The sequence below is a fragment of the Kitasatospora sp. NPDC048286 genome, assembly GCF_043201735.1.
Classification (GTDB): domain Bacteria; phylum Actinomycetota; class Actinomycetes; order Streptomycetales; family Streptomycetaceae; genus Kitasatospora.
On the sequence record NZ_JBICZE010000008.1, the window covers coordinates 213,393 to 271,063 of the forward strand.

Annotated in this window: 43 protein-coding genes (2 of these 43 cut by a window edge); 19 read left to right on the forward strand and 24 right to left on the reverse strand. The window is 74.2% G+C overall.

Translation table 11 applies throughout. From position 1 onward, the window contains the following. From ACGF13_RS21020 to ACGF13_RS21030, 3 genes are all read left to right on the forward strand, one after another. On the forward strand, window positions 1–287 hold the 3' portion of the coding sequence (locus ACGF13_RS21020) for a GNAT family N-acetyltransferase (RefSeq protein WP_392877206.1). The gene continues 244 nt to the left of window position 1, outside the view; the window shows 287 of its 531 coding nt (coding positions 245–531); its start codon lies off the left edge, out of view; its stop codon occupies window positions 285–287. Continuing rightward, entirely contained in the window at window positions 284–982 is a 699-nt protein-coding gene (locus ACGF13_RS21025; protein ID WP_392877208.1) for a phosphotransferase family protein, read from the forward strand. Before ACGF13_RS21020 ends, ACGF13_RS21025 begins: the two co-directional genes overlap by 4 nt. A 254-nt stretch (window positions 983–1,236) precedes the next feature. Further along, window positions 1,237–4,248 (forward strand): AMP-binding protein, encoded by a 3,012-nt coding sequence (locus ACGF13_RS21030; RefSeq protein WP_392877598.1) that lies wholly within the window; start codon window positions 1,237–1,239, stop codon window positions 4,246–4,248. A gap of 49 nt (window positions 4,249–4,297) precedes the next feature. Here the strand turns inward: ACGF13_RS21030 and ACGF13_RS21035 are convergent, their stop codons facing one another. From ACGF13_RS21035 to ACGF13_RS21055, 5 genes are all read right to left on the reverse strand, one after another. Next, the gene (locus ACGF13_RS21035) at window positions 4,298–7,435 is read right to left on the reverse strand and encodes an amino acid adenylation domain-containing protein (RefSeq protein WP_392877210.1); all 3,138 of its coding nucleotides are present in this window, start codon (window positions 7,433–7,435) and stop codon (window positions 4,298–4,300) included. Then, window positions 7,432–13,023 carry an amino acid adenylation domain-containing protein gene (locus ACGF13_RS21040; RefSeq protein ID WP_392877212.1) on the reverse strand — a complete coding sequence of 1,864 codons (5,592 nt, stop codon included), beginning with the start codon at window positions 13,021–13,023 and terminating at the stop codon, window positions 7,432–7,434. The genes ACGF13_RS21035 and ACGF13_RS21040 overlap by 4 nt, the downstream gene beginning before the upstream one ends. Window positions 13,024–13,096: 73 nt before the next feature. Beyond that, a complete protein-coding gene (locus ACGF13_RS21045; protein WP_392877214.1) occupies window positions 13,097–16,165 on the reverse strand; it encodes an amino acid adenylation domain-containing protein in 3,069 nt (1,022 codons plus the stop codon). Window positions 16,166–16,597: 432 nt separating this feature from the next. After that, complete coding sequence (locus tag ACGF13_RS21050) at window positions 16,598–18,526, reverse strand: glycoside hydrolase family 5 protein (RefSeq protein WP_392877216.1); 1,929 nt, start codon at window positions 18,524–18,526, stop codon at window positions 16,598–16,600. Between the two features lie 129 nt (window positions 18,527–18,655). After that, on the reverse strand, window positions 18,656–19,651 hold the full coding sequence (locus ACGF13_RS21055; RefSeq protein WP_392877218.1) for a tellurite resistance/C4-dicarboxylate transporter family protein: 996 nt from the start codon (window positions 19,649–19,651) through the stop codon (window positions 18,656–18,658). Window positions 19,652–19,794: 143 nt separating this feature from the next. Between ACGF13_RS21055 and ACGF13_RS21060 the strand changes: the two genes are divergently transcribed. The 4 genes from ACGF13_RS21060 to narI are packed head-to-tail and all read left to right on the forward strand — an operon-like array spanning window position 19,795 to window position 26,526. After that, a complete protein-coding gene (locus tag ACGF13_RS21060; protein ID WP_392877220.1) occupies window positions 19,795–23,484 on the forward strand; it encodes a nitrate reductase subunit alpha in 3,690 nt (1,229 codons plus the stop codon). After that, a complete protein-coding gene (gene narH, locus ACGF13_RS21065; RefSeq protein WP_392877222.1) occupies window positions 23,484–25,076 on the forward strand; it encodes a nitrate reductase subunit beta in 1,593 nt (530 codons plus the stop codon). Before ACGF13_RS21060 ends, narH begins: the two co-directional genes overlap by 1 nt. Beyond that, window positions 25,073–25,801 (forward strand): nitrate reductase molybdenum cofactor assembly chaperone, encoded by a 729-nt coding sequence (gene narJ / locus ACGF13_RS21070; protein WP_392877224.1) that lies wholly within the window; start codon window positions 25,073–25,075, stop codon window positions 25,799–25,801. Before narH ends, narJ begins: the two co-directional genes overlap by 4 nt. After that, the gene (gene narI / locus ACGF13_RS21075) at window positions 25,801–26,526 is read left to right on the forward strand and encodes a respiratory nitrate reductase subunit gamma (RefSeq protein ID WP_392877226.1); all 726 of its coding nucleotides are present in this window, start codon (window positions 25,801–25,803) and stop codon (window positions 26,524–26,526) included. The genes narJ and narI overlap by 1 nt, the downstream gene beginning before the upstream one ends. 48 nt (window positions 26,527–26,574) lie before the next feature. On the opposite strand, the gene ACGF13_RS21080 is transcribed toward narI, so the two are convergent. From ACGF13_RS21080 to ACGF13_RS21090, 3 genes are all read right to left on the reverse strand, one after another. After that, complete coding sequence (locus ACGF13_RS21080; protein WP_392877228.1) at window positions 26,575–27,384, reverse strand: SAM-dependent methyltransferase; 810 nt, start codon at window positions 27,382–27,384, stop codon at window positions 26,575–26,577. Window positions 27,385–27,461: 77 nt separating this feature from the next. Then, on the reverse strand, window positions 27,462–27,710 hold the full coding sequence (locus tag ACGF13_RS21085) for a hypothetical protein (protein WP_392877230.1): 249 nt from the start codon (window positions 27,708–27,710) through the stop codon (window positions 27,462–27,464). A 58-nt stretch (window positions 27,711–27,768) separates the two neighbouring features. Next, the gene (locus ACGF13_RS21090) at window positions 27,769–28,059 is read right to left on the reverse strand and encodes a hypothetical protein (protein WP_392877232.1); all 291 of its coding nucleotides are present in this window, start codon (window positions 28,057–28,059) and stop codon (window positions 27,769–27,771) included. 401 nt (window positions 28,060–28,460) lie between these two features. Here ACGF13_RS21090 and ACGF13_RS21095 point away from each other — a divergent pair, with 401 nt between their 5' ends. Together ACGF13_RS21095 and ACGF13_RS21100 are read left to right on the forward strand one after the other, a co-directional pair. Beyond that, window positions 28,461–28,913, forward strand: a complete 453-nt coding sequence (locus ACGF13_RS21095) for a universal stress protein (RefSeq protein WP_392877234.1) — start codon at window positions 28,461–28,463, stop codon at window positions 28,911–28,913. Window positions 28,914–28,920: 7 nt separating this feature from the next. Further along, complete coding sequence (locus ACGF13_RS21100; protein ID WP_392877236.1) at window positions 28,921–29,757, forward strand: alpha/beta fold hydrolase; 837 nt, start codon at window positions 28,921–28,923, stop codon at window positions 29,755–29,757. Between the two features lie 72 nt (window positions 29,758–29,829). Here ACGF13_RS21100 and ACGF13_RS21105 read toward each other — a convergent pair whose 3' ends face one another. Further along, window positions 29,830–30,534 carry a GNAT family N-acetyltransferase gene (locus ACGF13_RS21105; RefSeq protein ID WP_392877238.1) on the reverse strand — a complete coding sequence of 235 codons (705 nt, stop codon included), beginning with the start codon at window positions 30,532–30,534 and terminating at the stop codon, window positions 29,830–29,832. Between the two features lie 253 nt (window positions 30,535–30,787). On the opposite strand from ACGF13_RS21105, the gene ACGF13_RS21110 reads away from it, so the two are divergent. The 4 genes from ACGF13_RS21110 (at window position 30,788) to ACGF13_RS21125 (ending at window position 35,015) form a co-directional block, all read left to right on the forward strand. Further along, a complete protein-coding gene (locus ACGF13_RS21110; protein WP_392877240.1) occupies window positions 30,788–32,332 on the forward strand; it encodes an MFS transporter in 1,545 nt (514 codons plus the stop codon). A gap of 121 nt (window positions 32,333–32,453) precedes the next feature. Continuing rightward, window positions 32,454–32,843 carry an SCO5389 family protein gene (locus tag ACGF13_RS21115; protein ID WP_392877242.1) on the forward strand — a complete coding sequence of 130 codons (390 nt, stop codon included), beginning with the start codon at window positions 32,454–32,456 and terminating at the stop codon, window positions 32,841–32,843. A gap of 277 nt (window positions 32,844–33,120) precedes the next feature. Beyond that, window positions 33,121–34,212: an LLM class flavin-dependent oxidoreductase gene (locus ACGF13_RS21120; RefSeq protein ID WP_392877244.1), complete on the forward strand. Its 1,092-nt coding sequence runs from the start codon at window positions 33,121–33,123 to the stop codon at window positions 34,210–34,212. A 173-nt stretch (window positions 34,213–34,385) separates the two neighbouring features. Next, entirely contained in the window at window positions 34,386–35,015 is a 630-nt protein-coding gene (locus ACGF13_RS21125; RefSeq protein WP_392877246.1) for a hypothetical protein, read from the forward strand. A gap of 112 nt (window positions 35,016–35,127) precedes the next feature. Here the strand turns inward: ACGF13_RS21125 and ACGF13_RS21130 are convergent, their stop codons facing one another. After that, entirely contained in the window at window positions 35,128–36,576 is a 1,449-nt protein-coding gene (locus ACGF13_RS21130) for a WGR domain-containing protein (RefSeq protein WP_392877248.1), read from the reverse strand. A gap of 115 nt (window positions 36,577–36,691) precedes the next feature. Further along, window positions 36,692–38,773, reverse strand: a complete 2,082-nt coding sequence (locus tag ACGF13_RS21135) for a hypothetical protein (protein ID WP_392877250.1) — start codon at window positions 38,771–38,773, stop codon at window positions 36,692–36,694. A 185-nt stretch (window positions 38,774–38,958) separates the two neighbouring features. On the opposite strand from ACGF13_RS21135, the gene ACGF13_RS21140 reads away from it, so the two are divergent. After that, entirely contained in the window at window positions 38,959–39,948 is a 990-nt protein-coding gene (locus tag ACGF13_RS21140) for an alpha/beta hydrolase (protein ID WP_392877252.1), read from the forward strand. Between the two features lie 43 nt (window positions 39,949–39,991). On the opposite strand, the gene ACGF13_RS21145 is transcribed toward ACGF13_RS21140, so the two are convergent. The 10 genes from ACGF13_RS21145 to ACGF13_RS21190 all read right to left on the reverse strand — a co-directional run bounded on the left by ACGF13_RS21145 (window position 39,992) and on the right by ACGF13_RS21190 (window position 49,544). Continuing rightward, the gene (locus ACGF13_RS21145) at window positions 39,992–40,627 is read right to left on the reverse strand and encodes a response regulator (RefSeq protein WP_392877254.1); all 636 of its coding nucleotides are present in this window, start codon (window positions 40,625–40,627) and stop codon (window positions 39,992–39,994) included. Continuing rightward, window positions 40,624–41,895 carry a sensor histidine kinase gene (locus ACGF13_RS21150; protein ID WP_392877256.1) on the reverse strand — a complete coding sequence of 424 codons (1,272 nt, stop codon included), beginning with the start codon at window positions 41,893–41,895 and terminating at the stop codon, window positions 40,624–40,626. Before ACGF13_RS21150 ends, ACGF13_RS21145 begins: the two co-directional genes overlap by 4 nt. 14 nt (window positions 41,896–41,909) lie before the next feature. Further along, window positions 41,910–42,323: a hypothetical protein gene (locus ACGF13_RS21155; RefSeq protein ID WP_392877258.1), complete on the reverse strand. Its 414-nt coding sequence runs from the start codon at window positions 42,321–42,323 to the stop codon at window positions 41,910–41,912. A gap of 98 nt (window positions 42,324–42,421) precedes the next feature. Then, window positions 42,422–43,018 carry a GNAT family N-acetyltransferase gene (locus ACGF13_RS21160; protein ID WP_392877260.1) on the reverse strand — a complete coding sequence of 199 codons (597 nt, stop codon included), beginning with the start codon at window positions 43,016–43,018 and terminating at the stop codon, window positions 42,422–42,424. After that, complete coding sequence (locus tag ACGF13_RS21165; RefSeq protein WP_392877262.1) at window positions 43,002–43,937, reverse strand: class I SAM-dependent methyltransferase; 936 nt, start codon at window positions 43,935–43,937, stop codon at window positions 43,002–43,004. The genes ACGF13_RS21160 and ACGF13_RS21165 overlap by 17 nt, the downstream gene beginning before the upstream one ends. A 128-nt stretch (window positions 43,938–44,065) precedes the next feature. Next, window positions 44,066–44,521, reverse strand: a complete 456-nt coding sequence (locus ACGF13_RS21170; protein WP_392877264.1) for a Pycsar system effector family protein — start codon at window positions 44,519–44,521, stop codon at window positions 44,066–44,068. 155 nt (window positions 44,522–44,676) lie between these two features. Next, complete coding sequence (locus ACGF13_RS21175; RefSeq protein ID WP_392877265.1) at window positions 44,677–45,636, reverse strand: hypothetical protein; 960 nt, start codon at window positions 45,634–45,636, stop codon at window positions 44,677–44,679. After that, entirely contained in the window at window positions 45,620–47,803 is a 2,184-nt protein-coding gene (locus ACGF13_RS21180) for a hypothetical protein (protein WP_392877267.1), read from the reverse strand. The genes ACGF13_RS21175 and ACGF13_RS21180 overlap by 17 nt, the downstream gene beginning before the upstream one ends. Further along, a complete protein-coding gene (locus tag ACGF13_RS21185) occupies window positions 47,800–48,732 on the reverse strand; it encodes a hypothetical protein (protein WP_392877269.1) in 933 nt (310 codons plus the stop codon). The genes ACGF13_RS21180 and ACGF13_RS21185 overlap by 4 nt, the downstream gene beginning before the upstream one ends. Window positions 48,733–48,854: 122 nt before the next feature. Then, complete coding sequence (locus tag ACGF13_RS21190; protein ID WP_392877270.1) at window positions 48,855–49,544, reverse strand: cyclic nucleotide-binding domain-containing protein; 690 nt, start codon at window positions 49,542–49,544, stop codon at window positions 48,855–48,857. A 443-nt stretch (window positions 49,545–49,987) separates the two neighbouring features. On the opposite strand from ACGF13_RS21190, the gene ACGF13_RS21195 reads away from it, so the two are divergent. The 5 genes from ACGF13_RS21195 to ACGF13_RS21215 all read left to right on the forward strand — a co-directional run bounded on the left by ACGF13_RS21195 (window position 49,988) and on the right by ACGF13_RS21215 (window position 54,806). Next, the gene (locus ACGF13_RS21195) at window positions 49,988–51,688 is read left to right on the forward strand and encodes a sensor histidine kinase (protein ID WP_392877272.1); all 1,701 of its coding nucleotides are present in this window, start codon (window positions 49,988–49,990) and stop codon (window positions 51,686–51,688) included. Between the two features lie 17 nt (window positions 51,689–51,705). Beyond that, entirely contained in the window at window positions 51,706–52,092 is a 387-nt protein-coding gene (locus ACGF13_RS21200) for a roadblock/LC7 domain-containing protein (protein WP_392877274.1), read from the forward strand. A 78-nt stretch (window positions 52,093–52,170) separates the two neighbouring features. Beyond that, a complete protein-coding gene (locus tag ACGF13_RS21205; RefSeq protein WP_392877276.1) occupies window positions 52,171–52,533 on the forward strand; it encodes a DUF742 domain-containing protein in 363 nt (120 codons plus the stop codon). Then, window positions 52,514–53,167, forward strand: coding sequence for an ATP/GTP-binding protein (locus ACGF13_RS21210; RefSeq protein ID WP_392877277.1), 654 nt, complete (start codon window positions 52,514–52,516; stop codon window positions 53,165–53,167). Before ACGF13_RS21205 ends, ACGF13_RS21210 begins: the two co-directional genes overlap by 20 nt. Before the next feature lie 64 nt (window positions 53,168–53,231). Continuing rightward, window positions 53,232–54,806 carry a cytochrome P450 gene (locus ACGF13_RS21215; RefSeq protein WP_392877279.1) on the forward strand — a complete coding sequence of 525 codons (1,575 nt, stop codon included), beginning with the start codon at window positions 53,232–53,234 and terminating at the stop codon, window positions 54,804–54,806. Between the two features lie 37 nt (window positions 54,807–54,843). On the opposite strand, the gene ACGF13_RS21220 is transcribed toward ACGF13_RS21215, so the two are convergent. The 3 genes from ACGF13_RS21220 to ACGF13_RS21230 form a co-directional block, all read right to left on the reverse strand. Continuing rightward, window positions 54,844–56,469: a purple acid phosphatase family protein gene (locus tag ACGF13_RS21220; protein ID WP_392877281.1), complete on the reverse strand. Its 1,626-nt coding sequence runs from the start codon at window positions 56,467–56,469 to the stop codon at window positions 54,844–54,846. A gap of 119 nt (window positions 56,470–56,588) precedes the next feature. Further along, on the reverse strand, window positions 56,589–57,404 hold the full coding sequence (locus ACGF13_RS21225; RefSeq protein WP_392877600.1) for an SAM-dependent methyltransferase: 816 nt from the start codon (window positions 57,402–57,404) through the stop codon (window positions 56,589–56,591). A gap of 206 nt (window positions 57,405–57,610) precedes the next feature. Then, window positions 57,611–57,671, reverse strand: the 3' end of a protein-coding gene (locus ACGF13_RS21230) for an MFS transporter (protein WP_392877283.1). It continues 1,292 nt past the right edge of the window; only the last 61 of its 1,353 coding nucleotides appear in the window; its start codon lies off the right edge, out of view; it ends in the stop codon at window positions 57,611–57,613.

Below are 57,671 nucleotides of genomic sequence, written 5' to 3' on the forward strand. Positions count from 1 at the left end.
TCGACGCCCACAACCGCGGCGCCCACGTCGGCCTCGCCCTGCTGCCGGGCCACCGGGGCCGCGGCTTCGCACCGGACGTCCTGCGGGTGCTCTGCCACTACGCCTTCCCGGTGCTCGGCCTGCGCCGCCTGCAGCTGGAGACCCTGGCCGACAACACCCCGATGCTCCGGGCCGCCGCCCACGCCGGCTTCACCGAGGAGGGGCGGCTGCGCCAGGCCGCCTGGGCGTACGGGGAGTTCGTGGACCAGGTCGTGCTCGGACTGCTGGCCGAGGAGTGGCAGGGGTGAGCGAAGGCCCGTCCGGGCTGCGGCCTCTCCCGCACGGGTACACCAACCGCACCGCCGGTGACGGCACGGTCGTCGTGAAGCGCTACGAGGGGCCGGACGCCGAGGAGCGCGGTCGGCGCGAGCACCGGCTGCTGACCTGGCTTCGCGGGCTGCTGCCGGTCCCTCCGGTGCTCGACACCGCGCCGGGCGCGATCACCCTCGGCCACCTGCCCGGGGTGCCCGCGCAGGAACTGCTGGACGCCGGACACGGCCCGGAGGTCCTGGCCGCCTGCGGGCGGGTGCTGCGCCGGCTCCGGTCCGTCGACCCCGGGGCGGCCGCAGAGGGCCCGGCGCCCGAGGGATCCGCACTGGTGCACGGGGACTTCGGTCCCCACAACCTGCTGCTGGACCCGGCCGACTTCACCGTCACCGGCCTGCTGGACTGGGAGTTCGCCCACCCGGGCGAACCGGTGGAGGACCTGGCCTGGTGCGAGTGGATCGTCCGCACGCACCACCCGGCCCAGGCGGGCGCCCTGCGCCACCTCTTCGACGCGTACGGACAGCCGGCGCCGCCGTGGCCGCGGCGCCGGGCCGCGATGCTCGCCCAGTGCGCCCGGCTGGAGGAGTTCTGCCGCCGACGCGACCCGGACGGGCCGGGGGTCCGTCAGTGGCAGGAGCGCGGACGTCTGACGGCGGGCTGGCCGGAGCTCCCCTGACGCCGGGGGAACGTCGACCCGATCCGACCGGGCCCGGCATCCGGCGAGGCGGTCGCGGCGGAGCTCGAGGCCTGCGCAGCACGGCTTGTGACGATCCGTGGACGGATGTGGCGCGTGCCTTCACCGGTCCGCTACGGTCTGGACCAATCAGCGGCCGATCTTCGTCCGGCACCGCTCGGCCGCGCTCCGAAAGCCCCCCGGGAGTCGTCATCAGCGCCCAGCCCGCCCCCGTCCCGCTCACGCTCCCCGCGCTCCTGGACCACCGGGCGGCGCTCCATCCCGACCGCACCGCCCTGCTCGTGCCCGGCGGCGGGAGCCTGACCTACGGGCGGTGGCGCGAGCGGGCGGTGCGGGCCGCGCACGGGCTGGCCCGGGAGGGTGTGCGGCCGGGGGACACGGTGGCGCTGCTGTTCACCAACCGGGAGTGGGACGAGTACGCCGTGGCGTTCCTGGCCGCCCACTACGCGGGCGCGGCCGGGCTGGTGATCCGTGAGGACCTCGCCCCGGCCGACGTGGAGCGGCTCGTCGAGGCCGCCGGGGCACGCCGGGCGGTCGCCGGGAGCGGCCCGCGCACCGCGCTGCCCACCTTCACGCTCGACCACCTCGACCTCGACGCCCCGGACGGGACCGAGCCGCCGCACCGGGCCGCCCCCGGGGACCTCGCCCAGATCATCGGGACCTCCGGCACCACCGGCACCCCGAAGGGCGTCCGGGCCGCGCACGCGAGCCTGACCGCAGGACTGGTCCCCGACCCCCGCCCCCGCCCGTACGCCCACTCGCGGCACGCCGTGCACGCCTTCCCGATCGGCACCAACGCGGCCCAGGCGGTCCTGGTGAACGCGCTGACCGCACAGCCCACGACGATCTGCCTGCCGCGCTTCGACGCGGAGGAGTTCGGGCGGGTGGTCGAGGAGTTCGGCGCGGGCACCGTCTTCCTGGTGCCGTCGACGGCGGTGGAACTGCTGAACTCCGGGGTCGCCGGCCGCCGGGACCTCGGCAGCGTGCTGCTGGTCGGCTCCACCGCCGCCGCCCTCCCGCCGGCCGTCGCCGCCGGCCTGTCCGCCGCCCTGCCGAAGGCGACGGTCGTCAACACCTACACCTCGGCCGAGGCCTCCCCCGCCCAGATATCCGCGGTCGTGGACCCCGGCCGCCCGGGCTCGTTGGGCCGCCCCACCGACCCGGCCGACCTGCGGATCCTGGACGAGGCCGGCGAACCGGTGCCGCCCGGCGCGACCGGCGAGATCTGGCTGCGCCAGCCCGGCCCGCCGCGCGGGTACGCCGGAGCGGACTCGGACACCGTCTTCCGCGACGGCTGGGTGCGGATGGGCGACCTCGGCCGACTGGACCAGGACGGCTTCCTCCACCTCGTCGACCGGGAGAGCGACATCGTCAAGTCCGGTGCGCTGAAGGTCTCGACGCTGCGGATCGAAGCGGTGCTGCACGAGCACCCGCAGGTCGCCGACGCCGCCGCGCTCGGCCTGCCGCACCCGGTGATGGGCCAGGTGCCGGTCGCCGCGGTGGTCCCGCTGCCGGGCGGAATCGACCCCGACGGCCTGCGGCTCTTCCTGAGCGAGCGCCTCGCCCGGCCCGAACTTCCCGTCCGCATCCTGGTGTTGGACTCCCTGCCGCGCAACCCGAGCGGCAAGGTGGTCAAGCACGAACTGCGGACCGCCTTCCAGGAGGCCGCCCCGGCGGCCGGGCGGGCACCGGAGACGGAGCGCGAGCTGGCCCTGGCCGCCCTGTGGCGGACCGTGCTGGGGCGGCCGGTCCGGGCCGTGGAGGACGAGTTCTTCGCCCTCGGCGGGGACTCGTTCCGCGCCGTCCAGCTGGCCGCCGCGATCTCCGCCGAGTTCGGCGTGGCGGCGCGCACGGCCCTCGTCTTCGAACGCCCCTCGCTGCGCGCCCAGACGGCCTGGCTGGAGCGGGCCGAGGCCGCCCAGGCCGCGCCGGCGGCGGCGTCCGGAACCGAGATGTCGGACTTCCTGCGCTCGCTGCGCGCCCAGCCGCACGACCTGCCGCTCACCTCCCAGCAGGAGAACTTCCTGCGCTGGATGGCCGAGGTCCCGGGCCGCAACGTCGGCTCGGTGGCCGTGATGTTCCGGGTGACGGAGGCCCTGCGGACGGACGTCCTGGCCGACGCCCTGCACGAGGCGATCCGCCGCCACCCCGCGCTGCGGACCGGGTTCGTCCCGGTGCCCGGGGCCGAACCGGGGGTGCTGCGGGCCGTCCTGGACGACGAACCGCGCGCGGACGTGGTGCTGGTGGACGCCCCCGGCGCGAGCGACGACGAGGTGTCGGCGCGGCTGGTCGCCGTCCGCGACCGCTTGACGGACGTCGCGTCCGGGCCGATGACCAGGCTGGCCGTGGTGAGCCGGGGCCGGGAGGACCACGTCGTCCTGCTGGCGGTCCACCACCTCGTCAGCGACGGCTGGTCGCTGGGCCCGCTGCTGCGCGACCTGGGCGTGTGCTACTCGGCGCTGCGCCACGGCCGCCGGGCGCCCGCCGCCCGGCCCGGCCCGGAGTACCGCGAGCTGGTGGAGTGGTCGAACGCCCACTGGCCGGCGTCCCGGACGCACTTCGCGGCGGCGCTCGCGGACGCGCCCGCGGCGATCGACCCCTTCCCCGGGCGCCGCCACACCGAGGTGGTGCTGAGCGCCGCCCACGCGTTCACGGTGCCCCCAGAGACGGCGGACGCGCTGCGGGCCAGGGCGGCGGAGCTGGGGGCCACGCCGTTCCTCGCGGTGGCGGCCGTCTGGAGCGGCCTGCTGGCCGCCCGCAGCGGACAGTCCGACTTCGTCCTGATGACGCCGGTGCCCGGCCGGACCCGACCGGAGGCGGAGCGGGCGGTCGGCTGCTTCGTGCAGTCGCTGCTGGTGCGGGTGGACGTCTCGGGCACGCCCGGGTTCGCCGAACTGCTCGACCGGGTCCGGTCCGCCGCCACCGCGGCGCTCGACCACCAGCTGTACCCGTTCGCGGAGTTCAGCCCGCTGGCGCCGTTCGCCGCCTGGCTGCGGTACGAGAGCTGGAGCGCGCCGGCCCAGCTGCCGGGGGTGGCCTGCGCCGCCTGGGAACTGCCGCGCAACGCCACCGTGCCCTACCCGCTGCCCGGCGGTGACCGGCACGTCCCGGAACTCGCGGTCACCGAGCAGCCGGACGGCGGGCTGCGCTGCTGGCTGCGGTACAACGAGCACGCCTTCGAGGCCGGGGCGGTGACGGCGCTGGCCGAGGACCTCGCCGCCGCGCTGGCGGGGGCGGCCGGGATCTGACACGCCCCGAGGGCCCGGCTCCGCGTGCTGCGGAGCCGGGCCCCACCGCTCAGCCGGTTAGGCGCCCGGCCGCCTCCTCCTCGGTGAGCGCGTCGATCTCGGCGATCAGCAGCGCCTCGATCCGCGCCGCGAGGGCGGCCGGCGTGCTGCTCTCGAACACGTCCCGGATGGGGATGTCGAGGCCGAGGCCGGCCCGGATCCGCGCGGCGACCCGGGTGACCAGCAGGGAGTCCCCGCCCAGCGCGAGGAAGTCGTCGAACACCCCGACTCGCGGCACTCCGAGCACCTCCTGCCACAGCTCGGTGACCAGCTGCTCGGCATCGGTGCGCGGCGCGACGTAGCCCGCCGGGGCGGCCGGCCCGGGATCGGGCAGGGCCGCGAGGTCGGGCTTGCCGTTCGGGGTCAGCGGCAGCCGGGCCAGGGTGAGCACGGTGTCCGGGACCATGTAGGCGGGCAGCCGCAGGGCGAGGTGCTCGCGCAGCTCGGCCGGCCCTGGCTCGGCGCCGGGGCACGGGACGGCGTACGCCAGGAGCCTGCGCCCGTCGCGGACCAGCACGGCGGCCTGCGCCACGGCCGGGTGCGCCGTCAGCGCCGACTCGATCTCCGCGGGTTCGATCCGGTAGCCGCGCAGCTTCAGCTGGGCGTCGCCGCGCCCCAGGAACTCCAGCCGGCCGTCCGCCCGCCACCGCGCCCGGTCACCGGTGCGGTACATCACCCCGCCGAGGTACGGGTCGGGCACGAAGGCGGCCGCGGTCAGGTCGGGCCGGCGCAGGTAGCCGCGGGCCAGGCCGCGGCCGCCGATGTACAGCTCGCCCTCGGCTCCCCGGGGCAGCAGCCCTCCGCGCTCGTCCAGCACGTGGAGCCCCACCCCGGGCAGCGGGCGGCCCAGCGAGGGCCGGCGCTCGGCGTCCGCGGCCGTCAGCTCGGCCGCGGTGACGATCACGGTGGCCTCGGTGGGGCCGTAGGTGTTGACCAGCCGGACGGCGTCCCCGTGCCGTCGGCGCCAGCGGGCGACGGTGTCGGCCCGGGCCTCGGAACCGCCGATGACCACCAGGCGCAGCGCCCGCGGCCAGCGGGTCTGGTCGCCGAGGCCGACGAGTTCCTCCCAGTAGGCCGTCGGCAGGTCGAGCACGGTGACGGCCCGTCCGGCCGGTCCGTCCAGCAGGTCGGGCAGGGTCCGGCCGCCGCCGGGCAGCAGCACGACGCACGCCCCGGCCGTCAGCGCCGGCCAGAGCTCCTCGACGTGGGTGTCGAAGCCGAGGGAGGCGAACTGGACGATCCGGTCGGCGGGGCCCAGCGCGTAGCCGTCCGGGCCCGCCATCCAGTCGACCCGGGCGGACACCGCCGCGTGGTCCACCGCGACGGCCTTCGGCGTCCCGGTGGACCCGGAGGTGTAGAGGACGTAGGCCAGGCCCTCCGGGTCCACCGGGGCGGGCTCACCGGCCGCCGGTCCCGGCACGTCCGCGTGGGTGAGGGCGTCGGTGAGGGTGAGGACGGCGTCGGCCTCGCGGAGCATCAGGGCGCGGCGGTCCTCGGGGTGGGCCGGATCGAGCGGGAGGTAGGCGGCGCCGGCCTTCCAGATCGCCGTCAGGGCGACGACCAGGTCGAAGGAGGGCGCCATCGACACCGCGACCACCCGGCCGGCCACCGGGCCGAGCCGGCGCGCCAGTTCGGTGGAGCGCCGGTCGAGTTCGGCGTAGGACAGCGTCCGGCCGTCGCACTCCAGCGCCGGTGCGTCCGGTCGCGCGGCGGCCTGCTCCGCGAACCGTTCCAGCACCGTGCGCACGCCGGCGGGAGCGTCCGGCCCCGCCCCCAGCGCGAGCAGCGCCGCGCGTTCCCGCGCCCCGACGAACCAGTCGCCGTGCAGGGGGAGTTCCGGGTCCTCGACGATCCGCGCGTACAGCTCGCGGCAGCGGCCGGCGAGCGCCTCGACGGTCTCCCGGTCGAAGAGCTCGCGGTCGTAGCAGAAGGAGAGCGTGACGCCGCCGTCGGCGGTGCGCCAACTGTCGAGCAGCAGGTCGGTCTTGGCCTGTTCGAAGCCGGAGTCCATGCTCGCCGTGCGGACGCCCGCGGGCAGCGCGGGCCCGCCGGAGCCGTCCGCGAGCTCGTTCTGGCTCTGGTGGACGAAGACGGCCTGGTAGAGCGGCCCGGCTCCGGTGTCCGCGGGCAGGCCCAGGTGGGTGGCGAGCCGCTCGGCCGGGGCGTCGGGGTGGCTGAGGGCGGCGAGCACGGCGGACCTGGTCCGCTTCAGCACGTCGCGGAAGCCGGGGTCGCCGGTGAGGTCCGACCTGATCACCGCGGTGCGGTTGAAGTAGCCGAGCAGCGCCTCGTGCGCCTTCTCGGTGCGGCCCGCGAGCGGGGTGCCAACCACGAAGTCCCGGCAGCCGGTCCAGCGCGCGAGCACGCACTGGTAGCCGGTGAGCAGCACCATGAACGGGGTGCACCGCTCCTGCCGGGCCAGCCGGTCGAGGGCGGCGGTCAGCTCGGGGCCGAGGTCGACGGTGACGAACCCGGCGGGCCTGGTGGGGTTCGACGGTCTCGGCCGGTCGAGGGGCAGGCGCAGCGCGCCGGTGCCGGCGAGCCGCTCCGCCCAGTAACGGAACGCCTCCTCGCCCGCCTCCCCGCCGGTCCTGGCCTGTTCGGCGCGGGCGAAGTCGCCGTACTGCAGCGGGAGTTCCGGCAGGTCGGCGGGCTCCTCACCGATCGCCTCGCGGTAGAGGGCCAGCAGTTCGCGCCACATCGTGCGGAAGGACCAGCCGTCGGCGACGATGTGGTGGACGACGACGCTGACCGCGTGTTCCCGGTCCCCCGCGCTGATCAGGGTCGCGCGCAGGGGCGGCGCGGCGGCGAGGTCGAACGGCGCGTTGACGTACGGGCGGCAGGCGTCGGTGAAGTCCGCCTCGGTGGCGCCCTCGGGCAGTCGGAGGGTGACCAGCTCGATCTCGGCCGGGGGCTGGACCAGTTGGACGGGCTCCGCCGCCTCGGGGCCGTCGACCACGAAGCGGGTGCGCAGGATCTCGTGCCGGGCGGTCAGCCGGGCGAGGGCGGTGCGCAGGGCCCGCGGGTCGATCGGCCCGGTCCAGCGCCGGTTGAGGTACATGTTGAAACCGGCGTCGTCCGGGTGGAGTTGCTGGAGGAACCAGAGCCGGCGCTGTTCGGCGGTCAGGGGGTGGGTGGCGGTGGTCACCGGACGGTCACCTCGGTCTCGGAGCGGTACGGGGGAAGGGGTTCGGCGGCGGTGACCGCGGTGGCGGCGGCCCGGTCCTGGAGGGCCTTCAGCCCGACCAGGTCGTCGGGCTCGGCGTCGGGCACGTCCCGGTCGAAGTGGCGCAGCACCGGGACGGCCAGGCAGACCAGCGCGAGGGCGGCCATGGCGAGGCCGAACAGCAGGTAGAGCAGTCCGATGCCGCGGCCGTCGCCGGTGCCGACGATCCGGCCGACGGTGGAGGCGAGGGCGCCGCCGTGGTCCATCAGCGGCTGGAGGAGTCCGGGGCCGAACGGGGCGACCACCGCGAAGCCGACCGGCAGGGTCGACCAGGCGACCATGGTGTTGACCGCGATCACCCGGCCGTGGAAGCGCAGCGGCACCTTGGTCTGCACGATGGTCGCGTAGGAGCCGTTGAGCAGGGCGAGCGCGAACGTCATGCCGAACGCGCCGAGGGCGACGGTCCAGGTCGACGGGCGCAGCCCGGTGAGCAGGCAGGCCGCGGCGACGGCGAGGGTGGCGAGCAGCACCCCGCGCAGCTTGCGTCGGCGCGGTCCGCCCCAGGCCACCAGGGTGATCCCGCCGAGCACGGCGCCCAGGCCGGCCGCCGTGGACACCCAGCCGGCCGCCGAGAGCGGGGCGAAGGAGAGCACGAGCGGGGTGGTGAGCAGGAACAGCGGGGAGAGGAACACGTTCAGGACGGCGAAGTACAGCAGCATCGCCCGGAAGTGGCGGCTGCCAAGGGCCCGTCGGAAGCCTTCGCGGATCTCGGCGGGGATGCTCTCCCGCCGGGTGGCGCCCAGCACGTCCGGGAACCGCACGGCCAGGGTGACGGCGATGGCGACGGCGTACCCGGCCACGTCGAGGGCGAGGATGCCGCCGAGCCCGAGCGCGGCGAGCAGGCCCACGGCGAACAGCGGGACGAGGAACTGGGCGAGGCCGAAGGCCATCTGGACCACGCCGTTGGCGCGGCCGAGGTAGCGCTTGGGGACGAGCTGGGGCACGGCCGCGTTCCAGGCGAGCCGTTGGAAGGAGAGCGCGGCGGACAGCACGGCGACGAGCGCGTAGGCGTGCCAGACCGCCAGGCCGCCGGTGGCGTACAGCAGGAGCAGGACGGCCTGGGTGAGGCCGGCGGCGAGGTCGCCGAGGAGCATGGTCCGGCGCCGGTCGCCCCGGTCGACGATCGCGCCGGCGATCGGGGCGGCGAGGATGCCGGGCACCAGGCCGCAGGCGGCGAGCAGCCCGAACTGGGCGAGGGAGCCGGTGCGCAGGTAGATCCAGACCGGGAGGGCGAACTCGGTGAGCGCCGATCCGATCATCGACACCTGCTGCCCGGAGGCGACGGTGAGGAAGCGGCGCATGGTCGGGCGGACGGGCGCTCGCCCGTCGTGCGCCGCCTGCCGTTCGGCGTCCCGGGAGAGCCCGGCCAGCCACCAGGTCGCGCCGTCCGTCCGGCGGTCGCGGTCCTCCTCGCCCTCGGCGATCGACCGGTGGACGCCGCAGACGATGGCGGCGAGTTCGGCGGCCCGGTACTTGAGGTAGAAGTGGCCGGCCTCGTCGAGGACCACCACGGCGGTGGTGTCGGCGATCCGGTGCCACTCGCGGAAGCGCTCCTGGTAGAACTCGGTGGCCGGGTCGCGGTCGCCGCAGACCGCGATCACGGGGGCCTTGATCCGTCCGCCCTCGGTCCCGAACATCCGGGTGAAGTACCGCTCAACGTCCTTGGTGCCGGTGCGGCGGTTGCGGACGATCAGCCGCAGCTGTTCCGGCTCCAGGTCGTCGGTGTCCATCCCGGCGGCGGCCAGCCCGTTGATCATGTCCTGGTCGCTGCGCATCCGGTCAAGGAACTGCGCCCAGCGTTCCCCGACCGCCGCGCCGCGCCCCCTGGGGCGGGCGAAGGGGAAGATGCCGCCGAGGTGGACGGCGTCGATCTCCCGGCCGGCGGCCTCGACCCGGCGGGCGATCTCGACGGCGAGGCGCACGCCGACCCCGCAGTGCCCGTACAGCACGATCCGGCCCTCGACGTTCTCGAGGATCTCGCGCGCGCAGCGGTCGGCGACCTCGTCGACGTCCATCGGTTCCTCGCCGAGTTCGTGTCCGGGGACGGCGATGGAGTGCAGCGCCCAGTCCTCGGGCAGGGCGTCGGCGAGCGGCTTGTAGATCAGTGCGCTGCCGCCGCCGTAGGGCGCGCAGACCACGCTGGCGGTGGTGCGGCGGCGTTCGGGGGTGAGCCGGTGCAGCAGTCCCCGCGGCCCCCGGTCGGCGCCCGGGTCGGCGACCAGCCCGGCGAGCTGCCGGACGGTCGGGAAGCGGAAGAGGTCCATCACGCCGACCGGGGTCGGCAGGTCGGGGAAGGCGCGGCGCAGCCGGGCGACGACCTGGGTGGCGAGCAGCGAGTGCCCGCCGATCTCGAAGAAGTCGTCCAGGGCGCCGACCTTCGCGAGGTCGAGCACCTCGGCCCAGATCGCGGCGATCCGGGTCTCGGTGTCGCCCTCGGGTTCGACGTGTCCGGCGGCCGGGGCGGTGTCCTCGGGTTCGGGCAGCGCCTTGCGGTCGATCTTGCCGTGGGCCAGCAGCGGGAGGCGGTCCAGGACGACGAAGCGGGCGGGGACCATGTAGTCCGGCAGGACCTCGCCGAGTGCCGTCCGCAGGTCGGCCGGGGCGGGGGCGGGGGCGCCGCCGGCGCGTTCGAGGTAGGCGACGAGGTTCTGTCGGATGCCCTCGCCCCGGACGGTCACGAAGGCCTGGGTGACGCCGGGCAGCGCGGTGAGCGCGGCCTCGATCTCGCCGGGCTCGACCCGGTAGCCGCGGACCTTGATCTGGTCGTCGGCGCGGCCCAGGTACTCCAGTACGCCTCCCCCGGCCTCCGGCCGGGGGGACCCCCATCGCCGCCAACGGGCGAGGTCGCCGGTGCGGTACATCCGGCCGCCGTTGAACGGGTCCTCGACGAAGCGTTCCGCCGTCAGGTCGGGGCGGCCCAGGTAGCCGCGGGCCAGCCGCTCCCCTCCGAGGTAGAGCTCGCCGGTCACGCCGGGCGGCACCGGCCGGCCGGCACCGTCCAGGACGTAGCAGCGCGCGCCGGCCAGCGGGGTGCCGATCGGGGTGCTCCCCGGGCCGTGCTCCCCCGGGAGGACCTCGTGGACGGTGACGCCGACGGTCGCCTCGGTCGGGCCGTAGTGGTTGAACACCGCGCAGCCGCCGCGGGCGGCCAGGTCGGCGGCCCAGGCCCAGGACGAGGCCTCCCCGCCGAGCACCAGGGCCCGGCGGGGCAGCAGGCGCTCGACCGGGGCGTCGGCGCAGAGCGCGGCCAGGTGGGAGGGCGTCATCTTGAGGTAGTCGAGGGCGCAGGCCTCGATGTGTTCGGCGAGTTCGGCGCCGGAGACGCGGCGCGGCAGCAGGTGCACCCGGCCGCCGGTGGTGAGCGCCAGGTACAGCATCGTGATGCTGAAGTCGAAGGCCAGGGACTGCAGCAGGCCGTAGCGGGCGCCGGGCTCGATCCGCAGTCTCTCCCGGACGCCGGCCAGGTAGTTGAGGATCTCCCGGTGCTGGACCGCGACGCCCTTGGGCCGGCCGGTGGAGCCGGAGGTGTAGATGACGTAGGCGAGGTCGTCCGGTCCGGACGTCTCGGCGAGCGGCTCTTCGTCCCTCGCTTCGCCCGTCGCTTCGTCCGTCGCTTCGTCCGAGAGGTCGACGCGGTCCACGAGCAGTTCGGCGCCCCGGTACCCGGGGAGCCGGTCCCGCAGGTGCGAGTCCGTCACCAGCACGCGCGCGTCCGCGTCGGCCACCAGGTGGGACAGCCGCGCGGGCGGCTGCTCCGGGTCCAGCGGCAGGTAGCAGCCGCCGGCCTTCAGCACGGCGACCAGGGCGACGGCGAGGTCCGGGGACTGCTCCAGGCAGACCGCCACCCGGTCGTCCCGGCCGACGCCCAGGGCGCGCAGCCGCCGGGCCAGGGCGGTCGCCCGCGCGTCGAGTTCGCGGTGGGTGACGGTGGCGTCCTCGAAGACCAGCGCGGGGCGGTCGCCCGCCTGCCGGGCGGCCTGCGCGAGCAGCGCGGTCAGCGTCGCCGGTCCGTCCTCGGGGAGCGCCGGGCCGGCGGCCCATCGTTCGACCAGGTCGCGGCGCTCGGCTTCGGTCGACAGCGGCAGGTCGTCGACGGCCCGGTCCGGGTCGGCCGTGGCCGCCGTCATCAGGACCTCGAAGCGCTCGACGAGCCGTCGTACGGTGTCGGCGTCGAAGAGGTCGGTCCGGTAGGTGATCAGGCCGAAGAGTCCGCCGTCCTTCTTCTCCCGCAGGTAGAACGCGAGGTCGGAGTGGCTCGTGGTGGCCGCGTGCCCGAATCCCTCGGCGGGGGCGGCGGGGGCGGTGGAGGCCGCGCGCTCGCCGTAGTTCTGGTAGGCAAAGGTCGTCTGGAACACCGCCGATCGGCTGACGTCGCGCTCGATGTCCAGGTCCGCGACCATCTGCTCGAAGGGCACCTCCTGGTGGGTGTAGGCGTTGAGCGTCGTCTCGCGTACCCGGCCGACCAGTTGTCCGAAGGTGAGCCCCTCCGCCAGCCGGGCCCGGATCGGCAGCATGTTGACGAAGGCCCCGACCACCCCTTCCAGTTCCCTGTGGAGGCGGCCGGCCACGGCCGAGCCGATCGCGAAGTCCCGCTGGCCGGCGTGCCGCCCGAGCAGCACCTGGAGCCCGGCCATCAGCACCATGTACGGGGACGCCCCGTGGGCGCGGGCGAACTCGGCGAGGGCTCGGACGAGTTCCGGGCTCCAGTGCAGTTCGACGGCCGCGCCGTCGAAGGTGAGCAGCGGTGGCCGGGGGCGGTCGGCGGGCAGGTCCAGGGCGGGGACGTCGGCGAGTTCGGTGCGCCAGTAATCGCGGGAGGCGGCCAGGGCGCCGCTGTCCAGCCGGTCGCGCTGCCAGCGCGCGTAGTCCCCGAACTGGACTGGCAGGGGCGGGAGTTCGTTCTCGGCGTGGTGGGCGTACCGGGCGTAGAGCAGGTCCAGTTCCCGGTTGATGATGTCGATGGACCAGCCGTCGCCGACGATGTGGTGCAGGACCAGGGCGAGGACGTGGTCCTCGTCGGCGAGCCGGACCAGCAGGGCCCGTAGCAGCGGCCCGGCCGCGAGGTCGAAGGGTCTGGCGACCAGTGCCCCGATCTCCTCGGCGGCTCTTCGCCCGGGGTCGGGGTCGTCCGAGGCGTCCAGGTAGGCGGCGGCGAAGGGGCCCGGTTCGACGACCAGGACCTCGGCCCGGCCGTCCCCGGTGACCGGGAAGGCCATCCGCAGGCCCTCGTGCCGCGCCAGCAGGGCGGTCAGGGCGGCGTCCAGGGCCGGGCGGTCCAGCGGCCCGCGCAGCCGGCGGGCCGGGGCGAGCGTGTACGCCGTCCCGCCGGGCGAGAACTGGTCCATGAACCAGAGCCGTTCCTGTCCGCTGGACAGGGGCGGCGCGCTGCCCTCCGGGCGGGGCTCGACCACCCGCACCGGGGCCGCCGCGGCGGCGCCGCGCAGGCGCTGGGCGAGGAGGGATCGTTTGGTGGCGGACCAGTCCGCGGGCAGGTCCTGGGTGTCGGTCATCGGCAGTCCGTTCGGGGGTGGAGCGGGAGGGGCGGCGCGGCGGGGCGGTCGACGGCTGGGCGGTCGACGGCGGTCAACGCCGCTCGCGCACGACGTCGGCCAGCTCGGCCGGGGTGGAGGCGTCGAAGAACAGGTCGAAGGCGAGGTCGACCCCGAAGGAGGCGCGGATCCGGGCGGTGATCTGGATGATCGTCAGCGAGTGTCCGCCGAGGTCGAAGAGGTCGTCGTCGGGGCCGATGCCGGGGGCGCCCAGGACCTCCTCCCAGATCGCCAGGATGCTCGCGGTGAGGTCGTCGGCCTCCGCCGGGCCCACGGCGGCCGGGCGCGGCGGGGCGGGCAGCGCGCGCCGGTCGAGCTTGCCGCTGGTGGTGAGCGGCAGGCGATCGAGGGCCACGAACTGCCGGGGCACCATGACGGCGGGGAGGGTGCGCAGCAGGTGGTCCCGCAGGTCGGCGTCGGCCGCCGGCGCGCCGCCGGGTGCGGGCACCTGGTAGCCGACCAGCGCGGGCTCCCCCTCGACCTGCTCGCAGACGGCGACGGCCGCCGCCGCGACGGCCGGGTGGGCGAGCAGCGCGGCCTCGATCTCGCCGAGTTCGATCCGGTGGCCGCGGATCTTCACCTGGTCGTCGATCCGGCCGTGGTACTCCAGTTCGCCGTCCTGCGTCCAGGCCGCGAGGTCGCCGGTGCGGTACATCCGGCCACCGGCGAAGGGGTCCTCGACGAAACGTTCCGCCGTCAGTTCGGGCCGCCCGCGGTAGCCGTCCGCGAGGCCGTCGCCGCCCAGGTGGAGTTCGCCGGGGATGCCGACCGGCAGTGGCCGGCCGTGGGCGTCCAGGACGTACGCCCTGGTGTTGGTGATCGGCCGGCCGACCACCACGGCGTCCGCTCCGGCGGGGACGTCGGCGCAGGTGGCGTAGATCGTCGCCTCGGTCGGGCCGTAGCCGTTGGTCAGCCGGGCGAGGGAGCCCCGCAGTTCGCGGGCCAGCGGGAGCGGCAGCGCCTCCCCGCCGACGATCCCGGTCAGCCCCGCCGGCAGCGGGCCGGCGCTGAGCAGCACCCGCCAGCCGGAGGGGGTCGCCTGCAGATGGGTCACGCCCTCGCGCCGGATCAGCCCGAGCGTGCCCGGCGCGTCCAGGGCGGCGCCGTCCGGCGCGAGGACCAGTCGGCCGCCGGTGGTCAGTGGCAGCAGGATCTCCAGCCCGGAGATGTCGAAGGAGAGCGAGGTCAGGCCGAGCCAGACGTCCTGCGGGCCCGAGCCCAGCCGCTGGGCGAACGAGGTCAGGAGGTTCACCAGGGCCCGGTGCCCGATCTCCACGCCCTTGGGCCGACCGGTCGAGCCGGAGGTGTACAGCACGTAGGCGAGCCCGTCGGGCGGGATCGGCTCCGTCCTGGCGGGCACCGGCTCCGGACGGGCTTCCGTACGGGCTTCCGTGCCTGCTTCCCCGAGCCGGAGTACGGCCGGTGCCGCCGCCGCGACGTCGGGCGCGGGGTCCCGGTCGGCGACCAGCAGGGCCGCGCCCGAGTCGGCGAGCAGGAAGGCGAGCCGCTCGACGGGGTGGCCGGGGTCGAGCGGCAGGTAGCCGGCCCCGGCGGCGTGCACCGCGAGCAGGACGGCGGGCAGGTCGGCGGAGCGCTCCAGGTGCAGGGCGACGACGTCACCGCGGCGGACCCCGGCCCGGCCCAGCACGGCGGCCAGTTCGTCGGTCCGCTCCACGAGCGCCCGGTAGGTCAGCCGCTCGGTGCCGGCGCTGACGGCGAGGGCGTCCGGCGTCTCGGCGGCCCGCTCCCGCACCAGGTCCAGGGCGGTGCGCTCGTGGGGGTAGGGGCGGGCGGTGTCGTTCCACTCGTCGAGCACCAGCTGCCGCTCGGCCTCGCCCAGGAACGGCAGGGCGCCCAGCGGGGCCTCGGGGGTGGCCGTCGCGGCTTCCAGCAGGGCCCGGTAGTGCCCGGCGACGCGCTCCGCGGCCTCCGGCGACAGGACCGCCGGGGCGTACTGGAGCGAGAAGGCGAGCCCCTCGGTGGTGTCGACCGCCTGGAGGTGGAGGGTGTTGCGGGCGGCGCCGTTGAACACCGCGCGGTCCACCCGGACGGCGCTTCCCGGGAACACCGGGTCGGCGGCCCGGCCGCGCCGGTAGCCGAACGACACGGGGGCCAGCCCGGCGCGCGGTGTGAGGCCGCCGACCGCCGCGCCGAAGGGCACCGAGCGGAACGGGTACCCGCCGCGGGCCTCGGCGCGCACGGCCCGGGCGTACTCGGCGAAGGGCGTCCCGGTGCTCGCCCCGGCCGGCGCGTGCACCGGCAGCTCGTTGACGAACAGGCCGATGTCCCCGGCCTGTTCGGCCGTCCGGACGGAGAGCGGCACGGAGACGGCGGCCGCCTCGGCGCCGTAGCGCAGCAGCAGTCCGTGCAGTGCGGCGAGCAGGAACTCGAAGACGGTGACGCCGCAGCGCTCGGCGGCGGCGGCCAGCACCGCCCGGCCCGGCGCGTCCGTCCGCCACCCGACGGACACCCCGGACGCCGGGGCGGTGACGGCCTGCGGCAGCCCCGGCAGGACGGGCTCCGCGGCCGCGGCCCAGCGCGGGCCGTACCAGTCCGCCGCGCGGCGGACCAGCTCGGGGTCGGGCGGGGTCGGCGGCGCGGTGGGCGTGCGGTCGGCCGCCGGAGCGGCCACGCCGAGGGCCTGCGCGTAGGCGGCGGCGAGTTCCGCCACCAGGACGTCCTTCGACTCCCCGTCGAACACCGCGTGGTGCACGACCGCGAGCAGCACCGCCTCGTCACCGCGGCCCCGGTGGAGGGTGAACCGCGCCAGGGGCCCGGCCGCCAGGTCGAACGGCCGTGCCACGTCCTCGGCCAGCCGCTTCTCCCGGCCCTGCGCGCAGTCCCCGGAGGCGTCGACCACCTCCAGGACGGGAGCGGGGCCGGGCTCCGCCAGGAGGATCCCATCGCGTTCCACGAACACCTGGGACAGGGCGGGATGACGTGCCGTCACGGTCTCGACGGCCCGGGCGAGGGCCTCGGCGTCGACCCGGTCGAAGGAGATCAGGACGGGCATGTGGAACACCCCGTGCGCCTGGCCGAGGCGCTCGGTGAACCAGATGCCCCGTTGGAAGGGCGAGGCGTGCGGGGGGAGGGAGTGTGGCATGTGGGGCTCGATTCGGCAGTCGGTGAATGGTGCGTTCCCCGTGGCCGGGCGCCGACGTGGCCGGCACCGCGGTTTCTCTGGTGACGCGGCCGACGGGCCGCTGCGGCCTCGACCCTCCCGACCCGCAGATCCCCCCTGCGCACAGCCGGTTCTGAGCCGGTCCTCTCCCCCGACGAAGAGGCCGATCTTGGTCCAGACCTGCCGAGAGGTTGGCAGAGAAGCCCAGCGCCGTCAAGGGTCGTCCCGTCCCCCGGAAGAGGCGTCATGCACGCGTCCAACCTGCGGGAACGTCGCGACGGGGGCGGTCTTCTGATCGTTCGTCATCGTCTCACCGGCCGGCCGGGCGGCGGGCTCCACCGGAGCACGGCCGACTGCAGCCCCGGTCCGCCGCCGCACCTGCCGGGCAGGTGCGGCGGCGGACCAGGGCCCGGCTCAGGCGAGCGGGCGGCAGAGCAGCGCGGCCGGGGCGCCGTACTGGAGGCGCTGCCAGGTGGAGGCGACGCCGGCCAGGTACTCGCCGTCCGCGCACTGGCCCTTGTAGCGGCCCGGCGCCCAGTCACTCGCCACCGAGCCGCCCGTGGCGGGCCGGTTGTCGCCCCGGTCGAACCAGAGGGTGCGGCCGGTCAGCGGCAGCGGGGCCGCCGCGGGGGCGCAGAGCAGGGCGGCCATGCCGTTGTTGCGCACGCTGTAGCCGACGGCGAAGGTGCGGTCGGGGCACTGGAGCTGGTCGTAGCCGGACGCCCAGTCGCCCCCGGTGACGTAGCGCTCGTCGGTGACGGTGATCCAGTCGCCGCTGCCGCCGGCCGGTTCGCCCGCGTCCGTGCACAGGGCCCGGCTGTCGCCGCGGGCGAGGGCGGTCAGGCGCTGGCCGTCCGGGCAGTCGCCCTTGCGGTTGCCGGGGCTCCAGTCCGCGCGCGCGAGCATCCGCCGGGAGAGGTCCTGGTCGGCGTGGTCGAGGCTGAGCATGTTCCAGTGGCTCACCGCGGGCACCGGGCCGCTCGCCGCCGGGGCGCCGACCAGCTTCGTCCAGTCGGTGGCGCGCCAGTCGCCGGGGTCGGTGAGGCCGGTCCTGGTGCCGTCGGGGCCGTAGGAGAGCAGCGCCCAGGTGTCCAGCGGGCGGCCGGCGGTGTCGGCCCAGCCGACCAGCGGCCAGATGGCGAAGTCGGTGTCGTTGGCGGCCAGGATGTCGGTGAAGGCGTGCAGCCAGGCCTGTTCCTTGGCGTCGGTCGAGCCCCGGCCGGCGGCGCCGAACTCGCTGATCCACACCGGGGCGGTGAAGTGCTGGCCGGAGCGGGTGACGAACAGCGCCTCGTCGTCGACCACCTGGGCGAGCTGCTCGGGGGTGAAGTCCTGGTAGCGCGGGTCGCCGGTGGATCCGGGGCCGCTGCCCGCGCCGGTGTTGGCCGGGCCGGTGTAGCCGTAGAAGTGCGCGGCGTAGACCAGCTTGCCGGAGTCGATCAGGGTGTTGGAGAGGTTGCGCACGGGGGTGAGCATCGGGCGGCCGTGGCTGAACCCGGCGGCGGGGATGCCGTACCAGTTGATGCCCTCCATGACGACCAGCATGTCCGGGTCGGCCTGGAGGATGCGGTTGCCGGCCTCCTCGAAGGCGGCGTACTCGTCGTGGGAGTCGCCCGTCCCCCAGTTGGGGTCGTCCCAGACGTCCCGGCGGACCTCGTTGCGCAGGTCGGCGCCGACCACCCGCTTGTCGGCCTTGTAGCGGTTCACCATGAACAGCCAGTCGTCCTCCCACTGCGCGGTCGACTGGCCGCTGTTCCAGCGCTCGTTGCCGTCCAGGCCGCAGCAGAACCGGTAGCTGGTGGTGTGGTTGTTGAGGATCACCGCGAAGCCGTCGGCGGTCAGCGCGGCCACCACGGCGTCGAACACCTGGAGCGGGGTGCGTCCGCGCAGCTCGGGGTTGGCGGCGACGGCGGCGTCCGGGACGGGGACGGTGTCATGGACCATCGCGTTGGCGAACGGCAGCCGGATGCTGTTGAGGCCGAGCCCGTGGAAGTCGGCCAGCAGCCGCTGGATCGGCACCCGGTCCAGGCCCAGCGGGATGTTGTGCGACACCTGCCCGGCCTGGTTGTTCGCCGGGTCGTCGGTGCTCCCGCTGCCCTGCCAAGTACCCTGGGCACCCGCCCAGTTGGCCGCCTTCAGCTTGAAGCGCGTGCCGTCGGCGTCCACGATGTAGCGCCCGCGGGTGCTCAGCGGGCCGGTCCAGGACGCGGCCAGGGAGCCGGCAGCCGTGGCCCGGTGCTCCTCGCCGGGCGCCGCGACGCCGGGGCTCGCCACCAGGACGGCGAGCACCGGCAGGGCCGCGGCCAGGGCGAGCAGACGCCCCGCAAGACTCTTCATGGTCATCCCCGCTGTGGTGAGGTGGCTCGGGCCGCGTCCGGGCACACCGGAGCCGTCGGCGAGGACAGACGATATGACGGAACCTCAGGCCCGGGAAGGGTGCGTGCTGTCCTCCAGGGGAAGTCCGGGTGAAGATCAGCGGCCGCGCCGCAGCACCCGGCGCACCCGGGGCCACCGCGACGCGGTGGCCAGGAACCCGGCCGCGGTCAGCAGCCAGGCACCCGCGGCGACCCACAGCAGCACCCGGCCGAGCGGGCTCAGCCAGTCCACCCCGGTCGCCGTCGCGGCGACCAGGGCGGCGACGGCGGTCATGCCGAGCGGGAAGACGGTGGCCCAGCGGCGCAGGTCGTAGGCCGGGCGCGGACTGCGCAGCTCCGCCGCCAGGAGGACGGCGTACCCGGCGAGCGCCAGGCCGAGCAGCACCCAGGTGACGGCGCGCAGGGCGGAGTGGAGGCCGGGCGTCCAGTCCGGCAGGGCGGTGAGCTTGCCGGCGGCGAGGGCCGAGATGGACAGCGCCCCGGCGATCACCCACTGGTCGCCGGCCCCGGTGAGGATCTGCCGGAGGTCGAAGCGGACCAGGGCCCCGAGGTAGAGCAGGAGGCCGAGGCAGAAGGCGGCGAGCGCGGCGGGCGCCAGCCGGTCGGGGCCGCCGGCCGCGGCGATGGTGGCGGCGAGGACGGCGAGCGCCTGGGTGGAGACACAGACCAGGAAGACGGCCCCGGGCATGCCGCGCCGCCAGTGCCGCACCACGGAGGCCAGCAGGAACGGCCAGACCAGGGCGGCGAGGGCCAGCAGCGCCAGGGCGACGCCCTGGTGGCCGAGCAGCGAGATCCGGGTGCCGAGGACGCCGGTGGAGGCGACGGCGGTGAGGGCGGGCGGGGTCGCGGCCTTGAGCGTCCAGTCGCCGCGGGCGTTCAGGAAGGTCAGGGCGAAGGCCACGGCGAGCAGCACCCAGAGCCCGGCGGCGAGGGCCAGCAGGACGGACGAGAGCACCTCCCTCCCGACCAGGTGGAGGCCGACGGAGACGATTCCGGTGGCCATCACCGCCGAGCCGGCCGCGGGCGGGACGGTGCTCCACCACCCGTTCGGGGCATGCGGCCGCGCGGGCCGGGGGCTGGTCGCAGAGTTCATGTGCCCATTAGCGGAACTCCCGGCGGTGCGGCCGCTGCCGCCACGCCGGTGCCGCCGTTGTGACGGTTCGTCCGCTTCGTCCGCATAACTTGGTCCCCGGTCGATCCGTGGTCAGTGGTCAGGTCAGTGGTCAGGAGTCCGTCATGGCTGAGTCGGCGTCGCACCCCACGGAACCGGGAGAGCTCCTGCTGCGGGCCGGGCGGTTCTTCCGCCCGGGGAGGGCCTCCGCCGACCTGCACCGGGTGGAGGTGGAGGGCGGCCGCGAGGGCGACGCCTTCTACCGCGACCGGTGGAGCCACGACAAGGTCGTCAACTCCACCCACGGGGTGAACTGCACCGGGTCCTGCCGCTGGAAGGTGTACGTCAAGGACGGCATCATCACCTGGGAGAGCCAGGCGACGGACTACCCGTCGGTGGGGCCGGACCGCCCGGAGTACGAGCCGCGCGGCTGTCCGCGCGGGGCGGCGTTCTCCTGGTACACCTACTCGCCGACCCGGGTGCGCTACCCGTACGTCCGCGGCGTGCTGCTGGAGCTGTACCGCGAGGCGAAGGCCCGGCTCGGGGACCCGGTGCTCGCCTGGGCGGACCTCCAGGCCGATCCGCAGCGCCGCCGCCACTACCAGCAAGCCCGCGGCAAGGGCGGCCTGGTACGGGCGAGTTGGGAGGAGGCGGTGGAGATCGTGGCCGCCGCGCAGGTGCACACGATCAAGGCGTACGGGCCGGACCGGATCGCCGGCTTCTCCCCGATCCCGGCGATGTCGATGGTCTCGCACGCGGCGGGCGCCCGCTACCACGCGCTGATCGGCGCGCCGATGCTGTCGTTCTACGACTGGTACGCGGACCTGCCGGTGGCCTCCCCGCAGGTGTTCGGCGACCAGACCGACGTGCCCGAGTCCGGGGACTGGTGGGACGCGGCGTACCTGCTGATGTGGGGCTCGAACGTGCCGGTCACCCGCACCCCGGACGCGCACTGGATGGCCGAGGCCCGCTACCGGGGCCAGAAGGTCGTGGTGGTGGCGCCCGACTACGCCGACAACGCGAAGTTCGCCGACGAGTGGCTGCACCCCCACCCGGGCACCGACGCGGCGCTGGCGATCGGCATGGGGCACGTGCTGCTCCAGGAGTTCTTCGTCGACCGTGAGGTGCCGTTCTTCGCCGACTACGTCCGGCGGTTCACCGATCTGCCGTTCCTGGTCACGCTGACCGAGCGGGCGGGCGCGTACGTGCCGCACAAGTTCCTCCGCTCGGCGGACCTCGGCGACGCGGGCGAGGGCGCGGACTGGAAGACGGTGGTGCTGGACGAGGCCACCGACGAGCCGGCCGTCCCGGACGGTTCGCTCGGCTTCCGCTGGACGGAGTCCGGCGAGGGCCGCTGGAACCTCGACCTGGCCGGCCTGCGGCCCGCGCTGTCGCTGCACGGACGCGGGGGCGAGCCCGTCGAGGTGCTGCTGCCGCGCTTCGACACCGAGGGCGGCGAGCACGGCCAGGGGCGCGGCGAGGTGCTGCGCCGGGGCGTGCCGGCCCGCCGGCTGGGCGGTGCGGACGGGCCGCTGGTGACCACGGTCTTCGACCTGCTGCTCGCCCAGTACGGGGTCGCCCGCCCGGGCCTGCCCGGCGACTGGCCGACCGGCTACGGGGACGCCGAGGCGCCCGGCACCCCCGCCTGGCAGCAGCGGCACACCTCGGTGCCCGCCTCGGCCTGCGCCCGGATCGCCCGCGAGTTCGCGACCACGGCGGAGAGGTCGCGGGGCCGCTGCATGATCGTGATGGGCGCGGGCACCAACCACTGGTTCCACTCCGAGACGATCTACCGCTCCTTCCTGGCGCTGCTCCAGCTGACCGGCTGCCAGGGCCGCAACGGCGGCGGCTGGGCGCACTACGTCGGGCAGGAGAAGTGCCGCCCGTCCACCGGCTGGGCGACGCTGGCCGGGGCCGCCGACTGGGCCCGCCCGGCCCGGCAGGAGATCGGCACCGGATGGTTCTTCCTCCACACCGACCAGTGGCGCTACGACCACTTCCGGGCCGAGGTGCTGGCCTCGCCGCTCGGATCGGGGGCCTTCCGGGGGATGACCGCCGCCGACTGCCTGGCCCGGGCCGCCCGCACCGGCTGGATGCCCTCGTACCCGACCTTCGACCGCAACCCGCTGGACCTCGGGGACGCCGAGGACCCGGCCGCCGCCGCGGTGGCGGAACTCCGCGCCGGGACGCTGCGCTTCGCCGCCGAGGACCCGGACGCCCCGGAGAACTGGCCGCGGGTGCTCACCCTGTGGCGCTCCAACCTGTTCGGCTCCTCGGCGAAGGGCGCCGAGTACTTCTCCCGGCACCTGCTCGGCACCCACTCCGGCCTGCGCGCCGCCGAGGCCCCCGAGTCGGTGCGCCCGCGCGACGTGCGCTGGCGCGCCGAGGCCCCGGAGGGCAAGCTCGACCTGCTGCTCTCGCTGGACTTCCGGATGACCTCCTCCACCCTGCTGTCGGACGTCGTCCTCCCGGCCGCCACCTGGTACGAGAAGCACGACCTGTCCAGTACCGACATGCACCCCTTCGTCCACGCCTTCGCACCCGCCATCGACCCGCCCTGGCAGGCCCGCAGCGACTTCGACGCCTTCCACGCCATCGCCCGGCGGTTCAGCGAGCTCGCCGCCACCCACCTGGGCACCCGCCGCGACCTGGTCGCCACCGCGCTGCAGCACGACACCCCCGGCGAGACCGCCCAGCCCGGCGGCACCGCCCCGGACTGGCGGGCCGGCGACTGCGAGCCCGTCCCGGGGCGCACCCTGCCCGGACTCACCGTGGTCGAGCGCGACTACACCGCGGTCGCCGCGAAGCTGGCCGCCCTCGGCCCGCTCGCCGAACGGCTCGGCCTGCCCGCCAAGGGCATCGCGCTGCACCCGGACGAGGAGGTCGCGGCCCTGGCGGCGGCCAACGGCACCGCCCGGGGCGGGGCGGCGGACGGCCGCCCGCTGCTGGACACCGCCGTGAAGGCCGCCGACGCGATCCTCGCGCTGTCCGGCACCACCAACGGCCGCCTCGCCGTCCAGGGCTTCCACACCCTGGAGCGGCGCACCGGACAGCCGATGGCCCGGCTCGCCGCCGAGCACGAGGGCCGGCGGGTGACGTACGCGGACACCCGGGCCGCGCCCGTCCCGGTGATCACCTCACCGGAGTGGTCGGGCAGCGAGGCGGGCGGGCGGCGCTACACCGCGTTCACCCTCAACACCGAGCACCTCAAGCCCTGGCACACCCTCACCGGCCGCCAGCACTTCTTCCTCGACCACGACTGGATCCACGAGCTGGGCGAGGCCCTGCCCGTCTACCGCCCGCCGCTGGACATGCACCGGCTGTTCGGCGAACCCCGGATCGGCCCCGACGGTCAGCGGGAGGTGACGGTGCGCTACCTGACCCCGCACAACAAGTGGTCCATCCACTCCGAGTACCAGGACAACTGGTTCATGCTCTCGCTCTCCCGCGGCGGCCAGCTGATCTGGCTGAGCGACCGCGACGCCGCCGCCATCGGCGTCGCCGACAACGACTGGATCGAGGCGGTCAACCGCAACGGCGTGGTCGTCGCCCGGGCCGTGGTCTCGCACCGGATGCCGCCCGGCACCGTGTACATGCACCACGCCCAGGACCGCACCGTCAACGTCCCCCGGACGGAGCGGGAGGGCCGCCGCGGCGGCATCCACAACTCGCCCACCCGGGTCCTCCTCAAACCCAGCCACCTGATCGGCGGCTACGCCCAACTGACCTGGGGCTTCAACTACCTGGGCCCCACCGGCAGCCAGCGCGACGAGGTCACGACGATCCGCCGCCGCTCCCAGGAGGTGCAGTACTGATGCGCGTGATGGCACAGGTCGCGATGGTGATGAACCTCGACAAGTGCATCGGCTGCCACACCTGCTCGGTCACCTGCAAGCAGACCTGGACCACCCGAGCCGGCGTCGAGTACGTCTGGTTCAACAACGTGGAGACCAGGCCCGGCCAGGGCTACCCGCGCCGCTGGCAGGACCAGGAACGGTGGCGGGGCGGCTGGAAGCTCAACCGGCGCGGCCGGCTCACCCTGACCTCCGGCGGCCGGGTCGAGCGGCTGGCGAGGATCTTCGCCAACCCGGTGCTGCCCACGATCAAGGACTACTACGAGCCCTGGACGTACGACTACAACAAGCTCACCGACGCCCCGCTCGGCGACGACTACCCGGTGGCCACGCCGCGCTCGATGCTCACCGCCAAGCCGATGAAGATCGAGTGGAGCGCCAACTGGGACGACAACCTCGGCGGCCTGCCCGAGCACGCCGACGCCGATCCGATGGTCGCCCGGGTGCGCCGGCAGGCCGAGGAGAAGGTGCGGTTCGCCTTCGAGGAGAGCTTCATGTTCTACCTCCCCCGGATCTGCGAGCACTGCCTCAACCCCTCCTGCGTCGCCTCCTGCCCGTCCGGGGCGATGTACAAGCGCGCGGAGGACGGCATCGTGCTGGTCGACCAGGACCGGTGCCGGGGCTGGCGGCAGTGCGTCACCGCCTGCCCGTACAAGAAGGTCTACTTCAACCACCGCACCGGCAAGGCCGAGAAGTGCACCTTCTGCTACCCGCGGATCGAGGTCGGCCTGCCCACCGTCTGCTCGGAGACCTGCGTGGGCCGGCTGCGCCACCTCGGGGTGCTGCTCTACGACGCCGACAAGGTCACCGCCGCCGCCTCCGTCCAGGACGAACAGGACCTCTACGAGGCCCAGTTGGGCGTCTTCCTGAACCCGGAGGACCCGGTGGTACGGGCCGCCGCCGAGCGCGACGGCATCGCCCACGAGTGGATCGAGGCCGCCCGGCGCTCCCCCGTGCACGCCCTGGTCGTCCGCCACCGGGTGGCACTGCCGCTGCACCCGGAGTTCCGCACCCTGCCGATGGTCTGGTACGTCCCGCCGCTGTCGCCCGTCGTCGAGGCGCTCACCGAGACCGGCTTCGACGGCGAGGACGCCGGCAACCTCTTCGGCGCCATCGACGCCCTGCGCATCCCGGTCGAGTACCTGGCCGGCCTGTTCACCGCCGGCGACCCGCGGCCCGTGCGGACGGCCCTCGGCCGGCTCGCCGCGATGCGCACCCACCTGCGCGCCCGCAACCTCGGTGAGGAGCCCGACCCGGCCGTGCCCGCCGCCGTCGGGCTGACGGCTCAGGACGTCGAGGAGCTGTACCGGCTGCTGGCCATCGCCAAGTACGAGGAGCGGTACGTCGTCCCGACCGCCGCCCTGGGCGAGGCCCGGGCGCTGGAGGAGTCGGCCGTGCCCGCCGAGTGCGCCGTCGAACCCCGGGACGGACCGGGCGGCAGCGGCCCGTTCGGGGAGAACTCCGGCCGCCGGGCGCTGCCGATGGTCTCCCTCGACTCCTTCCACGCGCTGCGCCGCCGGCAGCGCGCCGACCGCGAGGAGGACGCCCGATGACCCTCCGAGGACACCTGCCGGCCGGCCGTGCCCGGCGCCGCGCCGTGGTCCGCCAGGCCGCCGCGCTCTGCCTGGTCCACCCGGACGCCGAGCTGTACCGGCGGCTGCCGCTGCTGCGCGAGGCCCTCACGGCAGGCCGGCCCGGGGTCCTGCCCGGGGCCCTCCCCGGCGCTCTCCCCGGCGCCGACGGCCTGCTGCGCTTCGTCGACCACGCCGAACGGGTCGGCCGGGCCGCGCTGGCCGCGCACTACGTCGAGGTCTTCGACTTCACCGACCGGCACAGCCTCCACCTCAGCTGGTGGACCGACGGCGACACCCGGCGGCGCGGCACCGCGCTGCTCCGCTTCCGCGACACCTACCGGCGCCACGGCCTGGACCAACTCGGCGGCGAACTGCCGGACTTCCTACCGGTCGTGCTGGAGTTCGCCGCCGCCACCCGCACCGACGGCCTGCTCCGCGACCACCGGCCCGGGCTGGAACTGCTGCGCCTGGCCCTGCTGGAGGCCGGCACCCCGTACGCCGGCCCGCTCGAAGCCGTCTGCGCCACCCTGCCCGGACCGAGCCCCACCGACCGCGCCCAGGCCCTCGCGCTCGCCCGCTCCGGCCCGCCCCACGAGGAGGTCGGCGCCGGGGCCGAGCTGCCGCCGTACGGGCAACCGCCGCCCTACGGGGACCGTCCCTACGGGCACCTGAACCAGCTCCCCGTGATCGCCGGAGACCGCTGATGGACACCTTCCTGTGGGGCGTCCTGCCCTACCTCGCCTTCGTCTCCCTCGCCGTCGGGCTGCTCTGGCGCTACCGCTACGACCGGTTCGGCTGGACCACCCGCTCCAGCGAGGTGTTCGAGTCCCGGCTGCTCAACTGGGCCTCCCCCGCCTTCCACTACGGCATCCTCTTCGTCCTCGCCGGACACCTGATCGGCCTGTTCGTCCCCGCGAGCTGGACGGACGCCCTCGGCATCGGCGAGCACGCCTACCACCTGCTCTCGCTGGTCGGCGGCACCGCCGCCGGCGTCCTGGCGGTGGCCGGCCTCGCCACCCTGCTCTACCGGCGGCGCACCAACACCCCCGTCTTCCGCGGCACCACCCGCAACGACAAGGCGATGTACCTGCTGCTCTTCGGCGAGATCTGCCTCGGCCTGTACGCCAAACTCACCAACTCCGGCCTCAGCGAGGGCTACGACTACCGCGCCACCATCGCCCCCTGGGCCCGCGGCCTGTTCACCCTGCGGCCCGACACCGGCCTGTGGGCCGGCGTCCCCACCACCTACCGGGCCCACGCCGTACTCGGCATGCTGCTGATCGCCGCCGTCCCGTACACCCGGCTGGTGCACATGTTCAGCGCGCCGTGGTTCTACCTGTTCCGCCCGTACCTGGTCTACCGCAGCCGACCCGCCGGGCAGCGGGCCGAACGCCCGCCGCGCCGCGGCTGGGAGGGCATCGACACCTGAGGGCGCCTTCGGGAGCGGTGGAACGTCACTGCCCGGCCCGGCGCCCGTTCAGCCCTTCGTGCTCGTGGCCGCCCGGAGGCCGAGTCGTTCGAGCATCCCGTCGTCCATCGGAGTCTTCGCTGCCGGGGGGACGTAGAGCGTGGAGATCCCCGTCAGCGGCGCGTCGGGAAGCTTGGCCAACGGGACGCGCTTCATGACAGGCTCGCAGATCGGGAACTGGGCCGCCTCGTAGACGACCACCTCGTGATCGGGCGAGTACTCCTCCAGCAGGGCGTCGACCAGGACCTCGACGCCCGCCCTGCTGAAGGCCTGGTCGGTCCGGTATCCGATCTCACCGATCACCGCGATCTGCCAGAGGATCAGCGGGACATTGGGGTCGAACCGGCGGTGGTGGATGAGGAAGTCGGTGGACTCGTAGCTCTGGCAGCCGAGCTTCCCGGGATCGAGGCCGAGATCAGCGAACAGGCAGTCCTCGGCCGAGATGCCCGGCAACATCCGCGCGTCGTACCCCTCCTCGCGCGCGATCCGTACCGCCTCGTGCGCGGGATGGACGAACACGCCGGGGTGCCCGTAGAACGCGACGCAGACCCGGCCGCCCTCCCGGACGCACGAGAGGATCCGCTCGATCATCTCGGTGTACGTGACGAGGCGGTCCTTGCCCTCGCCGTAGAAGGACTGCAGCGACTCGGCCGTGCTGTTCAGCTTCTTGAGCCAGTAGCCGGTGGCCACGTCGGCCACCAGGAACAGCAGTTTGTCCGCCTGCTCCATGTGGGCGCGAGCCTCGATGGTCACCTGACCGGCGATGCCGATCCCGGTGCCCACCACGGTCAGAGATCCGCGGGTCTTCGGCGTTGTCAAGACTTCTCCTCTTTCCAGGTTCGTGGTCGATGTTCCGGGCCGCCACGGGGGACCCGGGGGTTCGGCTGGTCCTCCGCCTAATGGGGGTGGTGAATGACCCAGACGAGCGTCATGACGAGCGTCGTGCTGGCCAGTACCGGCCCTTCGCCCGTTTCAGCGGCGATGAGGCTCCTGACGCGCAGCGGGTCATTGCTCGTCAGCACGTCCTTCTCCTCCTGTGAGAGTCCGGCCTCCGCCATCATCTCGGCCGGGTACTTCTCGAATCGACGAACGGCCGCGGGATCCTCCGCGAGTTTGAGGACGAATTCCGTCAGGCGCTGAGCCATGTCGATCCCTCCTTCGGCTCTGCAGAACAGGGCGGCTTCTCTCGCCCCGGCTGCCCTACTACTCGGTGTCCGGCTCGACCCCTTCGACGGCCGCGACCGCCACGGTCACCGCCACGACGACATAGACCGGCCAGAATCCGTGCGACGCCGCCTCGAACTGCGCCTTGGCTCCCACGTCTGCCGCGAGCGCGTTCCGGATCAGCGTCGCGTCCGCACTCGCCAGCACGACCTGCTCGGCGGGAGTCAGCCCCGCGGCGGACATCGTGGCCAGTGAGTCCTCTCGGAAACGAGCCAGCGTCCCAGGATCCTCCGCGAGCCTCAGCACGAACTCGGTGAACTTCTCTGCCATCTTCTCCACCACCCTTCTCGGAAGCCTTCTCGGAACCCTTCTCGGAATCACGAGCGGTCAGACGGGGGATCAGCCGCGTTCCACCTGCTCGCCGGGTGTGCGGCCGCGGACCGGCGACGCGACGAACCCCAGGGCATGCCGACCGGACCGGGCCCTCCCGGACTCCTCGACAGCGGCCGACCGCAGCGCGCGCCCGGCCTCCGGCGGGCGTGACGCCCACGTCCCCTTGTTCCACTGTGAGCCCAGGAGACGCCAGTGGCCACTCCGGCAGCAGCCGCTCCCGGGCGCTCGTCCGACGGCCGTCACCCGGGTGCCGGGCCGTGGTGGCGGCGCCGCCCTGCGGCCAGCACCGTGGTCAGGGGGCGGCGATCCGCAGCACGGCGATCCACAGGACGGTGCAGATGAACGCGAACGACTCCGCGCCCCGCGTCGTGGTCGGCGTCGACGGCTCTCCGCCGTCGTACGCCGCGCTGCGCTGGGCGGCCCGGTACGCCACGGTGACCGGCGGGGTGGTCGACGCGGTCGGCGCCTGGGAGCCACCGAGCCACTTCGGTTGGTCGGCGCCGGTGGTCGACAGCACCTTCGACCGGGAGCTCGCCGAGCGGCGGTTCGCCGAGGAACTGCACACGGTGCTCGGCGACGACTGCCGGGTGGAGGTCCGCCAGACGATGGTCATGGGCGACCCCTCCGAGGTCCTCCTGGAGGCGGCCCGGCGCGCCGACCTGCTGGTGGTCGGCAGCCACGGCCACGGCGGCTTCGCCCGCAGCCTGCTCGGCTCGGTGAGCACCCGCTGTGCGCAGCACGCCGCCTGTCCGGTCGTCATCGTCCGGGCCCCCGTCACGGAAGGGAAGTGAGACGCCCATGGCGTACATCACCGTCGGCCAGGAGAACTCCACCCCGATCGACCTCTACTACGAGGACCACGGCTCCGGCCGACCGGTCGTCCTGATCCACGGGTTCCCGCTCGACGGGCACTCCTGGGAGCGGCAGAGCGCCGCGCTCCTCGACGCCGGGTACCGGGTGATCACCTACGACCGCCGCGGTTTCGGCCGGTCCTCACAGCCGACCACCGGCTACGACTACGACACCTTCGCCGCCGACCTCCACACCCTGGTGGAGACACTCGACCTGCGGGACGCCGTGCTGGTCGGCTTCTCCATGGGCACCGGCGAGGTCGCCCGCTACGTGTCCAGATACGGTTCCGGCCGCCTCTTCAAGGTGGCCTTCCTGGGCTCCCTGGAGCCGTACCTGCTGAAGACCGACGACAACCCGGAGGGGGCGGGTCCGAAGGACTTCTTCGACGGCATCGTCGCCGCCGTGAAGGCCGACCGGTACGCCTACTACACCGCCTTCTACCGGGACTTCTACAACCTGGACGAGAACCTCGGGAGCAGGATCAGCCCGGAGGCCGTCCGCAACAGCTGGAACGCCGCCACCTCGGGCGGCGCCTTCGCCGCTGCGGCGGCACCGTCCACCTGGTACACGGACTTCCGCGCCGACATCCCGCGCATCGACGTGCCGGCGCTGATCGTGCACGGCACCGCCGACCGCATCCTGCCGATCGACAGCACCGGACGCCCGTTCCACCGGGCGCTGCCCTCCGCCGAGTACGTGGAGATCGAGGGCGCTCCGCACGGCCTGCTCTGGACCCACGCCGAGGAGATCAACGCGGCGCTGCTCGCCTTCATCGGGGGGTAGCCCGGACGGCGGTTTCCTCCGGGACGGCCGACACCCCGGGGCGCGGGGCGCGGCCGTCACGGGATGCGACGGTCACGGGATGCGGAAGCCGCGGAAGGTCACCGGCTTGCGGGTCTCGAAGCCGAGGCGCTCGTAGAGTGCGACGGCGCCGGTGTTCGCCTCGGCGACGTGCAGGAAGGGGCGTTCGTCCCGCGCCAGGATGCGCGCGACGAGCGCTCCGACCAGGCGGGCGGCGTGGCCCTGCCCGCGCGCCTCGGGTGCGGTGCAGACGGCGCTGATCTCCGTCCATCCCGGGGGCCGGAGCCGTTCGCCCGCCATCGCCACCAGGGTGCCGTTGTCGCGGATGCCGAGGTAGGTGCCCAGCTCGTGGGTGCGCGGCCGGAACGGACCCGGTCGGGTCCGCTCGACGAGGTCGAGCATCTCGGGCACGTCCTGCGCTCCCAGTTCGACCACGCCGGTGTCGGGCCCGGCACCGCGGTGGTCGGGGCGGCCGCTGCCGGTCCGGATCATCTGGCGGCCTTCGAGGGAGAAGACCGGCTCCCAGTCGGACGGCGGGGTCGCCGGGCAGCTGAACATGTCGGCGAGCTCGCCGGGACCGAGCAGCCGGACGAGCTCGGCCCACTCCCGGGGGCCCGCCTCGGCCGGGACCGCCGCGAAGGTCGAGACCTCCGGCAGGTAGGTGGCGGCTGCTCCGATCCGGCGGGCGAGGTGCGCGTGCCGGCCGCGCAGTGATTCGCCCACCGGGTCGTCGAGTGCGACGGCGTCGCGGTTCACCATCGTGCTGGTCCTCTCGGGTCGTGCGGTGCGGTCGTGTGCTGTGGTCGTGTGCTGTGGTGCGGTCGGCGCCCGGCCGACAGTGTGCCACTCGGCTCCGGGACGTCGCCGACCGGCTCCGGCACCCGTCCGAAAGCTCCGCCCGTACCCGTAATGAACGATTGTGTTCCCTATCTGCCGGGGATACCGTCGGTAGTGGTGAACCAATCCGTCTCCCCTGCCCGCCCTTGACCCCTCACCCATAGGGGGACCTGCCATGGCCACCTCGCGCGCCCTGGCCGAGGCTTCGCCCGCGACCGCACGTCGGGGACAGCACCCGGGGGTAGCGCTCACCGTCATCGCGGCGACGCAACTCATGGTCGTTCTCGACATCACGATCGTGAACATCGCGCTGCCGCACATCCAGCAGGCGCTGCGGTTCACCACCACCGACCTGTCCTGGGTCATCAACGCCTACACCCTCACCTTCGGTGGGCTGCTGCTGCTCGGCGGGCGGGCGGGCGACATCCTCGGGCGGCGTCGGGTGTTCATCGTCGGCGTCCTCGTGTTCGCCCTGGCCTCGCTGCTCGGCGGCGTCGCGCAGTCCGCCGGCTGGCTGCTGGCCGCCCGGGCGTTCCAGGGCATGGGCGGGGCCATCGCCTCGCCGACGGCGCTGGCGCTGATCGCCACCAACTTCAGGGAGGGCCAGGAGCGCAACCGGGCCTTCGGCGTCTACTCCGCCGTCGCCGGAGCCGGCGGCGCGATCGGACTGCTGCTCGGCGGCATGCTGACCTCCTGGCTGTCCTGGCGCTGGGTGCTGTTCGTCAATGTGCCGATCGGCATCGCGATCGCCCTGCTGGCGCCGCTCTACATCAACGAGTCCGAGCGCCACCCCGGCCGCTTCGACCTGCTCGGCGCCTTCACCGCCACCGCCGGCATGGTCTCGCTGGTGTACGGCTTCATCCGCGCCTCCGACCACGGCTGGACGGACCCCGTGACGCTGACCTCGTTCGCCCTCGCGGTGGTCCTGGCCCTGGTGTTCGTGGCGAACGAGCGGCGCGCCCGGCAGCCGATCACCCCGTTGCACCTGTTCCGCAACCGCAACCGCTCGGGCGCGTTCGGGCTGATGCTCTGCGTGGCCGCGACGATGTTCGGCATCTTCTTCTTCATCACCCTGTTCGTGCAGGAGATCCTCGGATTCAGTCCGCTGAGGGCCGGTTTCGCGTTCCTGCCGATCAGCGTCGCGATCGTCGCGGCCGCCCAGTTCGCCGCCCGCACCCAGCTGCGCTTCGGGCCGAAACCCTTCCTGGTGAGCGGCTCGCTGCTGGTCCTGGGCGGGGTGGCCTGGGCGACGCAGATCGACGTCGACAGCAGCTACGTCGGCGGCGTCCTCGGGCCGACCATGCTGTTCGGCCTCGGCATGGGCTCGATCTTCGTCCCTGCCACCCTCACCGTCGTCTCCAAGGTCTCCCCGCACGAGACCGGCGCCGCCACCGGCATGCTCAACACCAGCCAGCAGGTGGGCGGCTCGCTCGGGCTGTCGATCCTGGTCACGGTGTTCGGCACGGCCAGCCGCAACGAGGCCCGGCAGCAGGTCGGGGCGTTCCTCCGGCAGGCCACCCCGCAGCAGGCCGCCCAGTTCCGGGCCACCGGGCGCCTCCCGGCGCCGTACTCCTCGCAGATCCTGGTGCACGGCATCGCCGGCGCGTTCCAGATGGGCCTGGTGTTCGCGGCGCTGGCGGTGACGATCGCGGTGTTCGTCATCAAGGTCGGCCGCCTGCCGGTGCCGTCCGCCGTCAGCCCTTCGGGGGGCGGCGCTTGACAGGGCGTCAGGGTGACCGGGAGAGTCTTTCTTGCAATGGTTTTCATCTTCGATAGCCGTTGCGGGTGAGTGACGCCCGTGCGCGGGTCGGTGCCACCCGCCTCCCCGAAAGAGGACACCCATGTCGCTCGACGTCTCCCCCGCCCTCCTCGCCCAGGCCCAGCAGGGCCGCGTCGACGAGGCCGACTTCCTCGACACCGTCCGCGCCTCGCTCCCGTACGCCTACCGGGTCGTCGCCGGGCTCAGCACCGAACTCGCCGCCGGTGAGCAGGAGTTCACCACCGACAACACCACGCCGAGCGACGAGGAGCGGGCCCAACTGCTGCGCGCGCTCGCCAGCAACGCGATCCGGGGCAGCCTGGAGAGCCACTTCGGGGTGAAGCTCGCCTTCGTCAACTGCCACCGGGTCGGCGCCTTCCGCCCCGGCACCGAGGACGGTGCGGCGTACCGCGAGTTCACCTCGCTGCACAACCAGATCCGCAACCAGAGCCCGGAGCTGCGCAGCTGCTGACCGCGGCCGGGCGCGGTCCGGACGACTGGTTCGACTTCGCCTCGGATGCTGTTCGGCTGCGGCTCGGATTGCTGTTCGGAGGTGATCCGGGCGCGCCGGCTCCCGCCCTGCTCGACGGGGCGGGAGCCGCCGCACATGACGCCCGCGTTGCACCCGCGTTGCGCCCCGTGGCGGCCGGTGTCCGGATCGCGCGTCGATCTTGTCCGGCGGCGCGGCGGCTGCGTACGTTCGGAACGCACCACCCGACCGGCCCGCCCCTCACCACGTGGAGCCCACGATGTCGCCGACCCCTCACCCGCTGCGGAAACTCGGCTTCCTGACCATCGGGCTCTTCGACGAGAAGGACCCCCGCCGGGGCCACGAGTCCACCCTCGACCTCATCACCCTCGGCGAGCGGCTCGGCTTCGACAGCGCCTGGCTGCGCCACCGCCACCTCCAGTACGGCATCTCCTCGCCGATCGCCGTGCTCGCCGCCGCCACCCAGCGCACCAGCCGCATCCAGCTCGGCACCGCCGTCACCCCGCTCGGCTGGGAGAACCCGCTGCGGCTCGCCGAGGACCTGGCCACCGTGGACGTGCTCTCCGGCGGCCGGCTCAACCCCGGCTTCAGCGTCGGCCCGCCCACCCACTACGAGCACGTGCGCGGCGCGCTCTACCCCGACACCGGCGAGCAGGAGGACTTCAGCCCCCGGCGCGCCGAACGGCTGCTCGCCCTGGTCCGCGGCGAGGACGCCTCCGGCTTCGCCGGCACCGAGGGCATCGAGGAGTACTCGCGCCGGATCCAGCCGCACTCCCCCGGCCTGGCCTCCCGGCTCTGGTACGGCGCCGGCAGCCTGCGCTCGGCCCGCTGGGCGGGCGAGCAGGGCATCAACCTGCTCACCAGCAGCGTGGTGAAGCCGGAGGAGCAGGAGGGGCCACTCGACTTCGCCGCCATCCAGGCCGCCCAGATCCGCGCCTTCCGCGAGCGCCACCCCGACGGCGAACGCGCCCGGATCTCCCAGGGCCTGGTCGTCATCCCCACCGACAGCGCCACCCCCGAACAGCGCGCCAAGTACCGGGCCTACGCCCTCGCCCGCACCCCGCGCACCCTCGCCCCGCAGGGCCCGGCCCGGCTGCTGTTCGCCCCCGACCTGGTCGGGACGACCGAGGAACTCGTCCAGCGGCTGCACGCCCACGCCGGCTACCGCGAGGTCGACGAGGTGGCCTTCGCGCTGCCGTTCTCCTTCGAGCACGAGGACTACGTGCAGATCCTCACCGACCTGGCGACCCGCCTCGGGCCCGCGCTCGGCTGGCGTCCGGCTTCGGCTCCGGTTTCGGCTCCGGTTTCGGCTTCCGCTTCCGCTCCGGCAGTGGGTCCTGGGGAGCGCTGACCGGGCGGCCTCGCGGTTTCCCCAACGGGCCTACCGGGCAAGGGAATCCGCAGCAACCACGGCGTCCGGCACGGCCTCCCGTACCGATTCGTCCTCCCGGGCCCGGTACGGCCTCACAGGCCGGTACGGACGGACGGCCGCCCGGCCGGACGCCGACACGGGGGGAGACCGTGATGGGCCCGTACCAAGCCGCACCCGTACCGCCACCGACCCTGCAGCCCTGTCCGAGGTGCCGGCTCACCGACCAGGTCCGCAGCGTCCCCGCCGTCTACCACGCCGGGCGGACGAGGGTGATCGTCCGACCCTCGCAGCAGGGAGCCGGCAGCCACCGGACCCGCGAGGTCGTCTCCGACCTCGCCCGGGCCCTGGCACCCGCACCGATCCGCGAACAGCCACCCGGCCGCGTGGCGACGGGCCTGGGCGTGACCGCCCTCGCGATCGCCTTCTTCACCTTCTTCGCCGGGGCCTTCGCCCGGCAGTTCAACGACGACACGCCCGCCTTCGCCACCCCGGTCCGGGACCACCAGGCCTTCGAGATCCCCGTGGCGATCCCGGTGACCGCCGTCATCGCCGCCGTCGCCCTCCTGGTGACCGCCGCCGCGCTCCGCGCCGCCGCGGACCGCGAACTCTCCGGCCGTGCCCGGGCCGAACAGCTCTGGGCCCAGGCCTGGTACTGCGCCCGCTGCGGCACCGTCCACTTCCCGCCCGCCCCCGGCCGGGCCCCCACCGCCCTCAGCCTCCCGGAGTTCCGCCGCATCGTCTGGACGACCGGCGGCTACGGCCACCTCGCGGACCGGTACTGACTCAGAACCCGCCGGTGTCGAGGTCGGGTCTGAACGGCGCGGGCAGCCACACCCGGACGGCCGACCGAGGCGCGGTCACCTGCCGCGTGCGGCAGGTGACCGGGCCGCCGGCTCAGAGCAGGCGCTTGATCTCCCCGCGCGCGCGGTAGAAGCCGCCCGAGGCGGACTCCCGCACCTCGGCGACCAGGTAGCGTGCCCCGGCTATCCGGATGTCCTTGGGGAACTGCACCCGCCACGACGAGTCGTAGCCCTGCGAGACCACCCGCATCCGCAGCCGGGCGCCGTCCTGGACGCACTCGACCTCCACCTCGCCGCCGGTCCGGGCGGTGGCCACCGTGACCGTCTCCAGCCCGGCGCCGGCCAGCACCGGCTCCCAGCCCGCGCCCTTGACCTCGGCGGTCTTCGGCAGCGTACCGTTCTCGGCCGCCCGGACCGCCTGCTCGCTGGCGTCCAGGCAGGCCAGCGAGCCGTCCGTGGTCACCAGGTAGAGCCGGCCGTCCCGGTACTGCATGCTGTACGCCGAGCCGCAGCCGGTGGCGAGCTTCCACAGCCGGGTGCCGTCGGCGGCGAAGCAGTACACCGAGGAGTGGTTGTCCCCGGCGAAGACGTACTCGCCGTCCGGGGAGGCCGCGCAGGAGAAGACGGCGGCGTCGCAGCGGTAGGCGGCCACCTCGGCGCCGTCCGACTTCCGCAGCCGGTGCACCCAGCCGCGCGCGGTCCCGGCGAACACCTCGTCGGCCTCCTGCCAGCCGAACAGCACCTCGCCCTGGGTCGGGGTGTGCCAGCGCTGGTCGCCGCTGCGGTTGTCGTAGCGGGCGACGCCGCGCGAGTGGCCGTGGTAGACACCGTCGGCGTCGCAGCGCACCATCCAGCCGGCCCGGCCGTCGGCCTGGCGGCGCCACTGGAACTCGTCCTCGTGGTCGACCGTGGTCAGCCCGCCGCGCTCGTCGGCGACGCCCAGCACGCCGTCGTGGATGTCGAGCCAGAAGATGTCCACGTCCTGGGCTATCTCGTACGCGACGCGCGGGATCTTGCCGCCCAGGTCGTACACCTTGCCGTCGTCGCAGCCGGCGTAGATCCACCAGTCGTCGGCGACGATGCACTTGACACCGTCCGGCAGGCCGTAGCGGCCCGTCACCTCGCCGTCGTGGGTGAGGGTGTAGACGTCGCCGCGCTCGTTGCCGACCCAGGCGTGCTCCTCGCCGACGAAGATCCCGAAGGCGGGCGAGCCGGAGCGGAAGCGCCACAGCAGCGGCGCCTGGTTGGCGGTCGAGCGGGTGCTGACGATCTCCCGCCTGGTCACCGCCCGGCGCTGGCGCACGCCCTGGACGGCCGGGGCGTAGCCCTTGCGGACCTTCTCGCCGATCTTCTTGGCCGCCGACGCGGCCGCCTTCTCCGGGCTCGGGTACGTCGTCGACTTGCTCTGCCCGGGCTCGCCGATCCGCCCGTACCGCACCGTCACCACCTGGCCGGCGAGCCGCACCTCGTAGAACTTGTGCGCGCTCCCCTCGTCCTCGGACAGTTCGAGGTACGTGACCTGCTCTTCCACGGCGACGGACACGGTGCGGCCCCTTTCGGGCATCGGAGATGGGGGCGGCGGGGGCGGCCCGCCGACACCTCCAAAACTACGGCCCGTCACTGACAATCGGCTCCGCGGGGGGGCGGGACCGCCGAGGTCAGTACAGCTCGGCCAGGAGGGCGCGCAGCCGCTCGTCCTCGCGGATGATGTCGTACGCGAGGCCGGAGGTGACGATCCGGCGGTCGCCCTCGACGAGGTCGCCGAGGTACGGGAGCAGGGAGGTGTCCCGGGCGGCGGCGGCGAGTGCGTGCAGGGCCTCGCAGCCGCCCCTGACGTCGGCGCCCGTCTCGGCCGAGTGGAGCGCGGCCCCGGCGAGCCGGCCGAGGTCGACGGTGTCGGGATCAGCGATGTCGAGCAGCGCGCGGGCGGCGTCGGCGGCCTTCTCGGGATCGTCGAGCAGCGCTTCCAGTCGGGGGGTCAGGCCCTGGCCGGCCGCCCCGAGGGAGGCGGCGGCGCGCAGCGCGGGGACCACCGTCCAGCCGTACCGCGACCCGCTCCCGGCCGTGCGGTCGAGGACGGAAGCCAGGATCCGGACGGCCTCCTCGGCGTCGCCGTCGATCTGCCAGACGGCACGGGCTATAGCGACGTCGGCGTCCAGCCGCGGGACGGTCGGTTCCGGGCCGTCGCTCACCGCCGCGAGCAGGGCCGGGAGCAGTCCGGTGGCGGCCGGGCCCAGGTCGGCGGCCGCCTGGGCCGCCTCGGCGAGCTCGCGGGAGGCCGTCAGCCGTTCGGTGACGGCGTCGAGCAGGAGGCCCGGGTCGCCGGTGACCTCGTGGTGGGCGCGGGCCACCTGGAGCGGACCGGCCTGTGCCCGCAGCGCCTCGGCGGCGCGCTCGCGTGCCTCGGGCGGGCCGCCCGCGACGACGGCCGCGACGGCGGAGGCGGCGTACGGGAAGCGGGGCAGCACGGCGCACAGTTCGGGCAGGCCGGCGGCGGCCGGCGGGCCCCACTGGCGCAGCAGGTCGACCAGGTGGGCGGTCTCGTTGTCGCCGAGCCCGTCGACGGCCAGCCGGACGCGGGCGGCGGCGAGCAAGGCCCGGTCGAAGGGGAAGGCCTGGCCCTGGGAGCCGCCGGCGGCACGGCGGGCGTGCGGGCGCCGCGCCAGGTCGCGGGCGAGCAGCGGGGCGGCCTGCCGGGGCGCGATCCGGACCAGTGCGGCGAGGGCCTGGTCGGCCGCCTCGTCGTCCGGCCGGCCGGCGAGTTCGACGAGTACGGGCGCGGCTTCGGCGGCGAGCGGGCCGAGCTTGGCCAGCAGGCTCGCCGCCGGGGCCTGGGCGGCGAGCGGGGCGATGGCCGGGATCAGCCGCGGCGGGGCGCTGCGTGAGAGGTGGCAGGCGTGGTCGGCCGCCCACAGGGCCTCGGCCTGCACCTCGGGGCGCGGGTCGCGCAGGGCGGCCTCCAGCAGGGCGAGGGCCGCCTCGCGGTCGGCGTCGGTGTCGCGTTCCAGCAGGGCGTCGACGACCGTGTACAGCAGTTCCTCGTGGTGGATGCTGTAGCGGTCGACGGTGAGTTCGCGGGCGGGCAGCAGGCCGAGCACGGCCGCGTGGTGGTCGGCGTCCCACCGCTCCTCGTTGTCCAGGCAGACCAGGACCGCGGCCAGCCGCAGCGGCGCCTCGGTCTGCCCGGCGAGCAGGAGCCGGGCCTCGGCGGCGGCCGTGCCGAGGTCCGACCGGCCGAGGGCGACGAGCAGTTCGGCGGCCACGTGCGGATCGTCCTCGGCGGCCCAGCGCTCCCGTAGGGCGGCCAGCGCCGCGCCGGCCTCGCGGGTGTGGCCAACGGCCCAGGCGGCGGTCAGCCGGACGTCCTCGTCCTGGTGGGCCAACAGGGGCAGCAGCAGAGGGAGTTGATCGGCCACGGCGGCCCGCACGGCACCCTCCGGCACCTCCCACTCGTCCTCGCTCTCGGCCAACCCGCCCAGCAGGCAGAGGACTTCGACCGTCCGGGTCCCGGCGGCGGCGATCCCGGCCAGGTACGGCACCGCGTCCACGCTGGCCGAGTAGACCGTGCCCTGGTGGAGGATGCAGCCGTACAGTTCGGAGACCGCCTCCTCGGCCGCCTCGTCGTCGCCCTCGGCGAGCGCGCGCAGCAGGGCGGGCAGGTCGTCGGCGGGGCCGCACGCGTGCGAGACGGTGGCCCAGGGGTGGGCGTCGAGCCCGGCGAGAGCGGCGGTGAGGTCCATGGGCGCGATCCTCGCAGGCGGGACCGACAACTCCCCTGTCACCGTGGCGTGGACGCACCGCCGAGGCACCCGCTGATCGCGGGCGGTCCGGGGCGGTGCGGGGGCACCGCGGCCCCGTACGGGTGGTGCTGGCAAGCTGGGGAGATCGGCGCCGACCGGCGCCGCACGGCGAGGGGGTACCGGTGATGGGTGGATCGGCGGTCGGGGGCGTGCCTCCGCTGGACCCGGAGGTTCGGGCGGCACTGGCGTCCGCCGGCGACCGGGCGCGGCAGGTACTCACCCCGGAGGGCCTGACGGCCTGGCAGGAACGCGACCTCGCCGCCCGGCCCCGCCCGACCCCGGACCAGTTGCGCGATGGTGACCGGTTCGAGGTGACGGAGCTGCGCGTGCCGCGGGCCGACGGCGGGGGCGAGGTCACGCTCGTCAGCGCGCGGCCCGCCGGGATCCGCGAGGAGCTGCCGTTGCTGTACTACCTGCACGGCGGCGGGATGGTGACCGGCAACGCCTGGTCCGTCCTGCCCCGGCTGCTGCGCGGCTGGGCGCTGCCGCTGCGGCTGGCGGTCGTCTCCGTCGAGTACCGGCTGGCCCCGCACACCCGCTTCCCCGGCGCCGTCGAGGACTGCTACGCCGGACTCGCCTGGGCGACCGAGCACGCGGGCGCGCTGGGCGTGGACGCGCGACGCGTGGTCATCGGCGGCAAGAGCGCCGGTGGCGGGCTCGCCGCGGCGCTGGCCCTGCTGGTCCGCGATCGGGGCGGTCCGGCGCCGCTCGGCCAGCTGCTGCTGAGCCCGATGCTCGACGACCGCGGCGACACCTTCTCCAGCCACCAGCTGGCCGGCCACGACACCTGGGACCGCACGTCCAACGCCACCGCCTGGCAGGCGGTGCTCGGCCACCGGTACGGTGCTGCCGACCTCTCGCCGTACGCCGCCCCGGCCCGCGCGACCGACCTGTCCCGACTGCCCGCGGCGTACGTCGAGGTGGGGTCCGCCGAGACGTTCCGGGACGAGGCCGTCGCCTACGCCGACGCGATCTGGCGAGCGGGCGGCGAGGCCGAACTGCACGTGTGGCCCGGCGCCTGCCACGGCTTCGACAGCCTCGCCCCGCACGCGGCCGTCAGCCGGGACGCCCACGACGCCCGCACCCGCTGGCTGCGCCGCGTCCTCCAGCAGTGAGGCCGGCCCGGCTCCGAGTGACCGGCGGTCGGCCGGCCGTTGCTCAGAGCCAGCCGCGCTCGTCGGCGACCCGCAGCGCCTCGGTGCGGTTGCGGGTACTGGTCTTGGCGATGGCCGACGAGAAGTAGTTACGGACCGTCCCCTCGGACAGGTACAGCTTGCCGGCGATCTCGGCCACCCCGGCGCCCGGGCGGGAGGCGTTCAGCACGTCACGCTCGCGGGCGGTGAGCGGGGAGGCGCCCGCGGCCAGGGTGGCGGCGGCCAGTTCCGGGTCCACCACCCGCTCCCCCGCCGCGACCCGGCGGATCGCGTCCGCGAGCACCTCGGCCGGTGCGTCCTTGACCACGAAGCCGACCGCACCCGCCTCCATGGCCCGGCGCAGGTACCCCGCGCGACCGAAGGTGGTGAGGATGACCACCCGGCACCACGGCGCCTGCTGGGCCAGCACGGCGGCTGCCGCCAGGCCGTCCAGTCCGGGCATCTCGATGTCGAGCAGGGCAACGTCCGGCCGGTGCTCCAGGGCCGCCCCCACGACCTGGTCGCCGCGGCCGACGGCGGCGACCACGGCGAAGTCATCCTCCAGGTCGAGCAGGGTGCCCAGCGCGGTGCGGACCAGTTCCTGGTCCTCGGCGAGCAGCAGGCGGATCGGGTTGTCCGGGTTGACCGGGCGGATCGTCATGTCGTCCCTTCGTGGCCGGAGTCGGACCCGCCGAGGTCGGACCTACCGGGGCCGGGCCCGCCCGGCGGAACGGTGACCAGCAGCCGCCACCCGCGCGGGTCGAGCGGGCTGGCCTCGACGGTACCGCCCGCCGCGGCGACCCGTTCGCGCAGTCCGGCCAGGCCCCTGCTGCCCCTGCCGTCGCCCGTACGGCCCGACCGGGGGCCGGCGCCGCTGCGGACACCGGTCCCGTCGTCGCGGATCTCCACCGAGGCGGCGGTCAACAGCACCGAGCAGCGCTCGGCCCTGGCGTGCCGGACCACGTTGGTGATCCCCTCGCGCAGTACCCAGCCGAACAGCTCGCGCTCCCCCGGCGCGACGACGTCCGCCGCCGTGGGCAGGTCGGCCACTACCCCTGCGGCGCGCAGTAGTTCGCGTCCACGGGCGAGTTCGCCGGACAGGGTCACCTCGCGGTAGCCGCTGACGGCGGCGCGCACGTCGGACAGCGTCTGGCGGGACAGCGTCTCCACCGCGGCCATCTCCGCCACCGCCTGGTCCGGGGCCTTGCCCGCGAGCCGTTGGGCCAGGCGGGACTTGACGGTGATCGCGGTGAGCGAGTGCCCCAGCAGGTCGTGCAGGTCCCGGGCGATCCGGTTGCGCTCGGCCTCCGAGGCGAGTTGCGCCACCTCGGCGCGGGCGGCGACCAGGGCCTTGTTGGTGGCGGCGATCTCGGCGAAGGCACCGCAGGTGAGCGAGGTGAACAGCAGGGCGAGGGCCTGGAAGCCGCCGGGCCCGGTGTGCCAGGGGCGCACCGCCCAGGGCACCACCAGTGCGGCCAGCGCCCCGGCCGCCACCGCCTTGGCGGCGTGCTCGCGCCACTGGATCGCCACCGCGGAGACGACCACGGTGGCGAGGAAGAAGGCGTTTTCGTGGGCGAACGGCAGCACGGCCAGGAACAGCACCGTCATCACCGCCAGCAGCGGTGCCATCCAGTGCCGCCGGCCCAGCCCGAGGGCGAGGGCCAGCAGGACGTAGCAGCCGCAGAAGGCGAGGACCACGGCGTACCCGGCGACCGCGGCCGCCCCGGAGACGGTGCCGCCCACGGCGACGGCGGTGAGCGCGGGGAAGACCATCATCCCGCTGCCCAGCAGGAGGCGCCGCCAGCCCCGGCTCCAGCGCTGGACGGGGCTCGGTGCGGCACCGTCCTCGCCGGCGCGGTCGTGGGTACCGTCCCCGCGGGCGCGACCTCCGCCGTCGCGGTCATGAGCTCCGCCGTCGAAGCCGGTCACCTTGCTCCCCCTCCTCAAAGCCTGGCGAACACGCTACGCAGGTGCCGTCCGTTGACCACCGCGGCCACACCCAGCAGGACGAGCCCGCAGACGCCCTGCTCGACCTTCATCCAGACCGGAAACGTACCCGGCAGGGCGATGATCGTGCCGACGGCGACGATCATGACGGCCGAGAGGATCCGCAGCCGCCGGAAGGCGCCGCGGGATCCGTTGGCGGCCCGGGCGGTCAGCAGGAGGGTGAGGGCGGCGCTGGCCACGACGATGGTGCCGCGGACCAGCACCGGCGCGTTGACCATCGTGTGGTGGTCACGGAGGGCGATGGCGGCCGCCAGCGTGACGACGCTGAGGCCGAGGTAGGCGAGCACCAGCCGCCGCACGGTGCGGAAGGCCCGACGGGTGTAGGGGTGCTGCAGGTCGGTGGAGTTCATGGCGTCCATGCTGGTCGCGGAACTGCCACGCGGGGCAGTGTGTTCGCACACCGGTGCACCGTGACAATTGTCAGCGGGCCGTTGCCGGCCGGCCGTCGTCAGTCCCCGGCCTCCGCCGGCCGCTCCCCGTCCAGCAGGCACACCAGGTGCAGCTTCGCGACCGCCCGCCCCTCCACCAGGACCGCCCTCGGCTCCCGCCCCCACACCTCGAAGCCGCAGGCGGTGTAGAGCCGCAGGGCCGGGTCGTTGCCCTCCGAGACGGTCAGCAGCACCTGCCGCAGCCGCCCGTCGTCCGCCGCCGTGCGCAGCACCTCCCGTACCAGGGCGCGGCCGATGCCCCGGCCGCCCGCGCCGCGGGCCACCGCCATGCCGTACAGCGTGCCCTTGTGCCGTTCCTGGCTGCGCCGCGGCACCTTCAGCCCGGCGGTGCCGATCAGTGCGCCGCTGCCGTCGAAGGCGCCGATCAGGGCACCCGGACCGTACTCGGCCCCGGCCAGCCGGCGCAGCGTCGCGGACAGCGGCTTGCCGGCCTCCTCGGCGTGGCTTGAGGTGAAGGCGCTCGGCGTCTCGCGCAGCGCCGCGAGCCGGAAGGCCCGGTACGGTTCGGCGTCCGCGACGCCCAGGCGGCGCAGCAGCACGGAGCGCACCACGGAGTGCGCCGCGGGCCGCCGGTCGTGCTCAGCCGAGACGGACACGGGTGCACCTCGTCACGTACGGCAGGGCGATCTCGTCGCGGCCCGCCAGGTCGGGGTGGGTGGCCAGCAGCTGCTCGACGTCGGCCAGCAGGCGGACCCGCTCGTCCTCCGGCAGCGCGATCACGTAGCTGCGCGAGGCGACCATGTCGACGATCCCGGCCCGGGTGGTGAGGTGCTCCCAGCCGATCTCCAGCCGCTCGGGCGCGCCGAACGGCGCCGCGAGGACGGGCCTGGTGTCGATCCGCTGCCGCGCCGAACGGTGCATCAGCAACCCGAGTGCGGCGGCCCAGGGCTCGGTCTCGTCCCGGACGTTCCACACCAGCGAGAGCGTCCCGCCGGGGGCGAGCACCCGGGCGATCTCCGGCAGCGCGGCCGCCGGGTCGAACCAGTGCCAGGCCTGCGCCACCACCACGGCGTCCACGCTGCCGTCCGGCAGCGGGATGCGCTCGGCCGAGCCCGCCCGGACGGCCGCCTTCGGCACCGCCGCGGCCAGCCGCGCCCGCATCCCCTCGTCGGGCTCGACCGCCACCACGTCCAGGCCCGCCTCGACCAGCATCCCGGTCAACTTGCCCGTCCCGGCGCCCAGATCGAGCACCCGGCGGGCCTCCCGGGGCACCGCCGAACCGATCAGCGCCCGCGGATAGCCCGGCCGACCGTGCTGGTACGCGTCCGCCGCCACCCCGAACGACCGCGCCCGCAGCCGCCCGGCCCACCGCCTGGTCGCCCCCTGCCGCGTCATCCCGCAGGCCCGCCCGATCTCCTCCCAGGTCGCCTCCCGCCCGCGCCGCAGCTCCTCCACCAGCTCCGTCCGCCGCTCCTCCAGCGCCTCGATCACCCCCGACAGCCGCCGCAGCCCCTCCACCCCGCCACCACCGGCCACATCCTCCGCCACCCGCCGACCAAGATCACCCGTCTCCATGGCCCGGCACTGTACGGACCGCCGGCGGCGAACGTCAACACTCATTGCCCCACTGCGCAACATCTGTTGCCTCAGCCATGCCACCGGCCCCGGCCGTGATGCGGCCGGGGCCCGTCAACGACCCGCCGTCACAATGGCCGGAGGGTGAGCACGAACTGCGGAAGCGCCAGCAGGAGCAGCACGGTCCCGGCCTCGATCCAGCGGTACTTCACCCGGATGATCGCACTGGTACCGGCCAGCGCCGACAGCAACGGCCCCGCCGGATCGCGCCCCACCCGCTCGAACGCCCGGCGCAGCCCGTCCGAGCCCGTCCCCGGGACGATGTGCTCGAAGTACCCCGGCCCGGCTGCCCCGCTGCTCCGCCCCTTGCGGTGGCGCGGCACCAGCGCGGAAGCGAAGCACCCGGCTGCCAGCAGGGCGCTGACCACGGCGCTCCAGCGCAGAAGCGGAGCCAGCCAGGCCGGGGAGCCCGAACCGGCGCCGCCGTCCAGGGGCATGAAGGTGGCCAGCACCGCCCCGGTGAAGGCCAGGAACACGGCGGCCTTGGTGTCGGCCCGGACGAGCTCCGCGCTGTTGGCCGCCATCAGGCGCTCCATCGCCGACACGGAGGACGGACCGGACACCTCCATCGGCGCAACGGACCGGCGGGGCCGCCGAAGGGCCGGCCTCCGAGGGCTTCTGCCCACGGACCGCCTGCGGGTCCCGCACGGCGGCGGCTCGCGGCGTACGGCTGACCGGGTCATCGCGGCGCCCCGTTCGGGACACCGCCGGCCCAGCCGTTGACGTGGGTGTGGAGCTTGGTGAAGCCCGGCGCCTGCCCCGGGGAATGCGGAGCAGGCCCGGGGACCTGCCGCCCGAGGGCGACCAGGCGGTCCCGCAGGATCCTGGACAGCTCCTCCTGCTCCTGCTCCGTCACCTTGCCCAGCATGAGCGCCATCTGGTCCTGCCAGGTGGTCTCGCCTCGGAGCAGATCGGCGTGGTTGACCACCCAGTCCAGGACGTCGCGCACCTCGTCGGGCTTCCTGGCGAGCCACAACCCCGCGAGCGCGAGCGGGCCGTCCTGGACCGCTCGCCGGCAGAAGTCGTACTCCTCCTCGCTCTTGACGGTCCAGTCGAACGGCACGTCCGTCGCGTCAGGCTCCCCGAGCCGCAGTTCGTTGCCGCGCTCGCGTGCGGAGACGTCCGTGACGCGGTAGCCGAGGCCGCAGTGGGGCAACACGTACGGAGCCGCGAGGTACTGCAGCAGCTCTTCGGGGCCCAGCCTGGCCCCCGCAGTGGCGAACTGCTCCTTCAGGTGGTGCAGCCGCCCATCGATGTCCTTGCGGACCGGCAGCCCGCCCTGGCTGGTCCTGGTCTGCACGACCCGCGCGGCGTCGTGGACCCACCACAGGAAGTGGACCTCCAGCGACTCCGTGCCGTACGAGGTACGGAGGCGGACCGCCCGCACGCCCGGCCGCTCCGCGAGGTCCACCAGGAACGCCTGGTCGAAGCCGCACAGTCCCAGCCGGGCGCCGACCCCGCGCTTCTCCCCCACGGCCGCCAGTCTCGGACGGCCCTTCCCCAGCTGCTGGTAGAGCCCGTGGCGGTCCCCCACGACCAGCGCGCGGTCGCGCCGCCCGGACCACCGGTGCCAGAGGACCTCCCGCCAGGGGGCACGGGTGGCCTGGGTGTAGACGGGCGGGTCACTGTCGAGGGTCATCGGGTCCTCCGAAGGCGGGGGTGGGCTGGTAGGGCTGGGGCTCGCCCCGCCGCCAGGCCTCCAGGGCACGGCGGGCGATGTCGCGGCCGACCAGGTCGGGATCGTCGCTGCGGTCGATCGCGGTCAGCAGCCCCAGCTCGCCGGGGCGCATCTCCTGGGCGAGCGCAATGAGCAGCGTCTCCACAGGTACGCGGAGCGGTTCGTCCCAAACCGCTTGCCGGCACCAGTCGAGCAGCCTGCCGCTGACACCGGTGAACATTCGCTGGTGGTTCAGGGACCGTCGGACGAACGCGACCACACCACCGCCGAACTCGCCGTCGGGGCCCAACTGTTGCAGGAACCAGAACGGGTCATGGAGCAGATTGAGGAAGGCGAAGAGGGCGAGTTCGGTGTCCGGCCCCGGCCGGTCCACCCAGTCCATAAGCTTCCGGAACACGGCCGCTTGGTTTCCGCCGTCGAAGAGACGCTGAAGTGACCAGAGCACCGTCGCGGCCACCTCGGCTTCCTTCCCTTCCTCCCCACGGAAGCAACGCCGGAGCAGAGAGAGCGCGAACTCAGGCCGGGCTGCGCCGAAGTCTCCACCGCAGGCACCGGCCGCCGTCCACCGGAGTTGCCAGCCGCCGTTGACGCTCCAGCTGTTGAGCCGGTGCTTTACCTCGCCGACGAGAATCGGGTCCTGGGCTGCGATCCCCAGCGCGTACACGGCGATGCTCCGGCTCCGCACCTGATCTGCCTTGGCCAGAATGCCGATGTGGGTCAGGGCCCGACGGGCACCGCTCCAGCCCGCAGCCATACCCACCACACGTCCCATCGGGATGGCCAGGTCGGACTCGGTGGCGGGAACCTTGTTGATCCACTCGGTCAGCAGTCCCGACACCTGCCCGTACTGGCGCCATACGTGCCGTAGCACCGTCTCCGCCTGCCGATGGCGTTTGAACCGGATCGGTTCCACCGTGTAGGCGTAGTTCGACGTCCTCCCCGTCCCACCCGGAGCGCATTCGGCCCGCACAGTCGCCAACAGGTCGTCCAGCGACCGCCGGAACACGAATCGGGGATTCGGCTGCAGGGTCTCGCCCCGCGTGAGCCGACTCTGCTCGCTCTGCCCTTCCGCGCCCGCCCTCAGCACAGCGTTCAGGCGGCCGTCGGCCAGTGCCAGCAAGCGGTCGGTCTCATCCCGGATGATCCGGTGGTCGACACCCTCCAGGACGCTCGTCACCAGCAGGAACGCCAGCGCGTCCGGGTCCTCGCGAAGCGCCTTCAGGAGCTCCGGGACCTCCTCTTCCGCGAGGAAGCTGAGCCTCTGGCCGAGGTCGACCGGGTCGGGTCCTTCATCACCGGCCCGGCTCACCTCGTCGACGAGTTCGGCGACCTGGGCCGGCACCAGCTCGGGGGCCAGCAGGTCGTCCAGATCCGCTTCCAGCCGGTCCAGCAGCGCCTGGCGTCGCTTCGCATCGGGCACCACCGCCTCCAGACGGGCGTCGAAGACCGCACGCGGCGACGGGGGTGTGTAGCGCACCGGGCTGACGTCCAGTTCGCGGACGACGCCGCGGAGACGGTCCGCGTCATGCGGCAGCAGGACCACCATGACGGCCTTGGCCTCCTCCAATCGCTGGCGCAGCTTGGCGACCGCCGCCGGTCCCAACCGCACCCTGAGCGACAGGCCGTGCACCAGGTACCCGCGCGCCTCGCTGTCGGTGGGCCGCCAGGACGTCAGGTCCGAGTCGCTGTCCAGTGCACGCAGGGCCAGGCTCTTTCCGCTGCCCTCGAACAGCAGGTTGAGGGCCGTGGTGCGACGCCCGGTGCCGGTCTCACCGGTGAGGAAGAGCAGGCGGGTGCCGAGCGTCCTCAGTGCCTCGGGGAAGCAGTCCGGCTTCGCGTACCCGGTCTGGGCGGCCAGGATCTCCATCGCGGAGATGGGGCCGTCCTGCGCCTCGACCCGCTCGCCGCTGCCCGGCGCCGCCCCGGTGGCGCCGTTCTCGACGCGCTGGTCCCCGTGCACCGCGCCGGTGTTGATGTTGCCGTTCGGCGCGAAGATGAACTGGCCGCCCGGTCCCCAGGCGGCGAACCGGCCCGCGAACTCGTCGCCGAAGTCATCGAAGTCGGGGTCGGGGCCGGAGCCCGGCGCGCCAAGCGGTCCTTCGATGGCCGGGCGCTCGTCGGGGCTCACCGGTGGTGCTCGTTCTTGTCGCCGTGGACGGTGTCCTTGTTGCCCCGAACGTAGTCGCCGCCGAAGCCACTGATGGAGTCACCACGCACGTTGGTGATGTTCTGCCCACCGTGCACCGTGCCGCTGTTCAGGTTTCCTCCGTCGGCCCGCTGGTTCACGACCGTCCTCGGCACCCGACGCCCCTCCGCCGGCCGGTCCGCCTTCTGGCCGCCGGCCCGTCCCTCCTGTTCCTCGACGACGGCGTCGCCGAGGATCCGGCGGTCGTAGAGGTTCCCGGACGGCGCGGGCACGTAGAGCCACGCCTGCTGGTCGAAGCGCTTGCCCTCGACGGTCGCCGGCACCTCGATGAAGTGGTCGGGGTGGCGCCCGGTGTAGCCGCTGACCACCGCGTCCTGGTAGCAGCGGTCGGACAGGATGGCCGCGACGTGGGTGATGCTCTCGTTGGACGCGGCCAGCATGGCCTTCACCGGCCGGGAGTCGAGCAGCCGGTGGGTGTCGTTGCGCGGGGTGCCGTTGCCGTCGAACTCGCCACCGGCGTCCGGGAGCGGGCCGATGTTGAGGCTGACCCGCAGTCGGATGCGTACCGTTCCGACCGAGTGCACGTTGAACTCCGTCAGCACCTCCTGGAGGGTGTTCAGCCAGGGGTGGATCAGGAAGGGCATCCAGCCCGGGTCGAAGCCGAACACGTATCCGTCGCCGGTCGAGTCGGGGAACCGCCGGTCCTTCCAGACCTCCCCCAGTCCGGCCCGCTCGAAGGACCACTTGAGCACCTGCGGCACGGACCTGCTGATCACGCCGTGCTCGATCGCGGGGTACCCGGTGAAGTCCTTGGCGTCCACGGCGACGATGCCCCGGTACGGCGGGAGGTGTCGGCTGCGGCTGTACGGCAGGGCGCTGGCCTCGGGCATCGGCTGGTCGAACTCCGTCATCTCTGCTCCTCGCGGTTTCCCGTGCTGACCTTGCGTCACCCAGCTTCGCGACACAGCGTGGTCCGGTGTGCTCGCTCAGTGCAGAAAACATGTGACGGAGGACACCTCGAGGAGTTGGCCCTTCAGTCCGCAGGCGCCGCCGCTCGACGGAGGGCGGGGAGGTCGGCGAGGGTGATGGACTTCCGGCCGGTCTCGACGTGGTGGGCGGCCAGGGCGGCGAGGGCCGTGGTGACGGTGTTGCGGGAGACGCCGAGGTGCTGGGCGAGTTCGTCGCGGGTCAGGGCGAGTTCGATCCGGCGGCCGGCCGTCGGGGCGGGGTCGACGGAGAGGTCGGCGAGGGCCACCAGGGCGGCTGCCAGCCGGGGGACGACGTCACCGCCGGTGCGGGCCAGGTCGGACTCGCGCAGCCGACCCATGGCGTAGCGGACCATCACGGGGAACAGCTCACGATCGGCGACGAAACGCAGGAAGGCGGCCTTGGCGAGGACCGCGACCGTGCAGTCCGAGATCGCCTGGACGCTGGCCGAGCGGACGCCGTCGTCCAGGACGGCCACTTCGCCGAGCAGTTCGCCCGGGCCGCGGAAGGCCAGCAGCCGGACGCTCCCGTCGCGCTCCCGGCGGCTGACCTTGGCCACTCCGGCCAGCAGGGCGAGGACGTGGGTGCCCGGTTCGCCCTGGCGCAGGAGGGTGGTGCCGATCGGGTGCCTGCGCTCGAACGCGCCGTCCAGCATGCCCGTCCAGGCCGCGTCGCCCATGAGGTGGCGCAGGGTCCGGCCCAGTGGGCCGGGTGTGCGGCTGTCGTGATCGTCCATGCGACGACCCTAGGAGGAACCGCGGGCCGCACGCATCCGAATCCGGGCCTCGTGGTGCGCACCACCGGCCCGGACGCGGTGCGCGTGTCCCACGTGCGGGTGATTGCCGGGGCCATGGTTGACCGGGGTTTGCCGCCGTAGCACGAACTCGTGGGCGGGTGGCCGGACTTGGCACGGAAACCCTCCGCATGAGCGAATCCGGGGCGGGTCGGCGGCGCGCGGGCGGCGGGGCGAGAAGCCTGGTGGGGCGGCGGTGGCCGGTCCGGGTTGCGACTGGTGTGCGGGATGTCGGTGTTGTCCGACAGGTTGCGACAAGTCGGTTGCGGGACGGTATTTTTGACTTTCGGTCAGGATGTCCTGAACTTGGCTATGCTGCACCACCACGCCTCCGGATCCGGTCCCCCGTTTGTCCCCGTACTGTTCCGATTGTCTGAGGATGCTGAATGCTTCGAGCTGGATCGTCGCCCACCAGACGGCGCCGAGCGCCCCTGCTCGGCTGGCTGTTGCCGACGGCCGTGATGGCGGCGGCCGTGGCGGTCGCCGCGGCGGTGGCCGCCGGGGCCCGGGCCGAGGTGCTGTGGTGCGGGGCGACGGGCACCGTGCTGGTGGCCGTGGTGGCCGCCGAGTCGGCCCGCCGCGGGCGGGCGCTGAGTGAGTCGCGCGACCGGCACGCCCGGCAGGTCGAGGACCTCCAACGCCGGCTGGCCGGGCAGGAGGACGAGCTGGACCGGCTCGCCCGGGGCGAGATGCGCAGGATCGTCGCCGGGGCCCGGTACGGCTACTCCTTCGACATCCTGACCCGCCCGTTGGAGGAGGGCGACGCACCCGTCTCGCCGAGGTTCCGCCGCTCCCTGGTGGCCGTCGCCGAGGGCGTCGCCAAGGCCGTCGACGACGAGGTCAGCCGGCGCGACTCGGCCGAGCGGGCCTTCGTCAACATCTCCCGCCGGGTGCAGGCCATCATCCACCGGCAGGCCAAGGACCTGCGGGAGATGGAGGACCGGCACGGCAACGACCCGGCGGTCTTCGACGACCTGCTGCGCCTGGACCACGGCAACGCGCTGACCGGCCGCCTCGCCGACAGCATCGCCGTCCTGTCCGGCGCCCGCCCCGGCCGCCAGTGGACCCGTCCAATCGCGCTCTACAGCGTGCTGCGCGGCGGCATGTCCCGGATCCTGGAGTACCAGCGGGTGGACCTGCACCCGGTGGCCCAGATCTCCGTCACCGGACCGGCCGTCGAACCGCTGATCCACGCCGTCTCCGAACTGCTCGACAACGCCACCCGCTACTCCCCGCCGCACACCCACGTGCACCTGAGCGCCTCCGAGGTGCAGAGCGGGATGGCGATCGAGATCGAGGACGGCGGCCTCGGCCTCACCGACGAGGCCCGGTTCCGCGCCGAGCGCTCGATCCGCGAGGCGATGGTCTCCAAGGACTTCGACGACCTCACCGAGTCCCCCCGGCTGGGCTTCGCCATCGTCGGCCGGCTCTGCCAGGCGTACGGCTTCCAGATCTCGCTGCGCCGCTCCGCGTACGGCGGCGTGCGGGCGGTGCTGGTCGTGCCGCAGGAGCTGCTCACCACCGCGCCGCCGACCGGGCGGGCGCACGGGATCGGCGCGTTCTCCGGCCCCCGCCCGCTCCCCCCGAACCCGCCCCGGCACGCGGCCCCCGGCCGCCCCTGGGGCACCCGGACGACCTCCGCCGGCGTCGGGCCGTCCTACGGCTCGACCAACCCGTGGGGCCCCTCCGGCCCGGGCGCCGGGGATGACGAGGTGATCGTGACCGAGTGGACGCCCAACGGCCTGCCGCAGCGCCGGCGCAGCCGCCCGATGGTGCCCCGGGGCGGCTACGGCGGGGCCGCGCGCGCCGCCGCCCAGCCCGCCGGGCCGATGGCCCAGCCGTCCGGGACGATGCCCGGGTCGATGCCCGGTCCGACGGCGGGGCCGATGGCGGGACCGCCGGCCCAGGCGTCGCGCCCCGCGAGGGAGCCGAAGCAACCCGGCCTGTGGCTGGAGGACTTCATGAACGGCATCAAGGGCACCGGTCCGAGCCCGTCCGGGCCGGGCGGCACCGGACGCGGCACGGGATCCGGACACACCGGCGCCGCAGACACCAGTGAAGACACGGCAGGGAAGGGCGAGCAGTGATTCCGCACCGCAGCAACATGGACTGGATCCTCAACGACCTCGCGCACAGCGTCCCGTGCGTGCGCCACGTCATCGTGCTGTCCGCCGACGGCCTGCGGATCGCCCAGTACGGCACCGACCCGGACACCGCCGACCGCCTCGCCGCCGCCTGCGCCGGGCTGCAGAGCCTGGCCGGCGCGATCGGCCACGAGTTCCCGCACGGCGACGGCTCGATGCGGCTGGTGGTGATCGAGGTGGACGGCGGCTACTTCTACCTGATGGCGGCCGGCGACCGCGCCTACCTCGCGGTGCTCGCCGAAGAGGGTGTGGACGCCGGGCTGGTGAGCCACCAGATGCGCGACCTGGTCGCCCGGATCGGCGAGCACCTCTCCACGCCGCCGCGCAACCCCGAGGCGGTCGCGTGAACGGGCCCCCGGCCCGTCCCGCCGCGACGGGTTCCGGCGGCGGGACGGGCACATGAACGAGCACAGTGAGGCGGTGGCATGACGGCCGAGCAGGGTGGCTGGGACGGCCCTGAGCCGGACCGGCTGTACGTGATCACCCGGGGCCGCAGCGGCCCCGCCGGACCGGGGGTCTTCGACCTGGTCACCCTGATCGTCTCCCGCGCGGAGCCGACCCCCGCCCACCAGCCGGAGCAGGCCGCCATCCTGCGGCTGTGCCGCTCCCCGCTCTCGGTCGCGGAGGTCTCCGCGTACCTGGAACTGCCCGTCAGCGTGGTCATCGTGCTGCTGGCGGACCTGCTCGACGACGGGCTGATCGAGGCCCGCAGTGCCGCCGTGCCCGCGGCGGAACTCCCCGACCGTGCCCTGTTGGAGGCGGTGATCCATGGACTTCAACGGCTCTGACGCGGTGGTCGGGCCGGCCGGTGCGGACGTGCTGCCGGACACCGTCACCACGGCGGTCAAGGTGGTGGTCGTCGGCGGCTTCGGCGTCGGCAAGACGACGCTGGTCGGCTCGGTCAGCGAGATCCGCCCGCTGACCACCGAGGAGACCATGACCCAGGCCGGGGTCGGGGTGGACGACCCGACCGGGGTGGAGCAGAAGACCTCCACCACCGTGGCCATGGACTTCGGCCGGATCAGCATCAGCGACCGGCTCGTGCTGTACGTCTTCGGCACCCCCGGCCAGGAGCGGTTCTGGTTCCTCTGGAACGGCCTGTTCGAGGGCGCCCTGGGCGCGGTGGTGCTGGTGGACACCCGCCGGCTGGAGGTCAGCTTCGAGGTGATCGGGCGGCTGGAGGAGCGCGGCGTGCCCTTCGTGGTGGCCGTCAACGGCTTCGCGGAGGCGCCGGCCGTTCCGGTCGACGAGCTGCGGGGCGCGCTGGACCTGCCGCCCGAAGTGCCGATCGTCACGTGCGACGCGCGCAGCCGGGAGTCCGGCCGGGACACCCTGATGACCCTGATGCACTACCTGTACGAGCTGGCCGCCCCGTCGGCCGCGGCCCCGTCAGTCCCGGCGCCGTCGGCCCCGGCCCCGTAGCCCGTACGACCGGGCGAGCGTACGACCGCCCGTCACCGAACCCCATCCGCGACCGGAGACCCCCTTGACCACCCCGTTCCCCGAACCCGCCGGCCCCGCCCACGCGTCGGCCGCCGTCCCGCCGCCCGGCTGCCCGGCCCACGCGGGCGGCGGCGCCGTCTCCCCGACCGGCCCCGGCGGCCTGCGCCGGCTGTACGGCCCGGAGGCCGAGACCGACCCTGCGGGCCTGTACGAGAAGCTGCGCGCCGAGCACGGCGAGGTGGCCCCGGTGCTGCTGCACGGCGACCACCGGGCCTGGCTGGTGCTCGGCCACGGCGCCAACATCACCGTGATGCGCACCCCCTCGCTGTTCTCCCGGGACTCGCGCCTGTGGAGCGCCTTCCGCAACAACGAGGTCCCGGCGGACTCCCCCCTGCTGCCCGTGGTCGCCTGGCAGCCGATCTGCGTGTTCGCGGACGGCGACGAGCACCGCCGGCTGCGCGGCGCGCTGCTGGACGGTCTGAACGGCTTCGACCGGCGCGGCATCCGCCGCCACGTCCGCCGCTTCACCACCGACCTGGTCCAGGTGGTCGGGCCGACCGGGCGGGCCGAGCTGATCTCCCAGTTCGCCGAGCACCTGCCGATGCTGGTGATGACCAAACTGCTCGGCATGCCGGACGAGTACGGGCCGCAGCTGGTGACCGCCGCCCGGGACCTGCTGAAGGGCACCGAGACGGCGATCGCCAGCAACGAGTACGTGGTCGCCGGTCTGCGCCGGACCATCGCCATCAAGCGGGAGAGCCCGGGCGACGACCTGACCAGCCGTCTGCTGGCGCACCCGGCCGGGCTGACCGAGGACGAGGTGATGGAGCACCTGCGGGTGGTGCTGCTGGCCGCGAACGAGACCACCGTCAACCTGATCGCCGACTCACTGAAGATGGTGCTCACCGACCCGCGCTTCCGCGCCCACCTGTCCGGCGGCCAGATGACCCTGGGCGAGGCGCTGGACCAGGTGCTCTGGGACTCACCGCCGATGTCCCTGGTGGCCGGCCGCTGGGCGACCGCCGACACCGAGCTGGGCGGGCAGCGGATCGGCGCCGGGGACCTGCTGCTGCTCGGGCTCGCGGCCGGCAACGTCGACCCGGTGGTCCGGCCCGACCTGACGGCACCGCTGTACGGCAACCGCTCCCACGTGTCCTTCGGCGCCGGGCCGCACGAGTGCCCCGGCCAGGACATCGGGCGGCACGTCGCCGAGGCCGGGATCGACATCCTGCTCACCCTGCTGCCGGACGTCCGGCTCGCGGTGCCCGAGGAGGAGCTGACCTGGAGCTCGGCCTGGATCTCCCGTCATCTGACGGCGCTGCCGGTGGAGTTCACGGCCCGCGACATCGAACCGGACCCGGTCTCGGTGGCGGAGGCCGAGCAGGCGGAGGCGGACCAGGCCAGGGCGGGGCAGGCGGACGCTGCGCCGCGCCGGGCGGCACCGGGCCGGGCGGCACCGGGCCGGGCGGACGCGGACCGGCCGGACGCGGCGGCGGAACCGGCCGTCCCGGCGGCCCGGGGTGCCGAGCGCGCCGGGCCGTCGGGGCAGGCGGCCCCGACGGTCCCGGCGCAGCGCCGCAGTTGGTGGGACGCGCTCACCGGCCTGTTCCGGCGCTGAGCGGCCCGGTCGTACGGGTCGGCAGGGACGGGCCCGGTCAGCCGTCCGTGCGGCGCCGGTACAGGGTGAAGGTGTCCACCGGGCTGAGGTCGCCGTGCGGCCCGTCGAAGGTGTAGTAGGTGACCTTCATGGTGGTGGTGCCGCCGCGCCGGTCGCCCGGGTCGACCTCGAAGGCCGCGAAGCCGTGGGCGTGCTCGCGGTCCTGGACGGCGGCCCAGGGCGCGTCCTCGGTGAGCCAGATCGACTCCCGGTACGGCGCACCCGGCTTCGGGTCCTCCAGTCCCATCACCACCCGGCCCTTGGGCTGTTGGAAGAGGTCGTCCTGGGTGGTGGCGGTGTTGCCGCCGGCGCCGATGATCATGTGGACGGTGCCGCGCCCGGTGTCGATCAGGTCGGTGCGGGTACCGGTCGGCACCGGGGTGCGGGTGTCGTTGGGCAGGGTGCCGCGCACGGGGTGGGAGCGCTCGTAGTAGTGCTCGTGGCCGCAGACCACCAGGTCGACCCCGTAGGCGTCGAACAGCGGGCCCCAGGCCTCCCGGAGGCCGAGGTCGCTGCCGGAGCCGTGCATCGAGCTGGAGATCATCGGGTGGTGCATGCAGACGACGATCCAGTCGATCCCCCGGTTGTTCCGGGCCGACCGCAACTCCCGTTCCAGCCAGCGCCGTTGGGCGCCACCAGAGTAGCCGCGCAGGTAGACGTCGCCGGAGTTCTGGATCGCCTCGTCGTCGTTGGCGAGGCTGATGAACCGCACCGAGCCGACGGTGAAGGCGTACCACATGCCCCTGGTCTCCTCGTCGGAGGAGGCCGAGGACTCGGGGAGGTCGAAGTAGGCCTGGTAGCCGAGCGCGCCGATCGGGCCGTTGCCGCCCTCGTTCTCGTGGTTGCCGACGCAGGGCATCCAGGGCCGCAGCCGGGTGGACCGGCTGTTGCCGATGAACCAGTCGGCCCAGGTCGCGGTGCGGCTCTGGCCGTGGCGGCCGGCGTAGGAGGAGTAGCAGAGGTCGCCGTTGACGAGGTTGAACAGCGGCCCGACGCGCTCGACGGCGGCGACGATGTCGGCGGAGGCCGAGGTGCCGACCTGGCTGCTCATGTACACCGGGTACTTGCCGAGCGGGGAGGGCATGCCGTCGGGGAAGGTGATCCGGCGGCGGAGGTTGGGCGCGCCCTGGTCGCCGAAGCTGGTGAAGGTGAAGGGGGCACGGCCGCGCGGGGCGGTGGTGAAGGTGCCGGTCTCGGCGGTGGCGCCGTTGTGGCCGGCGCTGTAGAGGTAGGTGGTGCCCGGGCGCAGGCCGGTGAGCCGCGCGTGGTGGACGTACACCTCGACCTTGTCGATCGAGTCCCGGTAGGTGCGGGTCTCGGCCTGGACGACCCGGCCGAGGCCGCCGTCCGGCGAGCCGTACCGCACCTGGGGGCGGCGCACGGACTGCGGGGTGAGCCAGGAGACGGTCATCTCCGTGCCGGCGTCGGTGCCGAACTGGAGGTGCAGTCCGGCCACTCCGGCCGTTCCTGCGCGGTGCGGGGTGGTCAGCAACAGCGGGCTGGTGGGGGCGTCATCGGCCGGCTGGGCGGCCGCGGGTTGCGCGGCCGCCGTCGTGCCCGTCGCCACCAGGGCGGCTCCGGCCGCCGAGGTGCCCTTGAGGATGGACCTGCGTGCAATGGTCATGAAAACTCCGCCTGTCGAGTGGGGGGGTTCGACGGGCAGTCACTTTAATGACATGTGCACGTAAAGACGATCGTTTTGACGGATCGATTTGACGGAACGTCAGAAATGGTGGGCTTCGGCTACGCCTTGCGACCGACTCCTCCGTACACCCCGACCTCGTCCCCGCCCCGGGCCCCGGCGGGTTCCGGGTGCCAGCGGTTGACCGGGACGACGCCCGGGTCGTCCAGCTCCAGCCCGGTGAAGAAGCGCTCGACGCGCTCCCGCGAGCGGAAGTGGAGCGTGATCCCGGCCTCCGCGTAGCGGCGGGAGGCGATCTCGGCACGCTCCGGCGCGAGGTCGGCCGTCGCGGCGGAGAGGGCGAGGAAGCTGCCGTCGGGCAGGGCGTCCATGAGCTTGCGGACGGGCGGGTGCACGGCCTCGTCGGAGAGGAAGTGGACGATGTTGATCAGGGTCAGGGCGACCGGCTGGCGCAGGTCCAGAGTGGCGGCCACCGCCGGGTCGGCGAGGAACCGTTCCGGTTCGCGCAGGTCGCCCTGGGCGTAGGCGGTACGGCCCTCGGGGGTGCTGGTGAGCAGCGCGCGCGAGTGGGCGAGCACGATCGGGTCGTTGTCGACGTAGACCACCCGGCAGGCCGGGTCGACGGCCTGCACGACCTCGTGCAGGTTGGGCGCGGTGGGGATGCCGGTGCCGACGTCCAGGAACTGGCGGACGCCGTGCACCGCGGCGAGCCGGCGGACCATCCGGTGCATCACGGCGCGGGCGGCGGTGGCGTCCGCGCGCACGCCCGGCAGCTCGGCGAGGACGCGGTCGCCGACCTCGCGGTCCGCCGGGAAGTTGGTCTTGCCGCCGAGCAGGTAGTCGTAGACCCGGGCGGAGTGCGCCCGGTCGGTGTGCAGGTCCACCTGCGGCCGCTCCTCGTACCCGGGCTCGGTCAGCCAGCTCTCCGACAGGCCGGCGCCCGGCGCGCAGTCGTCCGACAGGTCGAAGTCCGGTATGTCGTCACCCGGTATGTCGAAACCCGGTGTGGTGGTACCCGATGTGGTGGTACCCGATGTGTCGGTACCCGATGCGTCCGTGTCCACGCTCGCCCTCCCCGCTCAGCGATGGTCCGGACCACTCAACCACAGCGGATGACTGTCCGTCAGGCGGTTTCCGCTGTCCGCTGGACCGCCCTTTCCGCCCCTCGGACGGCCGCGGCGAAG

Coding starts and splice junctions, on each gene's coding strand:
- ACGF13_RS21040 (WP_392877212.1), bottom strand. CDS start 13,023: ATGACCGACACCCAGGACCTGCCCGCGGACTGGTCCGCCACCAAACGA.
- ACGF13_RS21045 (WP_392877214.1), bottom strand. CDS start 16,165: ATGCCACACTCCCTCCCCCCGCACGCCTCGCCCTTCCAACGGGGCATC.
- ACGF13_RS21050 (WP_392877216.1), bottom strand. CDS start 18,526: ATGACCATGAAGAGTCTTGCGGGGCGTCTGCTCGCCCTGGCCGCGGCC.
- ACGF13_RS21055 (WP_392877218.1), bottom strand. CDS start 19,651: ATGAACTCTGCGACCAGCCCCCGGCCCGCGCGGCCGCATGCCCCGAAC.
- ACGF13_RS21060 (WP_392877220.1), top strand. CDS start 19,795: ATGGCTGAGTCGGCGTCGCACCCCACGGAACCGGGAGAGCTCCTGCTG.
- narH (WP_392877222.1), top strand. CDS start 23,484: ATGCGCGTGATGGCACAGGTCGCGATGGTGATGAACCTCGACAAGTGC.
- narJ (WP_392877224.1), top strand. CDS start 25,073: ATGACCCTCCGAGGACACCTGCCGGCCGGCCGTGCCCGGCGCCGCGCC.
- narI (WP_392877226.1), top strand. CDS start 25,801: ATGGACACCTTCCTGTGGGGCGTCCTGCCCTACCTCGCCTTCGTCTCC.
- ACGF13_RS21085 (WP_392877230.1), bottom strand. CDS start 27,710: ATGGCTCAGCGCCTGACGGAATTCGTCCTCAAACTCGCGGAGGATCCC.
- ACGF13_RS21090 (WP_392877232.1), bottom strand. CDS start 28,059: ATGGCAGAGAAGTTCACCGAGTTCGTGCTGAGGCTCGCGGAGGATCCT.
- ACGF13_RS21095 (WP_392877234.1), top strand. CDS start 28,461: ATGAACGCGAACGACTCCGCGCCCCGCGTCGTGGTCGGCGTCGACGGC.
- ACGF13_RS21100 (WP_392877236.1), top strand. CDS start 28,921: ATGGCGTACATCACCGTCGGCCAGGAGAACTCCACCCCGATCGACCTC.
- ACGF13_RS21105 (WP_392877238.1), bottom strand. CDS start 30,534: ATGGTGAACCGCGACGCCGTCGCACTCGACGACCCGGTGGGCGAATCA.
- ACGF13_RS21110 (WP_392877240.1), top strand. CDS start 30,788: ATGGCCACCTCGCGCGCCCTGGCCGAGGCTTCGCCCGCGACCGCACGT.
- ACGF13_RS21115 (WP_392877242.1), top strand. CDS start 32,454: ATGTCGCTCGACGTCTCCCCCGCCCTCCTCGCCCAGGCCCAGCAGGGC.
- ACGF13_RS21120 (WP_392877244.1), top strand. CDS start 33,121: ATGTCGCCGACCCCTCACCCGCTGCGGAAACTCGGCTTCCTGACCATC.
- ACGF13_RS21125 (WP_392877246.1), top strand. CDS start 34,386: ATGGGCCCGTACCAAGCCGCACCCGTACCGCCACCGACCCTGCAGCCC.
- ACGF13_RS21135 (WP_392877250.1), bottom strand. CDS start 38,773: ATGGACCTCACCGCCGCTCTCGCCGGGCTCGACGCCCACCCCTGGGCC.
- ACGF13_RS21140 (WP_392877252.1), top strand. CDS start 38,959: ATGGGTGGATCGGCGGTCGGGGGCGTGCCTCCGCTGGACCCGGAGGTT.
- ACGF13_RS21145 (WP_392877254.1), bottom strand. CDS start 40,627: ATGACGATCCGCCCGGTCAACCCGGACAACCCGATCCGCCTGCTGCTC.
- ACGF13_RS21155 (WP_392877258.1), bottom strand. CDS start 42,323: ATGAACTCCACCGACCTGCAGCACCCCTACACCCGTCGGGCCTTCCGC.
- ACGF13_RS21165 (WP_392877262.1), bottom strand. CDS start 43,937: ATGGAGACGGGTGATCTTGGTCGGCGGGTGGCGGAGGATGTGGCCGGT.
- ACGF13_RS21170 (WP_392877264.1), bottom strand. CDS start 44,521: ATGGCGGCCAACAGCGCGGAGCTCGTCCGGGCCGACACCAAGGCCGCC.
- ACGF13_RS21175 (WP_392877265.1), bottom strand. CDS start 45,636: ATGACCCTCGACAGTGACCCGCCCGTCTACACCCAGGCCACCCGTGCC.
- ACGF13_RS21185 (WP_392877269.1), bottom strand. CDS start 48,732: ATGACGGAGTTCGACCAGCCGATGCCCGAGGCCAGCGCCCTGCCGTAC.
- ACGF13_RS21190 (WP_392877270.1), bottom strand. CDS start 49,544: ATGGACGATCACGACAGCCGCACACCCGGCCCACTGGGCCGGACCCTG.
- ACGF13_RS21195 (WP_392877272.1), top strand. CDS start 49,988: ATGCTTCGAGCTGGATCGTCGCCCACCAGACGGCGCCGAGCGCCCCTG.
- ACGF13_RS21200 (WP_392877274.1), top strand. CDS start 51,706: ATGGACTGGATCCTCAACGACCTCGCGCACAGCGTCCCGTGCGTGCGC.
- ACGF13_RS21205 (WP_392877276.1), top strand. CDS start 52,171: ATGACGGCCGAGCAGGGTGGCTGGGACGGCCCTGAGCCGGACCGGCTG.
- ACGF13_RS21210 (WP_392877277.1), top strand. CDS start 52,514: ATGGACTTCAACGGCTCTGACGCGGTGGTCGGGCCGGCCGGTGCGGAC.
- ACGF13_RS21220 (WP_392877281.1), bottom strand. CDS start 56,469: ATGACCATTGCACGCAGGTCCATCCTCAAGGGCACCTCGGCGGCCGGA.